This window comes from Enterobacter cloacae complex sp. P27C (assembly GCF_014895705.1).
Taxonomy (GTDB): domain Bacteria; phylum Pseudomonadota; class Gammaproteobacteria; order Enterobacterales; family Enterobacteriaceae; genus Enterobacter; species Enterobacter bugandensis.
Window position 1 is genome coordinate 57,672 of sequence record NZ_JADBQB010000008.1, and the last position, 56,105, is coordinate 113,776.

The 56,105-nt window shown below is 55.8% G+C and carries 58 protein-coding genes (2 of these 58 cut by a window edge); 37 read left to right on the forward strand and 21 right to left on the reverse strand.

All coding sequences use genetic code 11. The annotated features are described in order from the left end of the window. The 5 genes from selB to IM291_RS16990 all read right to left on the reverse strand — a co-directional run. Nucleotides 1-450, reverse strand: the 5' end (the start) of a protein-coding gene (selB, locus tag IM291_RS16970; protein ID WP_192987364.1) for a selenocysteine-specific translation elongation factor. 1,389 nt of this gene lie to the left of the window's left edge; 450 of the gene's 1,839 nt are visible here — the first part of the coding sequence; its start codon is at nt 448-450; the stop codon falls past the left edge of the window. Further along, nucleotides 447-1,832 (reverse strand): L-seryl-tRNA(Sec) selenium transferase, encoded by a 1,386-nt coding sequence (gene selA / locus IM291_RS16975; RefSeq protein ID WP_063943260.1) that lies wholly within the window; start codon nt 1,830-1,832, stop codon nt 447-449. Before selA ends, selB begins: the two co-directional genes overlap by 4 nt. 102 nt (nt 1,833-1,934) lie before the next feature. Continuing rightward, nucleotides 1,935-2,543 carry a glutathione S-transferase gene (locus IM291_RS16980; RefSeq protein WP_028015050.1) on the reverse strand — a complete coding sequence of 203 codons (609 nt, stop codon included), beginning with the start codon at nt 2,541-2,543 and terminating at the stop codon, nt 1,935-1,937. A 90-nt stretch (nt 2,544-2,633) separates the two neighbouring features. Beyond that, nucleotides 2,634-3,770, reverse strand: coding sequence for an HlyD family secretion protein (locus IM291_RS16985; protein ID WP_028015049.1), 1,137 nt, complete (start codon nt 3,768-3,770; stop codon nt 2,634-2,636). Between the two features lie 2 nt (nt 3,771-3,772). After that, nucleotides 3,773-4,129 carry a DUF3302 domain-containing protein gene (locus IM291_RS16990; protein ID WP_028015048.1) on the reverse strand — a complete coding sequence of 119 codons (357 nt, stop codon included), beginning with the start codon at nt 4,127-4,129 and terminating at the stop codon, nt 3,773-3,775. A gap of 634 nt (nt 4,130-4,763) precedes the next feature. Here IM291_RS16990 and IM291_RS16995 point away from each other — a divergent pair. The 4 genes from IM291_RS16995 (at nt 4,764) to IM291_RS17010 (ending at nt 8,929) form a co-directional block, all read left to right on the forward strand. Beyond that, nucleotides 4,764-6,671: a PTS mannitol transporter subunit IICBA gene (locus IM291_RS16995; RefSeq protein ID WP_028015047.1), complete on the forward strand. Its 1,908-nt coding sequence runs from the start codon at nt 4,764-4,766 to the stop codon at nt 6,669-6,671. 102 nt (nt 6,672-6,773) lie between these two features. Further along, entirely contained in the window at nt 6,774-7,922 is a 1,149-nt protein-coding gene (gene mtlD, locus IM291_RS17000; protein ID WP_192971811.1) for a mannitol-1-phosphate 5-dehydrogenase, read from the forward strand. Beyond that, complete coding sequence (mtlR, locus tag IM291_RS17005) at nt 7,919-8,509, forward strand: mannitol operon repressor MtlR (protein ID WP_045260046.1); 591 nt, start codon at nt 7,919-7,921, stop codon at nt 8,507-8,509. Before mtlD ends, mtlR begins: the two co-directional genes overlap by 4 nt. Before the next feature lie 57 nt (nt 8,510-8,566). Then, nucleotides 8,567-8,929, forward strand: coding sequence for a YibL family ribosome-associated protein (locus IM291_RS17010; RefSeq protein WP_008502724.1), 363 nt, complete (start codon nt 8,567-8,569; stop codon nt 8,927-8,929). Between the two features lie 74 nt (nt 8,930-9,003). Here the strand turns inward: IM291_RS17010 and IM291_RS17015 are convergent, their stop codons facing one another. Next, nucleotides 9,004-10,161 (reverse strand): integrase core domain-containing protein, encoded by a 1,158-nt coding sequence (locus IM291_RS17015; protein WP_063155063.1) that lies wholly within the window; start codon nt 10,159-10,161, stop codon nt 9,004-9,006. Between the two features lie 311 nt (nt 10,162-10,472). Here IM291_RS17015 and lldP point away from each other — a divergent pair, with 311 nt between their 5' ends. The 5 genes from lldP (at nt 10,473) to trmL (ending at nt 16,122) form a co-directional block, all read left to right on the forward strand. Beyond that, entirely contained in the window at nt 10,473-12,128 is a 1,656-nt protein-coding gene (lldP, locus tag IM291_RS17020) for an L-lactate permease (protein ID WP_192987366.1), read from the forward strand. Then, nucleotides 12,125-12,898, forward strand: coding sequence for a transcriptional regulator LldR (gene lldR / locus IM291_RS17025; RefSeq protein ID WP_192987368.1), 774 nt, complete (start codon nt 12,125-12,127; stop codon nt 12,896-12,898). Before lldP ends, lldR begins: the two co-directional genes overlap by 4 nt. After that, a complete protein-coding gene (gene lldD / locus IM291_RS17030; RefSeq protein WP_049001275.1) occupies nt 12,895-14,082 on the forward strand; it encodes an FMN-dependent L-lactate dehydrogenase LldD in 1,188 nt (395 codons plus the stop codon). Before lldR ends, lldD begins: the two co-directional genes overlap by 4 nt. Nucleotides 14,083-14,262: 180 nt before the next feature. Further along, nucleotides 14,263-15,603, forward strand: a complete 1,341-nt coding sequence (locus tag IM291_RS17035) for an aromatic acid/H+ symport family MFS transporter (RefSeq protein ID WP_192987370.1) — start codon at nt 14,263-14,265, stop codon at nt 15,601-15,603. 45 nt (nt 15,604-15,648) lie between these two features. After that, complete coding sequence (gene trmL, locus IM291_RS17040; protein WP_059357132.1) at nt 15,649-16,122, forward strand: tRNA (uridine(34)/cytosine(34)/5-carboxymethylaminomethyluridine(34)-2'-O)-methyltransferase TrmL; 474 nt, start codon at nt 15,649-15,651, stop codon at nt 16,120-16,122. Here the strand turns inward: trmL and cysE are convergent. From cysE to IM291_RS17065, 5 genes are all read right to left on the reverse strand, one after another. Beyond that, complete coding sequence (cysE, locus tag IM291_RS17045) at nt 16,119-16,940, reverse strand: serine O-acetyltransferase (RefSeq protein ID WP_008502718.1); 822 nt, start codon at nt 16,938-16,940, stop codon at nt 16,119-16,121. The genes trmL and cysE overlap by 4 nt on opposite strands. Before the next feature lie 74 nt (nt 16,941-17,014). Then, nucleotides 17,015-18,034 carry an NAD(P)H-dependent glycerol-3-phosphate dehydrogenase gene (gpsA, locus tag IM291_RS17050; RefSeq protein ID WP_045630251.1) on the reverse strand — a complete coding sequence of 340 codons (1,020 nt, stop codon included), beginning with the start codon at nt 18,032-18,034 and terminating at the stop codon, nt 17,015-17,017. After that, the gene (gene secB, locus IM291_RS17055; RefSeq protein WP_003860835.1) at nt 18,034-18,501 is read right to left on the reverse strand and encodes a protein-export chaperone SecB; all 468 of its coding nucleotides are present in this window, start codon (nt 18,499-18,501) and stop codon (nt 18,034-18,036) included. The genes gpsA and secB overlap by 1 nt, the downstream gene beginning before the upstream one ends. A 32-nt stretch (nt 18,502-18,533) precedes the next feature. Continuing rightward, on the reverse strand, nt 18,534-18,785 hold the full coding sequence (gene grxC / locus IM291_RS17060) for a glutaredoxin 3 (protein WP_028015037.1): 252 nt from the start codon (nt 18,783-18,785) through the stop codon (nt 18,534-18,536). Between the two features lie 11 nt (nt 18,786-18,796). Beyond that, complete coding sequence (locus IM291_RS17065; protein WP_014882007.1) at nt 18,797-19,228, reverse strand: rhodanese-like domain-containing protein; 432 nt, start codon at nt 19,226-19,228, stop codon at nt 18,797-18,799. 246 nt (nt 19,229-19,474) lie between these two features. Between IM291_RS17065 and gpmM the strand changes: the two genes are divergently transcribed. The 5 genes from gpmM to IM291_RS17090 are packed head-to-tail and all read left to right on the forward strand — an operon-like array spanning nt 19,475 to nt 25,422. Next, a complete protein-coding gene (gpmM, locus tag IM291_RS17070) occupies nt 19,475-21,019 on the forward strand; it encodes a 2,3-bisphosphoglycerate-independent phosphoglycerate mutase (RefSeq protein WP_192971817.1) in 1,545 nt (514 codons plus the stop codon). A 33-nt stretch (nt 21,020-21,052) separates the two neighbouring features. Continuing rightward, entirely contained in the window at nt 21,053-22,312 is a 1,260-nt protein-coding gene (gene envC / locus IM291_RS17075) for a murein hydrolase activator EnvC (protein ID WP_231940812.1), read from the forward strand. Nucleotides 22,313-22,315: 3 nt separating this feature from the next. Then, a complete protein-coding gene (locus IM291_RS17080; RefSeq protein WP_045630248.1) occupies nt 22,316-23,266 on the forward strand; it encodes a divergent polysaccharide deacetylase family protein in 951 nt (316 codons plus the stop codon). 20 nt (nt 23,267-23,286) lie between these two features. Beyond that, the gene (locus IM291_RS17085; RefSeq protein WP_192987372.1) at nt 23,287-24,492 is read left to right on the forward strand and encodes a glycosyltransferase; all 1,206 of its coding nucleotides are present in this window, start codon (nt 23,287-23,289) and stop codon (nt 24,490-24,492) included. 15 nt (nt 24,493-24,507) lie between these two features. Beyond that, nucleotides 24,508-25,422 carry a hypothetical protein gene (locus IM291_RS17090; protein WP_049001264.1) on the forward strand — a complete coding sequence of 305 codons (915 nt, stop codon included), beginning with the start codon at nt 24,508-24,510 and terminating at the stop codon, nt 25,420-25,422. 26 nt (nt 25,423-25,448) lie between these two features. On the opposite strand, the gene tdh is transcribed toward IM291_RS17090, so the two are convergent. After that, nucleotides 25,449-26,477 (reverse strand): L-threonine 3-dehydrogenase, encoded by a 1,029-nt coding sequence (gene tdh, locus IM291_RS17095; protein ID WP_006812404.1) that lies wholly within the window; start codon nt 26,475-26,477, stop codon nt 25,449-25,451. Between the two features lie 9 nt (nt 26,478-26,486). Beyond that, a complete protein-coding gene (gene kbl / locus IM291_RS17100) occupies nt 26,487-27,683 on the reverse strand; it encodes a glycine C-acetyltransferase (protein WP_045260056.1) in 1,197 nt (398 codons plus the stop codon). A gap of 215 nt (nt 27,684-27,898) precedes the next feature. Here kbl and rfaD point away from each other — a divergent pair, with 215 nt between their 5' ends. Genes rfaD through IM291_RS17130 form a run of 6 tightly spaced genes read left to right on the forward strand, consistent with a single transcriptional unit; the run spans nt 27,899 to nt 34,087 of the window. Then, nucleotides 27,899-28,831: an ADP-glyceromanno-heptose 6-epimerase gene (rfaD, locus tag IM291_RS17105; RefSeq protein ID WP_080329840.1), complete on the forward strand. Its 933-nt coding sequence runs from the start codon at nt 27,899-27,901 to the stop codon at nt 28,829-28,831. A gap of 2 nt (nt 28,832-28,833) precedes the next feature. After that, nucleotides 28,834-29,880: an ADP-heptose--LPS heptosyltransferase RfaF gene (gene rfaF, locus IM291_RS17110; protein ID WP_192987374.1), complete on the forward strand. Its 1,047-nt coding sequence runs from the start codon at nt 28,834-28,836 to the stop codon at nt 29,878-29,880. A 3-nt stretch (nt 29,881-29,883) separates the two neighbouring features. After that, the gene (rfaC, locus tag IM291_RS17115; protein WP_192987375.1) at nt 29,884-30,867 is read left to right on the forward strand and encodes a lipopolysaccharide heptosyltransferase RfaC; all 984 of its coding nucleotides are present in this window, start codon (nt 29,884-29,886) and stop codon (nt 30,865-30,867) included. A gap of 3 nt (nt 30,868-30,870) precedes the next feature. Further along, a complete protein-coding gene (locus IM291_RS17120; protein WP_192987377.1) occupies nt 30,871-31,971 on the forward strand; it encodes a glycosyltransferase family 9 protein in 1,101 nt (366 codons plus the stop codon). A 5-nt stretch (nt 31,972-31,976) separates the two neighbouring features. Then, on the forward strand, nt 31,977-32,885 hold the full coding sequence (locus IM291_RS17125) for a glycosyltransferase family 2 protein (protein ID WP_049001253.1): 909 nt from the start codon (nt 31,977-31,979) through the stop codon (nt 32,883-32,885). Further along, nucleotides 32,873-34,087, forward strand: a complete 1,215-nt coding sequence (locus tag IM291_RS17130) for an O-antigen ligase (protein WP_049001250.1) — start codon at nt 32,873-32,875, stop codon at nt 34,085-34,087. The genes IM291_RS17125 and IM291_RS17130 overlap by 13 nt, the downstream gene beginning before the upstream one ends. A 24-nt stretch (nt 34,088-34,111) precedes the next feature. On the opposite strand, the gene IM291_RS17135 is transcribed toward IM291_RS17130, so the two are convergent. After that, on the reverse strand, nt 34,112-35,068 hold the full coding sequence (locus IM291_RS17135) for a polysaccharide deacetylase family protein (RefSeq protein WP_049001249.1): 957 nt from the start codon (nt 35,066-35,068) through the stop codon (nt 34,112-34,114). A 150-nt stretch (nt 35,069-35,218) separates the two neighbouring features. On the opposite strand from IM291_RS17135, the gene rfaQ reads away from it, so the two are divergent. From rfaQ to coaD, 7 genes are all read left to right on the forward strand, one after another. Then, complete coding sequence (rfaQ, locus tag IM291_RS17140; protein ID WP_049001246.1) at nt 35,219-36,289, forward strand: putative lipopolysaccharide heptosyltransferase III; 1,071 nt, start codon at nt 35,219-35,221, stop codon at nt 36,287-36,289. Then, nucleotides 36,286-37,413 carry a glycosyltransferase family 4 protein gene (locus IM291_RS17145; RefSeq protein ID WP_049001245.1) on the forward strand — a complete coding sequence of 376 codons (1,128 nt, stop codon included), beginning with the start codon at nt 36,286-36,288 and terminating at the stop codon, nt 37,411-37,413. The genes rfaQ and IM291_RS17145 overlap by 4 nt, the downstream gene beginning before the upstream one ends. 2 nt (nt 37,414-37,415) lie before the next feature. Further along, complete coding sequence (locus IM291_RS17150) at nt 37,416-38,516, forward strand: glycosyltransferase (protein WP_041911667.1); 1,101 nt, start codon at nt 37,416-37,418, stop codon at nt 38,514-38,516. Nucleotides 38,517-38,527: 11 nt separating this feature from the next. After that, entirely contained in the window at nt 38,528-39,517 is a 990-nt protein-coding gene (locus IM291_RS17155) for a glycosyltransferase (RefSeq protein WP_049001243.1), read from the forward strand. 66 nt (nt 39,518-39,583) lie between these two features. Then, nucleotides 39,584-40,858 carry a lipid IV(A) 3-deoxy-D-manno-octulosonic acid transferase gene (waaA, locus tag IM291_RS17160; RefSeq protein ID WP_028015020.1) on the forward strand — a complete coding sequence of 425 codons (1,275 nt, stop codon included), beginning with the start codon at nt 39,584-39,586 and terminating at the stop codon, nt 40,856-40,858. Further along, nucleotides 40,858-41,628 carry a glycosyltransferase family 2 protein gene (locus IM291_RS17165; protein ID WP_041911668.1) on the forward strand — a complete coding sequence of 257 codons (771 nt, stop codon included), beginning with the start codon at nt 40,858-40,860 and terminating at the stop codon, nt 41,626-41,628. The genes waaA and IM291_RS17165 overlap by 1 nt, the downstream gene beginning before the upstream one ends. 3 nt (nt 41,629-41,631) lie before the next feature. Continuing rightward, the gene (gene coaD, locus IM291_RS17170) at nt 41,632-42,111 is read left to right on the forward strand and encodes a pantetheine-phosphate adenylyltransferase (protein ID WP_045260067.1); all 480 of its coding nucleotides are present in this window, start codon (nt 41,632-41,634) and stop codon (nt 42,109-42,111) included. A 2-nt stretch (nt 42,112-42,113) separates the two neighbouring features. Here the strand turns inward: coaD and mutM are convergent, their stop codons facing one another. The 4 genes from mutM to radC all read right to left on the reverse strand — a co-directional run bounded on the left by mutM (nt 42,114) and on the right by radC (nt 44,306). Further along, complete coding sequence (mutM, locus tag IM291_RS17175; protein WP_192987379.1) at nt 42,114-42,923, reverse strand: bifunctional DNA-formamidopyrimidine glycosylase/DNA-(apurinic or apyrimidinic site) lyase; 810 nt, start codon at nt 42,921-42,923, stop codon at nt 42,114-42,116. A 72-nt stretch (nt 42,924-42,995) separates the two neighbouring features. Next, nucleotides 42,996-43,163, reverse strand: a complete 168-nt coding sequence (gene rpmG, locus IM291_RS17180; RefSeq protein ID WP_003024094.1) for a 50S ribosomal protein L33 — start codon at nt 43,161-43,163, stop codon at nt 42,996-42,998. Nucleotides 43,164-43,185: 22 nt separating this feature from the next. After that, entirely contained in the window at nt 43,186-43,422 is a 237-nt protein-coding gene (gene rpmB, locus IM291_RS17185) for a 50S ribosomal protein L28 (protein ID WP_002436699.1), read from the reverse strand. 218 nt (nt 43,423-43,640) lie between these two features. Beyond that, complete coding sequence (gene radC / locus IM291_RS17190) at nt 43,641-44,306, reverse strand: DNA repair protein RadC (RefSeq protein WP_028015017.1); 666 nt, start codon at nt 44,304-44,306, stop codon at nt 43,641-43,643. A gap of 174 nt (nt 44,307-44,480) precedes the next feature. Here radC and coaBC point away from each other — a divergent pair, with 174 nt between their 5' ends. The 3 genes from coaBC to slmA all read left to right on the forward strand — a co-directional run bounded on the left by coaBC (nt 44,481) and on the right by slmA (nt 46,843). Next, nucleotides 44,481-45,692, forward strand: a complete 1,212-nt coding sequence (gene coaBC, locus IM291_RS17195; protein ID WP_028015016.1) for a bifunctional phosphopantothenoylcysteine decarboxylase/phosphopantothenate--cysteine ligase CoaBC — start codon at nt 44,481-44,483, stop codon at nt 45,690-45,692. After that, nucleotides 45,670-46,128, forward strand: a complete 459-nt coding sequence (gene dut / locus IM291_RS17200; RefSeq protein WP_015570042.1) for a dUTP diphosphatase — start codon at nt 45,670-45,672, stop codon at nt 46,126-46,128. The genes coaBC and dut overlap by 23 nt, the downstream gene beginning before the upstream one ends. 118 nt (nt 46,129-46,246) lie before the next feature. Beyond that, nucleotides 46,247-46,843, forward strand: a complete 597-nt coding sequence (gene slmA, locus IM291_RS17205) for a nucleoid occlusion factor SlmA (RefSeq protein WP_028015015.1) — start codon at nt 46,247-46,249, stop codon at nt 46,841-46,843. 41 nt (nt 46,844-46,884) lie between these two features. On the opposite strand, the gene pyrE is transcribed toward slmA, so the two are convergent. Both pyrE and rph read right to left on the reverse strand, forming a co-directional pair. Continuing rightward, nucleotides 46,885-47,526 carry an orotate phosphoribosyltransferase gene (gene pyrE / locus IM291_RS17210; protein WP_041911672.1) on the reverse strand — a complete coding sequence of 214 codons (642 nt, stop codon included), beginning with the start codon at nt 47,524-47,526 and terminating at the stop codon, nt 46,885-46,887. Between the two features lie 68 nt (nt 47,527-47,594). After that, a complete protein-coding gene (gene rph, locus IM291_RS17215) occupies nt 47,595-48,311 on the reverse strand; it encodes a ribonuclease PH (RefSeq protein WP_010426431.1) in 717 nt (238 codons plus the stop codon). A 125-nt stretch (nt 48,312-48,436) separates the two neighbouring features. Between rph and IM291_RS17220 the strand changes: the two genes are divergently transcribed. Together IM291_RS17220 and IM291_RS17225 are read left to right on the forward strand one after the other, a co-directional pair. After that, nucleotides 48,437-49,300 (forward strand): YicC/YloC family endoribonuclease, encoded by an 864-nt coding sequence (locus IM291_RS17220; RefSeq protein WP_028015013.1) that lies wholly within the window; start codon nt 48,437-48,439, stop codon nt 49,298-49,300. 206 nt (nt 49,301-49,506) lie between these two features. After that, the gene (locus tag IM291_RS17225) at nt 49,507-50,124 is read left to right on the forward strand and encodes a trimeric intracellular cation channel family protein (protein WP_023334014.1); all 618 of its coding nucleotides are present in this window, start codon (nt 49,507-49,509) and stop codon (nt 50,122-50,124) included. Between the two features lie 2 nt (nt 50,125-50,126). Here the strand turns inward: IM291_RS17225 and ligB are convergent, their stop codons facing one another. Next, nucleotides 50,127-51,797 carry an NAD-dependent DNA ligase LigB gene (ligB, locus tag IM291_RS17230; protein ID WP_192987381.1) on the reverse strand — a complete coding sequence of 557 codons (1,671 nt, stop codon included), beginning with the start codon at nt 51,795-51,797 and terminating at the stop codon, nt 50,127-50,129. Between the two features lie 251 nt (nt 51,798-52,048). On the opposite strand from ligB, the gene gmk reads away from it, so the two are divergent. The 5 genes in view from gmk to recG are tightly spaced (at most 54 nt apart) and all read left to right on the forward strand, a layout consistent with a single transcriptional unit that may run on beyond the window. Further along, a complete protein-coding gene (gene gmk, locus IM291_RS17235; RefSeq protein ID WP_010426438.1) occupies nt 52,049-52,672 on the forward strand; it encodes a guanylate kinase in 624 nt (207 codons plus the stop codon). Between the two features lie 54 nt (nt 52,673-52,726). Further along, nucleotides 52,727-53,002, forward strand: coding sequence for a DNA-directed RNA polymerase subunit omega (gene rpoZ, locus IM291_RS17240; protein ID WP_000135058.1), 276 nt, complete (start codon nt 52,727-52,729; stop codon nt 53,000-53,002). Between the two features lie 19 nt (nt 53,003-53,021). Beyond that, complete coding sequence (gene spoT / locus IM291_RS17245) at nt 53,022-55,136, forward strand: bifunctional GTP diphosphokinase/guanosine-3',5'-bis pyrophosphate 3'-pyrophosphohydrolase (protein ID WP_045630233.1); 2,115 nt, start codon at nt 53,022-53,024, stop codon at nt 55,134-55,136. Nucleotides 55,137-55,140: 4 nt separating this feature from the next. Beyond that, the gene (gene trmH, locus IM291_RS17250; RefSeq protein ID WP_028015010.1) at nt 55,141-55,830 is read left to right on the forward strand and encodes a tRNA (guanosine(18)-2'-O)-methyltransferase TrmH; all 690 of its coding nucleotides are present in this window, start codon (nt 55,141-55,143) and stop codon (nt 55,828-55,830) included. Between the two features lie 3 nt (nt 55,831-55,833). Then, nucleotides 55,834-56,105 carry the 5' portion of an ATP-dependent DNA helicase RecG gene (recG, locus tag IM291_RS17255; protein ID WP_192987383.1) on the forward strand. It continues 1,810 nt past the right edge of the window, so only the first 272 of its 2,082 coding nucleotides appear in the window; its start codon is at nt 55,834-55,836; its stop codon lies off the right edge, out of view.

Consider the following 56,105-nt stretch of genomic DNA (forward strand, 5'->3'; position numbering starts at 1 on the left):
TTCTGTCGCTACGGTGACAAAAAGCGGTGCATCGGCAAAACCATATTCCCGTAAGGTCGCCTGCACCGCTTCGCGCACCTCGCTGACGCGCGCGTCGTCAACGCGATCGGCTTTAGTCAGCGCCACGGTCAGCAGCGGGTTGCCTGTCAGCTGGAGGATCGCCAGATGCTCACGGGTTTGCGCCATCACGCCGTCATCGCAGGCCACTACAAGCAGGGCATGATCGATGCCCCCCACGCCCGCCAGCATGTTGGAAAGAAATTTTTCATGCCCCGGAACATCAATAAAGCCCAGCACGCGGCCATCGGGCTGGGGCCAGTAGGCATAGCCAAGATCGATGGTCATGCCGCGCTTTTTCTCTTCCGGCAGGCGATCGGCGTTTATGCCGGTAATTGCCTGCAGTAACGTGGTTTTTCCGTGGTCGACGTGACCGGCGGTGGCAATAATCATTTCAACAACATCTCCAGAAATCGCTCTTCATCTTCAAGGCAGCGCAGATCCAGCCACATGCGGCCGTCGTAAATCCGTCCGATAACCGGCGTCGGCAGGCTACGCCAGCGCAACGACAGGGCCTCAAGGCGGCTACCGCGCCCGTCACGCGGGGTGAAGGTGAGCGCTTGACTCGGCAGCCTGTCCACCGGCAGCGAACCGCTGCCAATTTGCGACTGACAGGGCTCAATGCGAACGTCAAAATCGGGGTAGTGCGGGGCAACGCGCGGCAGCAGCCGTTCGGCCTGGGCGCGAATCGAGGCGGCATCCCGGCTTAACAGGCGCAGCGTGGGCAGGCGGTCGGCCAGTTTCTCCGGGTGGAGATAGAGGCGCAGCGTCGCCTCCAGCGCGGCAAGGGTCATTTTATCGGCCCGCAGGGCGCGTTTGAGCGGGTGCTGCTGCAGCTGCGCAATCAGCTCGCGCTTGCCGACGATGATTCCGGCCTGCGGCCCGCCCAGCAGTTTGTCGCCGGAAAAGCTGACCAGGCTCACGCCCGCCGCAATCATCTCTTGCGGCATCGGCTCTTTAGGCAGCCCGTACTGGCTGAGATCCACCAGCGAACCGCTGCCGAGATCGGCAATCACCGGAATATTCAGCTCACGCCCAATCGCCGCCAGCTCGGCCTCTTCAACCGTTTTGGTGAAGCCTTCAATATGATAATTGCTGGTGTGGACCTTCATCAGCAGGGCGGTGTTTTCATTCACCGCCGCGCGATAATCTTTCGCATGGGTACGGTTAGTCGTACCCACTTCATGCAGCGTGCAGCCCGCCTGGCGCATCACGTCCGGGATGCGAAACGCCCCGCCAATCTCCACCAGCTCGCCGCGGGACACCACCACCTCTCTGCCGCTCGCGGTCGCCGCCAGCATCAGCAGCACCGCCGCCGCGTTGTTATTCACAATGCAGGCATCTTCCGCACCGGTTAGCTGGCAGAGCAGATCCGCCAGCGCGCGATCGCGATGCCCGCGCCCGGCGCCGTCCAGATCGTACTCCAGCGTCACCGGCGAGCGCATGGCCTGCACGACCGCAGCCACCGCCTCTTCCGCCTGCTGGGCGCGTCCCAGGTTGGTGTGCAGCACGGTCCCCGTCAGGTTGACCACCGGGCGTAACGCGCTTTGCGCCTTCTCACCCAGCCGATGCTCAACTTCCTGCTCCCACGCTGCGCACCAGTCGGGCAAGGCGTTTTCGGCCTGGATATGGCCTCGGGCTTCATCCTGAAGCAGACGTAACATCTCCACCGTCGCGGTATGGCCGAAGCGCTCAACGGCAGCGTGAATGCGGGGCTCGCGAAGAAGTCGGTCGGTCGCGGGGATCTGGCTGTACAGCGAATGATGAGTAGTCATGAAAGCGCCTGGCGAGTAAATATCTTCCCCCTCCCGACGGGAGAGGGAGTTAACATGTGGAGGGATTGTACCGCCTCCGACGCCGAAGTGTTATAACCCGCGTCAAGCCTTTGGCGGTTCGGTGCGGGCAAAGCTCTCGCGGCTAAAGAGCGTTTCTGCGAGTTTCACCAGCAGCGGACGGTCAACGCACCAGCCAGGAGACACCCGGCGGAAGTTGAGATAGCCGATGGCGCAGGCGATGGCGATGGTTGCCAGGTCCAGGCTGTCGGTGTGGATCTTGCCCTCCCGGATAAGCTTTTCACACATATCCAGACTGCGGCTGATTTTTTCCCGCTGGCGCAGCAGCTCGCTTTCTGACTGCTGGGCGGCGGGCCTTGCCTGCTCGCGAACGGAGGTGAGTGCTGCATCCATAATGCCGTCGGCCAGGGCTTCAATTTGCTTCACCGCCAGCGCCGCTTTAGGGTCAGACGGCAGCATTGCCGGGGCAATGCCCAGCTGTTCGATATACTCCGCAATAATGGGGGAATCGAACCAGTATTCGCCCTCGTCCGTCACCAGCGCCGGAACTTTCCCCAGCGGGTTATACTGCGCGACGCCGTTTTCGGCGTTGTAGGGCTGTTCATTAACGAATTCAAATTCAATCCCTTTCTCCAGCAGGAGAATCGAGATTTTTCGCACGAAGGGACTGGTGTAGCTACCGATGAGTTTCATTGCCTGATCCTTGATGCCGGGAAAAAGTCAGTATGGATCAAGCGATGAAAAAAGGGCAGATATGCGTGTCGCATTCCCGCCCCGGAAGGATTAGTGATCGAGATAGAGGTAGTGCATCCAGCTGGTCATACGCAGCAGCACTTTACGCATCACCGAGACGTGGGCGAAATGATCCGAATAGACCGCCACCTGGGCATAAATACCGTCCGGCAAAGCATCGACGTCGGCGTTAGGCTCCAGTTCAATCAGCGCCTGTACGCCATCCGTACCCGGCGCAACGGTCAGTGCCTGCAAGGCACCCTGCGCCTGATACGACCCGCCCGGCACTACCGGCAGAACGCTGGTGAGCTTACCGGTGAAAACCTGGCCCGGCAGCGCGTTAAATACCACTTCCGCTTCATCACCCGGCTTCAGACGCAGCAGCGAGTTCTGACGGAACTGGGCCACAATCTGGCGCTTCTGTTCAGGAATGAAGACCATCACCGGGCGCAGCGGCAGCGCGGCGGCATAGGTTCCCGGACGGATCAGCACCTGGGTGATATAGCCATTGCTCGGCGCGCGCACCACGGTCTGATCGAGGTTGTATTTTGCTTCAGCAAGCTGGGCGCGTAACGAGGCAATCTGCGACTGCTCGCCGTTCACCATGCTGTCCAGCTGGCTTTGAATCTGCGTCTGCTCAGCAACGGAGCCTTTCACCATGGCATCCTGCGCCAGATAGTTCTGCCGCGCGTTATCAATATCGCTTTCAGAGAACGGATTCACCTTCGCCTGGCTGCCTTTGAGGTAGCGCTGATAATCTTTATATAGTCGATCGCGCTCAGCGGAGACGCGTGTCGTATTGGCAACCGCCTCCGAAAGCTGCGCTTTCAGAGTGTCGATATTGTGTGTCGCGGTCACCAGGTCCGCCTTCAGTCTGTCGACGCGCGCCTGATAGCGGCCCGGATCCAGTTTAAATAACACTTCGCCTTTTTTAATGAGCTGGTTATTTTTATCGGTCACTTCAGTAACCACCCCTGTGACCTGCGGCGTAATCGGAATGGAAATTACCGCTTTTTGCGCCGTAAAGGTATACGGATGGTTATAGTTCATTAGCAGAATGAGTCCGGCAACAATAAACACCCCGCCTAACGTCGCGGTAGCAAGCGTCCACTGATTTACCGGAATACGAAATATTTTAAAGATTGCCCAGGCAAATGCCACATAGGTCAGAATAATCAACAGATCCATGATTAGCGCTCCAGCGTGTTTTTATCATCAGAGGGCTGAACCGCTGCCAGCTTGTGTTCTAACTCGGCCACGCGTTTGGCCAGCGCATCCATCCCCGGAACCTCATCAGGCTTAGTAATGTGGTTCTGCATGCCCCAGCCGCGATCTTCGCGGTACAGCGTGGCCCAAATCCACAGGAACGGCCAGATGGCATGGAGCGTAAACAGGCTGATCCAGCCAGCCGTATGAATAGCATCGGCATGGGGATGATTACGCTTTTTAGCCATATTATAGGGGATGTCATGGATGGCGATGATTCCGTAAAAAAGAACCAGAAATACAAAAATCAACACGCCCAGCGCGAAATAGTTGAGAAACATAGTCTCCTCACTTAAACAACGTCAACTCATTACATTAATAAAACAGCACGCAGCCTAATTAATTTATTTTTAAATTTAAAAGGCACGCTGATTATTTCAGAGCCGGGGAGTATCGGTTTTTATAATATCTCCACGCAAGTTTATAAGCGTGTCAAAATATATCCTGAATAATAATATACTCAACCTTACATTATGAGCGTAATTCAGGTTTCAACTTTCCGCCATACTACATATGTAAACTGTTTTATTAGCTTTCCGTGTTACTCAAGGCCGTCCTGACGCCGATCGCAGTCGGAGAAATCGGCATAAAAATATTTTGTGAAACCAGTCACAATCCAGAAACAAACCCGCAAAAGCAAAACGTGACATTAATCACATAAAGAGGTGGTTTTTGCTCTATTTTTCGCCATCGTATTTTTTTTACTCGCCTGTTTTGTGACTCAGGTCACTTCATTCAACACCACACCCCCTACATTTACGTGACATGCATCACACAAAATTCCGCTGTCTGGACAGTTGAACGATTCAGTGCCAGATTTCACAGCATCAGAACAGGGTCCGGCTACCTCTGCCGCCTCATTAACAATAAACCTCGGGCCGCAAGCCTAAGCGTAAACAGAAGAAGGGGTGTTTTATGTCATCCGATTTCAAGATCAAAGTTCAAAGCTTTGGTCGTTTCCTCAGCAACATGGTGATGCCAAATATCGGCGCGTTTATCGCGTGGGGTATTATCACCGCATTGTTCATTCCGACAGGGTGGTTGCCTAACGAAACGCTGGCGAAACTTGTTGGCCCAATGATTACCTATCTCCTGCCGCTGCTCATCGGTTATACCGGTGGTCGTCTGGTGGGCGGTGACCGTGGTGGCGTCGTGGGTGCCATCACAACCATGGGCGTGATCGTCGGTGCGGATATGCCGATGTTCCTCGGTGCGATGATTGCCGGTCCTCTGGGCGGCTGGGCGATTAAGAAATTCGACGTCTGGGTTGATGGCAAGATCAAGTCCGGCTTCGAAATGCTGGTGAACAACTTCTCTGCGGGCATCATCGGGATGATCCTCGCGATTTTGGCGTTCCTCGGCATTGGTCCGGCTGTTGAAGTGCTGTCCAAACTGCTGGCGGCGGGCGTTAACTTCATGGTGGCGCACGACATGCTGCCGCTGGCGTCTATCTTCGTTGAACCGGCGAAAATCCTGTTCCTGAACAACGCCATTAACCACGGTATCTTCTCGCCGCTGGGTATTCAGCAGTCTCACGATCTCGGTAAGTCCATCTTCTTCCTGATTGAAGCGAACCCGGGTCCGGGTATGGGCGTTCTGCTGGCGTACATGTTCTTTGGTCGCGGCAGCGCGAAGCAGTCTGCTGGCGGCGCGGCTATCATCCACTTCCTGGGCGGTATCCACGAAATTTACTTCCCGTACGTGCTGATGAACCCACGTCTGATCCTGGCCGTTATCCTCGGCGGTATGACTGGTGTGTTCACCCTGAGCGTGCTGGGCGGCGGTCTGGTCTCCCCTGCTTCTCCAGGCTCTATCCTGGCGGTGCTGGCGATGACGCCGAAAGGCGCATACTTCGCGAACATCGCGGCGATCTGTGCGGCGATGGCGGTCTCCTTCGTGGTCTCTTCTATCCTGCTGAAAACCAGCAAGGTGAAAGAAGACGACGATATCGAAGCGGCAACCCGTCGTATGCACGACATGAAAGCCGAATCCAAAGGTGCGACCCCGCTGGCGGCTGGCGATGTTTCTAACGACCTGAGCCACGTGCGTAAAATCATCGTTGCCTGCGACGCCGGTATGGGTTCCAGCGCAATGGGTGCCGGCGTGCTGCGTAAGAAAGTGCAGGATGCGGGCCTGACCAACATCTCCGTAACCAACAGCGCAATTAACAACCTGCCGCCGGACGTTGACCTGGTCATCACGCACCGCGATCTGACCGAGCGCGCTATGCGTCAGGTACCGCAGGCACAGCACATCTCGCTGACCAACTTCCTGGACAGCGGCCTGTACACCAGCCTGACCGAACGTCTGGTTGCCGCGCAGCGCCACGAAGACAACGAAGTGAAGGTGCGCACCAGCCTGCAGGACAGCTTTGACGAGAGCAACGCTCACCTGTTTAAGCTGGGCGCGGAGAACATCTTCCTCGGCCGTACCGCGAGCACCAAAGAAGAGGCGATTCGCTTTGCCGGTGAACAGCTGGTGAAGGGCGGCTACGTTCAGCCAGAATACGTTGACGCGATGCTGGAACGTGAAAAACTGACGCCAACCTACCTGGGTGAATCCATCGCGGTTCCGCACGGTACGGTTGAAGCGAAAGACCGCGTGCTGAAAACCGGCGTGGTGTTCTGTCAGTATCCTGACGGTGTGCGCTTCGGTGAAGAAGAGGACGACATCGCCCGTCTGGTGATTGGTATCGCCGCTCGCAACAACGAGCATATTCAGGTGATTACCAGCCTGACCAACGCGCTGGATGATGAGTCCGTCATCGAGCGCCTGGCACAAACTGAAAGCGTTGAAGAAGTTCTGGCCCTGCTCAACAAATAGCAGCGCCTCTTCCCTCTCCCCTTCGGGGAGAGGGCTAGGGTGAGGGGGAAACGTTCCTCACCCCAGCCCTCTCGGGTAAAAACATTGATGAAGGTTAACACTATGAAAGCATTACATTTTGGCGCAGGTAATATCGGTCGTGGCTTTATCGGTAAACTGCTGGCAGACGCGGGCATTACCCTGACATTCGCCGATGTGAATCAGGTGGTTCTGGATGCCCTGAATGCCCGTCATAGCTATCAGGTTCATGTGGTGGGTGAAAACGAACAGGTTGAAACCGTCTCTGGCGTCAACGCGGTCAGCAGCATCGGCGACGACGTGATTGACCTGATCGCCAGCGTTGATCTGGTGACCACCGCCGTGGGTCCGGTGGTGCTTGAACGTATTGCTCCTGCTGTCGCGAAAGGCCTGACGAAGCGTAAAGCACAGGGCATTGAAACACCGCTGAACATCATCGCCTGTGAAAACATGGTGCGCGGCACCACGCAGCTGAAAGGCCACGTTATGGCGGCCGTGGCTGAGGAAGATAAAGCCTGGGTTGAAGCGCACGTCGGGTTTGTGGATTCCGCTGTAGACCGTATCGTTCCGCCGTCCGAATCCGCCACCAACGATCCGCTGGAAGTCACGGTTGAAACCTTCAGCGAGTGGATCGTCGATAAAACTCAGTTCAAGGGCGCGCTGCCGACCATTCCGGGAATGGAACTCACTGATAACCTGATGGCATTTGTCGAACGCAAACTCTTCACGCTGAACACCGGGCATGCTATAACCGCGTACCTCGGAAAATTGGCCGGTCATCAGACCATTCGCGACGCGATCCTCGATGAGCAGATCCGCGCGGTGGTGAAAGGGGCAATGGAAGAGAGCGGCGCGGTGCTGATCAAACGCTACGGTTTTGATGCTGATAAACACGCAGCATACATCCAGAAAATCCTCGGTCGTTTTGAAAACCCGTATCTGAAAGATGACGTTGAGCGCGTGGGCCGTCAGCCGCTGCGTAAGCTGAGCGCGGGCGACCGCCTGATTAAGCCGCTGCTGGGCACGCTGGAATACGGTCTGCCGCACGCCAACCTGGTGAAAGGAATTGTTGCCGCGATGCACTACCGCAGCGAGCAGGATCCGCAGGCGATTGAGCTGGCTCAGCTGATTGATGACAAAGGCGCGCAGGCTGCGCTGGCGCAGATTTCCGGTCTGGACGCCAGCAGCGACGTGGTTGCGGAGGCGGTTAACGCATACAACGCAACCAAATGATGCAGAATCCGGCGCAGGTAAGCCTGCGCCCGAATAACAGATTGTCAGATATGCAGGCAATAATGGAACAAACCCAGGCCTTTGAAAATCGTGTGCTTGAGCGTCTGAATGCTGGCAAAACCGTACGAAGTTTCCTGATTGCCGCCGTCGAGCTGTTAACCGAGGCGGTGAATATCCTGGTGCTTCAGGTGTTTCGCAAAGACGACTACGCGGTAAAGTACGCTGTAGAACCGTTACTGGACGGAGACGGACCGCTGGGCGATCTGTCGGTGCGTCTGAAGCTGATTTATGGTCTTGGCGTGCTCAACCGCCAGGAGTATGAAGACGCTGAACTGTTAATGGCGCTGCGCGAAGAGCTCAATCATGACGGTAGTGAGTACACTTTTACCGATGATGAGATCCTGGGGCCGTTCGGCGAGCTGCACTGCGTCACCGCCCTGCCTCCTGCTCCCCATTTTGATAACAGCGACCCTGAACTGTACGCGATGCAAAAGCTGCGCTATCAACAGGTTGTCCGTTCCACGATGGTCCTCTCCCTGACTGAGCTGATTTCTAAAATCAGCTTAAAAAAAGCGTTTCAGAAGTAAGCCCGTTCACATTGGTGTATCCTTCCCTGTAATTCCCCCGATTTAGAGTCAATTGTCATGAAAGAAGTCGAAAAGAACGAAATTAAACGCCTGAGCGACCGTCTGGATCTGATCCGTCACCAGATGGCTGGCCTGTCTCTGGTTGATTCCGCCGAGAAATATGCCGAGCTGGAAAAAGAGACCGCGAAGCTGGAAGCGGAAATCGAGCGCCTGCGCGAAGTCAAAGGCCAGAAGCTGAGCAAAGAAGCGCAGAAGCTGATGAACATGCCGCACCGCCGCGCGATCACCAAAAAAGAGCAGGCCGACATGGGCAAGCTGAAGAAAAGCGTCCGTGGTCTGGTGGTGGTACACCCGATGACCGAGCTTGGCCGCGAAATGGGCCTGAAAGAGATGACGGGTTTTTGTAAGACCGCATTCTGATTTCATGCCGGGTGGCGCTGCTGTATGACCGGATACATAGGTGACAGATCAGACCGGGAACATAGGTAACACTTTTAGTCTATCCGGAGCACACTCTGGGTTTTTCGGTCGTAGTACGCAAGCGTTATTCCGTTAAAGATGATGGCCTCAAGGCCATCATCTTGTTCTTCCAGCATGATGTACTCATCAGTCAGCGCTTCACTCAGGAACACCGTCCCCTTTTTCCCCATATAGAGTGTCCCCCTCGATTTCACCCTGTAGACCGTTCCTCCTGACGGATAGGCATAGTCAGGAACACGGCCATCCCACTGTCGCTTCGAGGGTTGCCACACCGTTCCGGGCGTTGCACCCGCCAGGGCTTCATGCGGTCTTTCATAGTTAAATTCTTTCCGGTAGTCACTGAACCACCGCTGTTGTTCTTCCATCGTCATGAAGGTGTTCCCCTGCGCCAGCGCACTTTTCAGGGAACGGTGCATGCGTTCGTGCCGCCCGTTCTCTTCGGGATGGCCCCGGCGGATTCGTTCCGGTCTGACGCCCAGCTTTATCAGCCAGACTGCAAGACGACTTAACCCGGCGATACCCGTCCCTGCGAAGGGCTGACCATTATCGGTTCTCAGAACGTCCGGCAGACCGTACTCCAGGAACGCCTCCGTCAGACAGTGCCTGACGAAGGGCTCGCTCTCACGGTCCGTTCCACGGCAGCTCAGCAGATACCGGCTGTGGTTGTCGGTCAGGGTGAAGGGATGACAGTACTCTCTGCTCAGTAGCCTGAACTTGCCTTTAAAATCAGCGCTCCAGACCTGATTGTTCTCACTGATGCTGGTCAGGGGCCGGCGATTCCCCGGCGTTCTGCGCTTTCTCTTTCTGTCAGGTACCAGGCCTTCACGTTTGAGGATATCGCCGACAGTGCTGGCAGCAGGAACGGTAAAATCGACGTGATGATTGAGGAGCCACATCCGCAGTTTTTTCGGGCCCCAGTCAGGGTGTTTCTGACGCAGGGCAGTCAGGTGTCCGACGACCTCATCAGGAACCGTCCGGGAGTGGGAGCGTGGTGCGCGCGATCGGTCAGAGAGAGAGGACAGGTCAGAAGGGTCAAAACGCTGAAGCCATTTGTAGCCGGTTTTGCGGCTAATGCCAAAAAGACGGCAAAGAGCAGAGAAGGAGTCCGTACCTGCATGGCAGGCACGGATAAAATCAAGGCGTTGCATAGGTCGGGTCTCAGTCCAGGGCATAGCGAGTCTCCTCTTCTATGCCAGTTATAACTGTTACCCATGTTTCCGGTTCATACCCTGCGCTTACCCGGCCTACTCTTTTCCGCTTCGCGTGAATTGGTCCAACCAATAGCGCATTTAATCCTCCCCCGGTTCACAATTCCATCATTTCCGCTCACAAAACCATTGCCACTCCATAACATCTGGTTAACCATTCATTGTCATTAACCCTACAACACAATATTGGCAGGACCACTTTTACACAGCTTGTGACGCAGAGTTGAGCGGAGACTCACCCGCAGCACAGGCTGTCTGGTCCCCAGGAGACCTGCATGAGCCTCTGGCAACAAAACTACGACCCGGCCGGCAATATCTGGCTGTCGAGCCTGATCGCATCGCTACCGATCCTGTTCTTCTTCTTTGCGCTGATTAAGCTCAAGCTGAAGGGCTACCTTGCCGCGACGTATACCGTTGCCATCGCCCTGCTGGTGGCGCTGTTCTTCTACAAGATGCCGGTCGACCGCGCGCTGGCCTCCGTCGTCTACGGTTTCTTCTACGGCCTGTGGCCGATTGCGTGGATCATCATCGCCGCGGTCTTTGTCTATAAAATCTCGGTAAAGACCGGGCAGTTCGACATCATTCGTTCGTCGATTCTCTCCATCACGCCTGACCAGCGCCTGCAGATGCTGATTGTCGGCTTCTCCTTCGGGGCGTTTCTGGAAGGCGCGGCAGGTTTTGGCGCACCGGTGGCGATCACCGCCGCGCTGCTGGTCGGGTTGGGCTTTAACCCGCTGTACGCCGCTGGCCTGTGCCTGATTGTGAACACCGCACCGGTGGCGTTTGGCGCGATGGGGATTCCTATTCTGGTGGCCGGACAGGTGACTGGGCTGGACAGCTTTGAGATCGGCCAGATGGTTGGCCGCCAGCTGCCGTTCCTGACCATTATTGTCCTCTTCTGGATCATGGCGATTATGGACGGCTGGCGCGGCGTGAAGGAGACCTGGCCTGCGGTGATGGTGGCAGGCGGTTCGTTCGCGATTGCCCAGTATCTCAGCTCAAACTTCCTCGGCCCGGAACTGCCGGACATTATCTCTTCCCTGGTGTCGCTGGTCTGCCTGACGCTGTTCCTGAAACGCTGGCAGCCGGTGCGCATCTTCCGCTTTGCCGACATGGGCGCGTCGCATGTGGATCAGACCCTCGCCCGCACGGGCTATACCGCAGGACAGATCGTCCGCGCGTGGTCGCCGTTCCTGTTCCTGACCGCTACCGTGACGCTGTGGAGCATACCGCCGTTTAAAGCGCTGTTCGCTCCCGGCGGCGCGCTGTACGACATGGTGATTAACGTCTCCGTGCCGTTCCTCGACAAGATGGTTGCCCGTATGCCGCCGGTCGTGCACGACGCCACCCCGTATGCGGCAGTGTTTAAGTTTGACTGGTTCTCCGCCACCGGTACGGCCATCCTGTTTGCGGCACTCCTTTCTGTGGTGTGGCTGCGCATGAAGCCTGCCGCCGCGGTACAGACTTTTGCGGCAACGATTAAAGAGCTGATGCTGCCGATCTACTCCATCGGCATGGTGCTGGCGTTCGCGTTTATCTCGAACTACTCCGGCCTGTCGTCGACGCTGGCGTTAGCGCTGGCGCACACCGGACACGCGTTCACCTTCTTCTCGCCGTTCCTCGGCTGGCTGGGGGTGTTCCTGACGGGTTCAGATACCTCGTCTAACGCTCTGTTTGCCGCCCTGCAGGCGACGGCTGCGCAGCAGATTGGCGTGTCGGACGTGCTGCTGGTCGCCGCGAACACCACCGGCGGCGTGACCGGCAAAATGATCTCCCCGCAGTCCATCGCCATTGCCTGTGCGGCGGTGGGACTGGTGGGCAAAGAGTCGGACCTGTTCCGCTTTACCGTGAAGCACAGCCTGATATTCACCTGCATGGTCGGGGTGATCACCACCCTGCAGGCCTATGTCTTAACCTGGATGATCCCATGATAGTGATGCCCAGACGCCTGTCCGACGAGATTGCCTCTCGCGTGCGGGCGCTGATTGAAGAACAACAGCTGGAAGCGGGCATGAAATTGCCCGCCGAGCGCCAGCTTGCCGCCCGGCTTGGCGTATCGCGTAACTCATTGCGCGAGGCGCTGGCGACGCTGGTCAGCGAAGGCGTACTGGTGAGCCGTCGCGGCGGCGGCACTTTTGTGCGCTGGCAGCATGATAACTGGTCCGAGCAAAACATCGTTCAGCCGCTGAAGACGCTGCTGGAAAACGACCCGGACTACAGCTTCGACATTCTAGAAGCGCGTCACGCCATCGAAACCAGTACCGCATGGCACGCAGCGATGCGGGCAACCGAAGCCGACAAAGAGAAGCTCAAAGCCTGCTTCGAAGCCACGCTAAGCAGCGACCCGGACATCGCCTCCCAGGCGGACGTGCGTTTTCATCTGGCAATCGCCGAGGCGTCGCACAACGTGGTGCTGCTCCAGACCATGCGCGGGTTCTTCGACCTGCTGCAATCCTCCGTGAAGCAGAGCCGCCAGCGCATGTATCTGGTCCCGCCGGTCTTTGCCCAGCTGACCGAACAGCACGAGGCGGTGCTCAACGCCATTCTGGCCGGCGATGCCGAAGCCGCGCGCAAAGCGATGATGGCGCATCTCGGCTTCGTGCACACCACCATTAAACGATTTGATGAAGACCAGGCCCGACAGGCGCGTATTACCCGTCTGCCTGGCGACAGTGATATTTCCAGGGAGAACAAAGCATGATTATTTCAGCAGCCAGTGACTACCGCGCCGCGGCGCAGCGCATTTTGCCGCCGTTCCTGTTCCACTACATCGACGGTGGGGCGTATGCCGAATACACCCTGCGCCGCAACGTGGAGGATCTGTCAGAAGTGGCCCTGCGCCAGCGCGTGCTGAAGAATATGTCTGACCTGAGCCTTGAGACGAAGCTGTTTAACGAAACACTTTCCATGCCGGTAGCGCTCGCACCTGTCGGCTTATGCGGCATGTACGCCCGCCGGGGCGAAGTGCAGGCCGCCGCCGCAGCGGATGCCAAAGGCATTCCGTTTACCCTCTCTACCGTCTCGGTCTGTCCGATTGAAGAGGTCGCGCCGACCCTCAAGCGCCCGATGTGGTTCCAGCTGTACGTCCTGCGCGATCGCGGCTTTATGCGTAACGCCCTGGAGCGCGCCAAAGCGGCGGGCTGCTCCACGCTGGTCTTTACCGTTGATATGCCGACCCCGGGCGCGCGCTACCGTGATGCCCACTCCGGCATGAGCGGCCCGAACGCTGCCCTGCGCCGCTACTGGCAGGCGGTAACGCATCCACAGTGGGCGTGGGACGTCGGCCTGAACGGTCGTCCACACGATCTGGGGAACATCTCGGCCTACCTTGGCAAACCGACCGGGCTGGAGGATTACATCGGCTGGCTGGCGAACAACTTCGATCCGTCGATCTCGTGGAAAGACCTGGAGTGGATCCGCGAATTCTGGGACGGCCCGATGGTGATCAAGGGGATCCTCGATCCGGAAGATGCCCGCGACGCGGTACGCTTTGGTGCAGACGGGATTGTGGTCTCTAACCACGGCGGACGCCAGCTCGACGGCGTGCTCTCTTCCGCCCGCGCCCTGCCGGCCATTGCCGATGCGGTGAAAGGCGATATTGCCATTCTGGCCGACAGCGGCATCCGCAACGGGCTGGACGTGGTGCGCATGATTGCGCTGGGTGCCGACAGCGTGCTGCTGGGCCGCGCGTACCTGTACGCGCTGGCCACCAGCGGCCAGGCGGGCGTGGCAAATCTGCTGAACCTGATCGAGAAAGAGATGAAGGTGGCGATGACCCTGACCGGCGCGAAGTCGATCAGTGAAATCAGCAAGGATTCACTGGTGCAGGAGTTGAGCAAACTACCGGCGGCGCTGGCTCCGCTGTCACATGGCGACGCGGCCTGATCCTCTCCCGTTACCCCACCTTTCCCATGCGTCCGATTTCCCCCTCGGGCGCTTTTTTTGTCGAAAATAACACCTGCGTAACATTCTGGATAAGAAAATTTGACACACCCCTCCCGTTCGCAATTGTATAGACAAGCAAATACAAGAACACAATAACAACATCACATCGGAGGGGAGCGTATGACCTATTCAGGTAAGGTGGATATTCAGCAGGTGATCGACGAGAGTCCTTTTTCAGGGTTTCACTGGCTTCTTATCGTGCTGGGCTTTCTGGTTCTGGCGATCGATGGTTTTGATACGGCAGCGATGGGCTACATCGCGCCTACGCTGTCGGCGGAGTGGGGAATACATAAGCAGGATTTGGGGCCGGTGCTGAGTGCGGCGCTGCTGGGGCTGTCGCTGGGAGCCCTTATTGCAGGTCCGGTATCGGACCGGATGGGACGCAAGCGCGTGCTGGTCTTCTCGTGCCTGTTCTTCGGCCTGGCGAGCCTGGGGACGGCCTGGGCGCAAAGCCTCAACACCCTGACGCTATGGCGCTTTCTGACGGGTCTCGGGCTCGGCGCCGCCATGCCTAACGCCATCACGCTGATCTCAGAGTTCGCCCCCCAGCGCTGCCGCGCCATGGCGATTAATACCATGTACTGCGGCTTCCCTCTGGGCGCAGCGGGCGGCGGGGCGATCTCTTCCTGGCTAATTCCTCACCACGGCTGGCGAAGCGTGCTGCTGACCGGCGCGATTGCACCGCTGATTTTAACCGTGCTGCTGGCGCTGCTGCTGCCGGAATCGGTGAAGTTTCTGGTGCAGTGCGGGAAAGACGTCGCGCAGGTTCGCCGCATTGCCAGCCGGTTCAGCCGCAGCACGCTGGAGAGCGTTACAGGCTTTTTCCTGGCGGAAGAGAAAGCCGCGTCTAAAAAAGGAAGCGTGGGGCAGCTGTTTTCCATGCCCTGGCTACCCGGCACCCTGATGCTGTGGGTGACTTATTTTATGGGGCTGGTGATTTACTACGTCCTGCTTAGCTGGATGCCGACGCTGATGCAGGGGATGGGTTATGCCCTGGCGGAATCCGCCTGGCTCACCTCGCTGTTTACCTTCGGCGGCACCGCAGGCATTCTGCTCGCGGGCTGGATGATGGACCGCTGGGAAGCGCACAAGGTGGTCGCAGGTGGTTTTGTGCTGACGATGGGCCTGATTCTTTTGCTTGGCCTTGAGCATAACCATATCGCCCTGTTTGGCGGGCTGATTTTCCTGATGGGGATCGCGATGAACGGCGCGCAGTCGGGCATGCAAACCCTGGCCGCCACCTTTTACCCTACCGAGTGCCGCGCGACGGGTATCGCCTGGATGCAGGGCATCGGCCGCTTTGGCGGCGTGGCGGGCACCATGACCAGCGCCCAGCTTCTTTCCCTGCAGTGGCAGGCAGACAGTATTTTAATGATCCTCAGCGTGCCCGCTCTGGTGGCCGCTGCGGCAACCGTCTACAAAATGCTTTACAGCCGCTCGCAGGAACCCGGCGTCGCGTAGTTCCTCTCTTTTCTGCTATTCTGCCCCCGCAATTAAGGGGGCAGCATGCTTAACATCGTTTTATTCGAACCAGAAATTCCGCCGAACACCGGCAATATCATCCGCCTGTGCGCCAACACCGGTTTTCGTCTGCACATCATCGAGCCGATGGGCTTTACGTGGGACGACAAACGCCTGCGCCGCGCGGGGCTGGATTACCATGAATTTACCGCCGTGGTTCGCCATCACGATTACGCCGCGTTTCTGGAAGCAGAGAGGCCGCAGCGCATGTTCGCCCTGACCACCAAAGGCACGCCAGCGCACAGCGCCGTGAGCTATCAGGAGGGTGACTATCTGATGTTTGGCCCGGAAACCCGCGGCCTGCCGGCCACGATCCTCGATGCCCTGCCCGCTGAGCAGAAAATCCGTATTCCGATGATGCCGGACAGTCGCAGCATGAACCTGTCGAACGCGGTGTCGGTGGTGGTGTATGAAGCCTGGCGCCAGCTGGGTTACCCGGGCGCCATTCTCAGAAGTTAAATGCCGTCACCATACTCGAAGGTATGGTGAATGCCGTTGAAGTGCTGATCCATATCCATCGACGGCTTATCGCTGTCTGGCTTACCAACGATGCGCGCCGGTACGCCAGCGGCGGTGGTGTGCGGCGGCACGGGCTGGAGCACAACCGACCCCGCGCCAATCTTCGCGCCGCGCCCGACTTCGATATTGCCGAGGATTTTAGCCCCCGCGCCAATCATCACCCCTTCACGAATTTTCGGATGGCGATCGCCGCTGGTTTTTCCGGTACCGCCCAGGGTAACCGACTGCAGGATCGAGACGTCGTCTTCAATCACCGCCGTTTCCCCGACAACGATACCGGTGGCGTGGTCGAGCATGATCCCGCGGCCAATCTTCGCCGCCGGGTGAATATCAACCTGAAACGTCACGGAAACCTGGTTTTGCAGGAAGATCGCCAGCGCGCGGCGGCCTTCATTCCATAGCCAGTGGCCAATGCGGTACGCCTGCAGGGCGTGGAAGCCTTTCAGGTACAGCAGCGGCGTAGAATATTTATCGACCGCCGGGTCACGGGTGCGCACGGCCTGGATATCACAGGCGGCAGACGCAATCATTTCCGGGTCAGCGGCGTAAGCCTCTTCCACCACCTCACGAATGGCGATAGCAGGCATAATGGAGGAAGCCAGCTTATTGGCGAGCATATAGCTCAGGGCGCTGCCGAGGTTTTCGTGCTTGAGTAGCGTCGCGTGATAGAAACTGGCCAGCATAGGCTCACAGTCGGCCAAAGCGCGGGCTTCGGCTTTAATATTATTCCAGACGATATCCAGTTCTTCACACGGCATTGCTAACTCCAGACGATAGTTAATGACCAGCCAGTTCTGCGCTGGCTGGGTCATTCAGGTGACAACGGTTCCGACTAGTTACTGCTGCGCTCGTCCTTGCGCGCACGACCTAATAGGGTCAATGCTGCCTCGCGCGCATTTTTTCCGCAATACAATACCTGATAAATTTCCTCGGTTATTGGCATTTCGACACCGAAACGGTGCGCCAACTCGCGGACTTCTTTGGTATTGCGGTAGCCTTCCACCACCTGTCCAATCTTCTCTTGCGCGCTTTTTACATCGCTGCCCTGTCCGAGCATCATGCCAAAGCGGCGGTTACGCGACTGGTTATCGGTACAGGTCAGCACCAGATCCCCCAGCCCAGCCATACCCATAAAGGTGGCCGGATCGGCACCCAGCGCTTCGCCCAGACGGGACATCTCGGTTAAGCCGCGGGTAATCAACGCCGTACGCGCGTTGGCGCCAAAGCCAATACCGTCAGACATCCCGGCCCCGATGGCAATCACGTTCTTCACCGCGCCACCCAGCTGCACGCCGATAAAATCGGGGTTGCTGTAGACGCGGAAGCTCTTGCCGCAGTGCAGCAGTTGCTGGAGATCGTCGGAGAAGGCCTGATCGGTGGATGCCAGCGAGATCGCCGTCGGCAGGCCCGCAGCCAGCTCTTTGGCAAAGGTCGGCCCGGAGATGACCGCCAGCGGGATCTCATCCCCCAGCGCTTCGCGGGCAACGTCCTGCAGCAGACGTCCGGTTTCCGCTTCCAGCCCTTTGGTCGCCCAGACGATACGCGCATCCGGGCGCATCAGCGGCTTGATCTGATTCAGCACGTCGCCAAAGACATGGCTTGGCACCACAATCAAAATGTTGCGGCTGGCCGCCAGCGCGGTTGCAAGATCGCTTTCCAGGTGCAGGGTGTCAGGGAACGGAACGTCCGGGAGAAACGCCACATTGCAACGGTCGCGCTGCAGCGTGGCGATATGTTTTGGATCGTGGCCCCACAGGACCACGTCGTGACCATTTCTTGCCAGCGTGATGGCAAGAGCGGTGCCGTATGAGCCGGCACCGATCACAGTCATTGACGCATTAACAGTGCTCATCAGGCATCCTGATGTTGTTCGGCACCTTCGCCAGCCTGCTGCTGCAGATAGTTCATGAACAGCGCATCAAAGTTCACTGGCGCAAGGTTCAGTTGCGGGAATGTACCGCGAGAAACCAGGCTGGTGATGCATTCACGGGCATACGGGAACAGGATGTTCGGGCAGTATGCACCCAGGCAATGCGCCATCTGGTTGCCTTCGATGCCGCCGATGGAGAAGATACCGCCCTGCTGTACTTCGCACAGGAATGCAGTTTCTTCGCCCAGAGAGGCGGTCACGGTCACACGCAGTACGACTTCATACACGTCATCCGCCAGCTGGGTGGATGCGGTATCCAGATCAAGTTTAACCTCTGGCTGCCAGTCTTTCTGGAAAACGTGCGGCGCATTTGGCGCTTCGAAAGAGACATCCTTGGTGTAGATACGCTGGATCTGGAAAGTCATTTCGGTGTTGTTTTGTTCTGACATGGAAATACCCTTTTTAATTGTCCTAAAGTCTCTTAGCTCAGCAGCGGATCGAGTCCACCACGGGCGTCGAGCGCATACAAGTCATCACAGCCGCCAATGTGCTGCGCATCAATAAAAATCTGCGGAACCGTCGTACGACCACTACGTTGGATCATCTCTTCGCGTTTGATCGCGTCACCGTCAATCGGCAGTTCCTGGAACGTGACGCCTTTGCTGCTCAGCAGCGCTTTCGCACGGTGGCAGAACGGGCACGTCGCTTTGGTGTAGATCTCAATATTGGCCATGACTGAACTCCTTATTTACCGCGAACCAAAGGAAGATTTTCCCCGCTCCAGCCGGAAATACCTTCTTTCAGTACCGTTACGTTTTCGAAGCCCGCTTTGTAAAGCGCGCTGGCAGATTCCTGCGCCTGCATACCGGTCGCATCCACAACGATAATGGGCTGGGCTTTGTGTTTCTCAAGCTCACCAACGTTGTTGGCTTTGATTTCAGCTGGCAACAGGTTGATTGCGCCGGCAATGTGACCTTTACGGAAATCGTCACGCTGACGCAGATCGACAACGACGGCATCTTCTTTGTTAATCAGACGCGTCGCTTCACCACGGGTGATAACCTTAATCTTAGACGTCAGGCTCTTAAATGTGGTGAACAGCACAGCAGCCAGCAGGCCAATCCACGCGATGCTCAGTACCGGATGGCGGCTAACGAATTGCATAATTTCTTGCATGGAGGGTAACTACTCCCGACTAAGTGATAAAAAAACCAGGACAGGAGTATACCTGTGCGTTCTGGCAAATACAGCCAGCGACCATAACCTAATCCATTTTCTGCGGCATGCCACCTAAAAAAATGCCTCAAAATGGTCCGGTCAGCATCTTGCCCCCGCGTTTTCTTTGATCTTCTGCGGCTATTTGATCGATTCAGCTGTAGTAAAATTACGCAAATTTTGACTCTTGAGCATGAGGTTATTGCAATGTCGGTTTCTAAAAAACCTATGGTACTGGTGATTCTGGATGGCTATGGCTACCGTGAAGATAGCCAGGATAACGCTATTTTCAACGCAAAAACCCCGGTCATGGATGCACTGTGGGCAAAACGTCCGCATACCCTGATTGACGCATCCGGTCTGGAAGTGGGCCTGCCGGATCGCCAGATGGGCAACTCCGAAGTTGGCCACGTTAACCTCGGCGCGGGTCGTATCGTGTATCAGGATCTGACCCGTCTGGACGTCGAAATCAAAGAACGCACCTTCTTCGCTAACCCGGTTCTCTGCGGTGCGGTAGATAAAGCCGTTGCGGCAGGTAAAGCGGTGCACATCATGGGTCTGCTCTCCGCAGGCGGCGTGCACAGCCACGAAGATCACATCATGGCGATGGTTGAACTGGCCGCTGAACGCGGTGCGGAAAAAATCTACCTGCACGCCTTCCTGGACGGTCGCGACACGCCACCGCGCAGCGCAGAAGGGTCCCTGAAAGCTTTCGAAGACAAATTCACTGCGCTGGGCAAAGGCCGCGTGGCCTCCATCATTGGCCGTTACTACGCTATGGACCGCGACAACCGCTGGGATCGCGTTGAACAGGCCTATGACCTGATGACCCTGGCAAAAGGGGAATTCCAGTTCCCGACTGCGGTTGAAGCACTTGAAGCCGCTTACGCGCGTGATGAAAACGATGAATTCGTAAAAGCGTCCGTGATTCGCGCGGAAGGCCAGGCCGATGCCGCAATGGAAGATGGCGACGCGCTGATCTTCATGAACTTCCGCGCTGACCGCGCGCGCGAAATCACCCGTGCGTTCGTCAACAGCGACTTCGACGGTTTCGCCCGTAAAAAAGTGGTGAACATCGACTTCATCCAGCTGACCGAATACGCGGCAGATATCAAAGCGCCGTGCGCTTACCCACCAGCCTCGCTGGCTAACACCTTCGGCGAGTGGATGGCGAAGAACGACAAAACCCAGCTGCGTATCTCCGAAACTGAGAAGTATGCGCACGTGACCTTCTTCTTTAACGGCGGCGTTGAAGAGCCGTTCAAAGGCGAAGAGCGCATTCTGATCAACTCGCCGAAAGTTGCGACTTACGATCTGCAGCCAGAGATGAGCTCTGCGGAATTGACTGAAAAACTGGTCGCGGCCATCGAAAGCGGCAAGTACGACACCATCATTTGTAACTACCCGAACGGCGACATGGTCGGCCATACCGGCGTAATGGAAGCGGCAGTGAAGGCGGTTGAAGCGCTGGACCACTGCGTTGAGCAGGTTGCGAAAGCGGTTGAGTCCGTTGGCGGCCAGCTGCTGATCACCGCTGACCACGGTAACGCCGAGCAGATGCGCGACCCGGCAACCGGTCAGGCGCACACCGCCCATACCAACCTGCCTGTTCCACTGATTTATGTGGGTGATAAATCACTGAAAGCAGTAGAAGGCGGCAAGCTTTCCGACATCGCGCCAACCATGTTGTCGCTGATGGGTATGCCGATCCCTGAAGAGATGACTGGTAAGCCGCTGTTCATCGTGGAATAATCGCTCCCCATGAGGGGAAAGGCGATTTTTTCAATCACATGGGTCGTGAAGCCGCTTAGGCTATCAGTCAGACCTCTGCTTTGCGCCAGCGCACTCAGCGCTGGCGTATTGCTGTGCGCCGCATCCGCCCACGCGGATGACCGCGACCAGCTGAAATCCATTCAGGCCGATATCGCCGCCAAAGAGCGTGCGGTACGCCAGCAGCAACAGCAGCGCGCCACCCTGCTCGCCCAGCTTAAGCAGCAGGAAGAGGCCATCTCCGCTGCCGCACGTAAACTCCGTGAAACGCAAAACACCCTCACCCAGTTGAACAAACAGATCGACGAGATGAATGCGTCGATTGCCAAACTGGAGCGCCAGCGTGACGCGCAGGAGCGCAACCTCGCAGCACAGCTGGATGCCGCATTCCGCCAGGGTGAGCATACCGGACTCCAGCTGATCCTCAGCGGTGAAGAGAGCCAGCGCGGCCAGCGTCTGCAGGCCTATTTCGGCTATCTGAACCAGGCGCGTCAGGAGACCATTGCACAGCTGAAGCAGACGCGTGAAGAGGTTTCCACCCAAAAAGCGGAGCTGGAAGAGAAGCAGAGCCAGCAGCAGACGTTGCTCTACGAACAAAAAGCGCAGCAGGCGAAACTTGAGCAGGCCCGTAACGAACGCAAGAAAACGCTGTCGGGTCTTGAGTCCTCCATTCAGGCAGGACAGAGCCAGCTGAGCGAAATGCGCGCCAACGAATCAAAACTGCGTAACAGCATTGCCCGTGCGGAAGCCGCAGCGAAGGCGCGCGCCGAAAAAGAGGCCCGCGAGGCGCAGGCGGTTCGCGACAAGCAGCAGGAAGCCTCCCGGAAAGGGACCACCTACAAGCCAAGCGAAAGCGAACGCTCCCTGATGTCGCGTACCGGCGGTCTGGGTTCCCCGCGCGGTCAGGCCTACTGGCCCGTTCGCGGCACTATTCTGCATCGCTATGGCGAACAGCTGCAGGGTGAGCTACGTTGGAAAGGGATCGTTATCGGTGCGTCTGAAGGTAGCGAAGTGAAAGCCATCGCCGATGGCCGCGTGATTCTGGCCGACTGGCTGCAGGGTTACGGGCTGGTGGTGGTGGTCGAGCATGGTAAAGGCGACATGAGTCTTTACGGCTACAACCAGAGCGCGCTGGTCAGCGTCGGCACCCAGGTGCGCGCCGGCCAACCCATCGCCCTTGTGGGCAGCAGTGGCGGTCAGGGCCGCCCGTCACTCTATTTCGAAATTCGTCGTCAGGGTCAGGCGGTCAATCCACAGCCGTGGTTGGGAAGATAAGTTTTGCTTCAATTTCGTCGAATGGTTCTCTCCGTCGTCAGCGCACTGGCGCTGGCTGCACCGGTATATGCAGGTAAACTCGCCATCGTGATTGATGACTTCGGTTATCGACCACACTATGAAAATCAGGTGCTGGCGATGCCGTCAGCCATCTCCGTCGCCGTCCTGCCGAATGCGCCTCACGCGCATGAAATGGCGACCAAAGCGCACAATAGCGGCCACCAGGTCCTCATCCATCTTCCGATGGCACCGCTCAGCAAGCAGCCGCTGGAAAAAGACACCCTGCGCCCGGATATGAGCAGCGATGAGATCGAGCGCATCATCCGCGACGCCTATAACAAGGTGCCGTATGCCGTGGGTCTGAACAACCATATGGGTAGCGCGATGACCTCCAGCCTGTACGGTATGCTGAAGGTGATGCAGGCGCTGGAGCGTTACAATCTCTATTTCCTCGACAGCATGACCATTGGCAACAGCCAGGCGATGCGTGCCGCTCAGGGTACGGGGGTGAAGGTCATCAAGCGCAAAGTCTTCCTGGACGACTCCCAGAACGAAGCGGATATCCGCGTGCAGTTCAACCGCGCGGTACAGCTGGCGCGCCGTAACGGTTCGGCGATTGCCATCGGGCACCCGCATCCGTCTACCGTTCGCGTTTTGCAGCAAATGCTGCCGACCTTACCCGCCGATATCACGCTGGTACGCCCGAGCGATCTGCTCAATGAACCGCAGGTAGACACGTCTCGTCCGGAGAGCGCTCAACCTCCGGCAACGCAGCCGCGTAATCCGTTCCGCGGCGTGAAGAACTGCGCGCTGAAAAAGCCGCTCGAGCCGGTGCATGCAACCCGCTTCTTTGCGGTCATCAGCGAAAGCGTGGGCCAAAGTACGCTGGTGCAGTACTTCCAGCACCAGTGGCAGGGATGGGGTAAAAAAGTCTCAGCGAACCAATCCCAGTGACAGGCGATTAAGGTAGAAAGATGCCACAGCGACACAAAATTCTGCTCCTCGATACCGGTAAAGAGTGGGGAGGAGGCACCAACAGCATGCTCGAGCTTCTGAAGCGGATTAACCGCGAGAAGTTCGATATTACCTGTTGTTTTTACAGTGATTACAGCCGGGCCGAAGGACAAACCATCGGCCAGGTGTTGAACGGCATTGGCATCCCGTTAATTGTCATTCCGCAGCAAAAGCAGCCCGGATGGGCGAAGGTTGCGAAAGAGCTGGGCCGCAGCCTGCTATTTTTCTCGCGCAGCGCCCGCAAGGTATTTACCCGACATATTGATACGCTCTGGCGCATCCGGCCCAACGTCAGCAAGATCGAGACGATTTTCAGGGAAGGCGGTTTCGATACGCTGTACATGAACAATCAGCCGGGCTCTAACGAAGAGGGTTATCTGGCGGGCGCGAACCTGCATGCGCGGATAATTCAGCATTGCCGGATTGAACCGGTGCTGACCCCGCCGCTGGTGAAGCTGGTGAATGCCCACGCCACAAAAATCATCGCGGTTTCGCACGGCGTTGAACGCGTGTTGCTTCAGCATGGCGTCCGGCCCGAACTGTGTACGACGGTCAATAATGCCATCGACATCCACCAGCCTTTACCTGACCGACGCGCCATGCGCCAGCGTCTGAACATCGATGACGACACCTTTGTGTTCGGCAGCATTGGGTCGCTTATCCCTCGCAAGTCCAACCACCATACTCTGGAGGCGCTTGCAAAGTTCAGCCAGAAGCACCCGCAGGCGAAATGGAAAATGGTGCTGGTCGGCGAAGGTGCTGAACGCGGCGCGCTGACGGCGCAGGCTGACGCGCTGGGGATTGCTGAGCACATCATTTTTACCGGTTTCCAGAACACGCCTTTTGACTATCTCGCCACCTTTGATGCGTTTATTCTGGCTTCGAAGAGCGAAGGTTTGCCCCGCGTCGTGCTGGAGGCAATGTTGCTGAATATTCCGGTGATTGGCTCAAAGGTAACCGGCACGGCAGAATTGATCGACCATGAGTCGACCGGGCTGCTGTTCCCGTGGAGCGATGTGTCGCAACTTGCTCAACATCTGGATAATATCTGGCAGGATCCTGCTCTGCGCGCCCGGCTCGCCGCAGCCGCGCACCAGAATGTCTGCAACGTGTATGCCATTGAAAGCTATGTTAACGGTGTCGAGGCCGTTCTTGGCGCGCAATAACCAAACGAGAAGAACATGTTTAAATTCCTGAATGCTCGCTACCGCCACATTACCGGGCGTCATAACATTCCGTACGCTTCCCTTCCGGTCACGCGCGATCTCGTTGCGGTTGATTCCATCGTGATCCCTTGTACGGGCGCGGATTTTATCGAAGAGGCGTTATTATCAGCGACCTTTGCAGAGCGTTACGCCACCGACGTCAGCGAGATTGTTATCGTCAGCGATCAGCCTGAATCCGCTTTCGGCGAACTGCCGCCAAAAACCCGCGTTGTGACCCTCACGCTGCCAAAACGTGAAGAGGGGTACCGCTATAAGCAAATCTACCTCAGCCGTCTGGTGAAGCTTAACGCTCCGCTTCAGGCGCGCGGAGAAGGCGTATTGATGATCGACTCCGATCTCAACCTGCTGAAGATGCCCCAGATCAACATGGCCGATATGCACATCTACTCCAGCTTCCGTCAGGGCAAAATGATCGCCAAGCTGGACGGCGCCCCCGCAGAAAAAGTGCCGGCATATTACAAAGAAACGGTGCGCCCGTATCTGGTCGATCACGTTAACGGCGCGTTTCTTGCCGCAACCAAAAAGACCTGGCGTCGCATCTGCCCGCTGTGGCTGACGCTGTTCCAGGATACCTGGGAGCTGATGGACGACACGCAGCCGCCGACCGATCAGCTGCCGCTCGCCGCGCTGCTGGACATGCTGGATGTAAAAACAGTTAATCTGGGCGACTGGATGAACTGGCCGGTCTCCAAGAAGATCGGCGGTCAGGAAGCCGTTGTGCCGAAAGAGGTGATTGGCGCGCACGGGGGTTTCCCGCTTTCCGAATGGCAGAAGTATCTGGAATCGCCGGATAACAAATTGCTGTTCAAAGGGCAGGACTATACCCGCAAGGTGCGCTACCTGACGGACGAAGAGAAAAAGAATCAGTAAAAAAGGGGCCTGAGGCCCCTTTTTGTTTACTTATCCCAGCTCAGGATCACTTTCCCTGACTGGCCGGAACGCATCGCGTCGAAGCCCTGCTGGAACTCATCGATGGAGAAACGGTGAGTGATAATCGGGGACAGATCCAGGCCGGACTGGATCAGCGCTGCCATCTTGTACCAGGTTTCGAACATCTCGCGGCCATAGATGCCTTTGATGAACAGCCCTTTGAAGATGACTTTGTTCCAGTCGATGGACATATCTGACGGCGGAATGCCCAGCATCGCAATACGGCCACCGTGGTTCATGGTGTCCAGCATGGTGCGGAACGCTGGCGGCGCGCCGGACATCTCCAGACCCACGTCAAAGCCTTCGGTCATACCCAACTCTTCCATCACGTCGGTCAGGCTCTCTTTCGAGACATCCACCGCGCGGGTGACGCCCATTTTGCGCGCCAGCGACAGGCGGTATTCGTTCACGTCGGTGATCACCACGTTGCGTGCGCCCACGTGCTTCGCCACGGCTGCCGCCATAATGCCGATTGGGCCGGCGCCGGAGACCAGCACGTCTTCACCTACCAGGTCGAAGGAGAGCGCGGTGTGTACCGCGTTGCCGAACGGGTCGAAGATAGAGGCCAAATCGTCAGAGATATTATCCGGGATTTTGAAGGCGTTAAACGCCGGGATCACCAGGTATTCCGCGAAGCAGCCCGGACGGTTTACGCCCACGCCGACGGTGTTGCGGCACAGGTGCGTACGGCCACCGCGACAGTTACGGCAGTGACCGCAGGTAATATGGCCTTCACCAGAGACGCGATCGCCAATGCTAAAGCCTTTGACTTCCTGGCCGATGCCGACCACTTCACCAACATATTCGTGACCGACAACCATTGGGACAGGAATGGTTTTTTGCGACCACTGATCCCAGTTGTAGATGTGAACGTCAGTACCGCAGATGGCGGTTTTACGAATTTTGATCAGCAGATCGTTATGACCGACTTCCGGCTCCGGCACGTCGGTCATCCAAATCCCTTCTTCCGCTTTCAGTTTGGATAACGCTTTCATCACACGTCCTCAGGCAATTACGCCCAGCTGTTTGCCGATGCGGGTAAAGGCTTCCACCGCACGCTCAATTTGTTCAGGCGAATGCGCCGCAGACATCTGGGTGCGGATACGCGCCTGACCTTTTGGTACCACCGGGAAGAAGAACCCGGTGACGTAAATCCCTTCTTTCTGCAACTCACGGGCAAACTGCTGCGCCACAACTGCGTCGCCCAGCATCACCGGAATGATCGCGTGATCAGCGCCGGCCAGGGTGAACCCTGCGGCGCTCATTTTTTCGCGGAATAGACGGGCGTTTGCCCACAGTCGGTCGCGCAGCTCGGCGCCAGACTCCACCATCTCCAGCACTTTGATGGAGGCGGCCACAATGGCTGGCGCCAGGGAGTTGGAGAACAGGTACGGGCGGGAGCGCTGGCGCAGCCACTCAACCACCTCTTTGCGCGCAGCGGTATAGCCGCCGGACGCGCCGCCGAGCGCCTTGCCCAGCGTACCGGTGATGATGTCCACGCGGCCCATCACGTCACAGTATTCATGGGAGCCGCGGCCGTTTTCACCGACAAAACCGACCGCGTGGGAGTCATCGACCATCACCAGCGCGTCGTATTTATCCGCCAGGTCGCACACGCCCTTCAGGTTGGCGATCACGCCGTCCATGGAGAACACGCCGTCGGTCGCGATCAGTACGTGGCGGGCACCCGCTTCGCGTGCCTCTTTGAGCCGCGCTTCCAGCTCAACCATGTCATTGTTGGCGTAGCGGAAACGCTTCGCTTTACACAGGCGAACACCGTCGATGATGGAGGCGTGGTTCAGGGCGTCGGAGATAATCGCATCTTCTGCGCCGAGCAGGGTTTCAAACAGACCGCCGTTGGCGTCGAAGCAGGAGGAGTACAGAATCGCGTCTTCCATTCCGAGGAAGTTTGCCAGCTTTTGCTCAAGCTGCTTGTGGCTATCCTGGGTACCGCAGATGAAGCGCACGGAGGCCATGCCGAAGCCGTGGGTGTCCATGCCGTTTTTCGCGGCGGCAATCAGCTCAGGGTGATTCGCAAGACCTAAGTAGTTGTTCGCGCAAAAGTTGATCACATGGCTGCCGTCGGCAACGGTGATATCCGCCTGCTGGGCAGACGTGATAATACGCTCTTCTTTGAACAACCCTTCCGCACGTGCGGTGTCGAGGTCGCTGTTTAACTGTTTGTAAAAATCACCACGCATTGCAATTCTCCAGACTCGGCAAATTTTGGCACATATTACCCAAACCTATAGTTCATGACGAGATGACGCCGTATCTCTTCTCGTTTTTGCAGCATAAATCACGTGTACCCCTGCTGCATATCGGTGAATGGCTGAAGACCGGGCATTGTGATGATATGATATGAATATTAGCGTCCGGGATTGTCCCCGGGCTCAACACTTCAAAGGTTACAGTTATGATCATCGTTACCGGCGGCGCGGGCTTTATCGGCAGCAACATTATCAAGGCTCTCAATGATAAGGGCATCACCGACATTCTGGTGGTGGACAACCTGAAAGACGGCACCAAGTTCGTTAACCTGGTGGATCTGAACATCGCTGACTACATGGATAAAGAAGACTTCCTTATCCAGATTATGGCGGGTGAAGAGTTCGGCGAGATCGAAGCCATCTTCCACGAAGGTGCGTGCTCTTCCACCACCGAGTGGGACGGCAAGTACATGATGGATAACAACTATCAGTACTCTAAAGAGCTCCTGCACTACTGCCTGGAGCGTGAAATTCCATTCCTGTATGCCTCGTCTGCGGCAACCTATGGCGGCCGCACTTCTGATTTCATCGAGTCCCGCGAATATGAGCAGCCGCTGAACGTCTACGGCTACTCCAAGTTCCTGTTTGACGAGTACGTGCGTCAGATCCTGCCGGAAGCGAACTCGCAGATTGTCGGCTTCCGCTACTTCAACGTTTACGGGCCGCGCGAAGGGCACAAGGGCAGCATGGCGAGCGTGGCGTTCCACCTGAACACCCAGCTGAATAACGGTGAAAGCCCGAAACTGTTCGAAGGCAGCGACGGCTTCAAGCGCGACTTCGTCTACGTAGGCGACGTTGCAGCCGTAAACCTGTGGTTCTGGGAGAACGGCGTGTCCGGCATCTTCAACCTGGGCACGGGCCGCGCGGAATCCTTCCAGGCGGTGGCTGACGCAACGCTGGCATACCATAAGAAAGGCAGCATCGAGTACATTCCGTTCCCGGATAAGCTGAAAGGCCGCTACCAGGCGTTCACGCAGGCCGACCTGACCAACCTGCGCGCCGCGGGCTACGACAAGCCGTTCAAGACCGTTGCCGAAGGCGTAACGGAATATATGGCCTGGCTGAACCGCGACGCGTAAGTATGAAGATTCTGGTGATCGGCCCGTCATGGGTGGGCGACATGATGATGTCGCAAAGTCTCTATCGCACGCTCAAGGCGCGTTATCCCCAGGCGATAATCGACGTGATGGCACCCGCCTGGTGCCGTCCGCTGTTATCGCGTATGCCGGAAGTAAACGAGGCGATCCCGATGCCGCTCGGCCACGGGGCGCTGGAAATCGGCGAACGCCGCAAGCTCGGTCATAGCCTGCGCGAGAAGCGCTATGACCGTGCGTACGTGCTGCCAAACTCCTTTAAATCCGCCCTTGTGCCCTTCTTTGCGGGCATTCCACACCGTACCGGCTGGCGCGGCGAAATGCGCTACGGTCTGCTGAACGACGCGCGGGTGCTGGATAAAGCGGCCTGGCCGCTGATGGTGGAGCGCTACGTGGCGCTGGCCTACGACAAAGGGGTGATGCGCAGCGCGAAAGATCTGCCGCAGCCGCTACTGTGGCCGCAGCTTCAGGTTAACGACGGGGAAAAATCCCACATCTGCAACGCGTTTGGCCTTTCGTCCGAACGCCCGATGATTGGCTTCTGCCCCGGCGCAGAATTTGGCCCGGCAAAACGCTGGCCGCACTACCACTACGCCGAACTGGCGAAACAGCTGATCGACGAGGGCTACCAGATTGTGCTGTTTGGCTCCGCGAAAGATCACGAGGCGGGCAACGAAATTCTCGCCACGCTGAGCACCGAGCAACAGGCCTGGTGCCGCAACCTGGCTGGAGAAACGCAGCTTGAACAGGCGGTTATCCTGATTGCCGCCTGTAAAGCCGTAGTTAGCAATGACTCTGGCCTGATGCACGTCGCCGCCGCGCTGGATCGTCCGCTGGTTGCGCTGTATGGCCCAAGCAGCCCGGACTTCACGCCGCCGCTGTCGCACAAAGCGCGCGTAATCCGTTTGATCACCGGCTACCACAAGGTACGCAAAGGCGATGCCGCTGAAGGTTACCATCAGAGCCTGATCGACATAACGCCGCAGCGCGTTCTCGAAGAGCTCAACGAACTGCTGTTGAGCGAAGAAGGATAACGGATGCGGGTATTGATCGTTAAAACCTCCTCAATGGGTGATGTGCTGCATACGCTACCGTCGCTGACGGACGCCATGCGGGCCATTCCCGGCATCCGTTTTGACTGGGTGGTAGAAGAAGGCTTCGCGCAGATCCCCACCTGGCATGAAGCGGTTGACCGCGTGATCCCGGTCGCGATTCGCCGCTGGCGCAAAGCGTGGTTCTCCGCGCCGATTAAAGCCGAGCGTAAAGCCTTCCGTGAAACGGTGCAGGCGCAGCGTTACGACGCGATTATCGACGCGCAGGGGCTGGTGAAAAGCGCGGCGCTGGTCACGCGTCTGGCGCACGGCGTAAAGCACGGCATGGACTGGCACACCGCCCGCGAACCGCTGGCGAGTCTGTTCTATAACCGCCGCCACCACATCGCAAAGCAGCAACACGCCGTAGAACGCACCCGCGAGCTGTTTGCGAAAAGCCTCGGCTATGCGAAACCGGAAGCGCAGGGCGACTACGCCATTGCGCAGCACTTTTTGCGCAATACAGATCCCTGTGCTCAGCCTTATCTTGTCTTTCTGCATGCCACAACGCGCGACGATAAGCACTGGCCGGAAACGCACTGGCGAAGGCTGATTGAACTAATGCAACCCTCCGGTATCCATATTAAACTCCCGTGGGGCGCTGAGCATGAGCGGCAGCGTGCGGCGCGTCTGGCAGCAGGCTTTTCCTACGTCGAGGTGTTACCCAAACTCACGCTGGCGCAGGTTGCCGCAGAGCTGGCAGGCGCTAACGCCGTTGTTTCCGTGGATACGGGTTTAAGCCATTTAACCGCGGCGCTGGATCGCCCAAATATCACCCTTTTTGGCCCGACCGATCCCGGCCTGATCGGGGGCTATGGCAAAAACCAGCATCAGATGGTCAGCCCGACTCAGCAAACGAAGGATATCAGCGCAGATGCGATTTTTTCATTTTTACAGGGTAGCCGTTGGCTTTCCAACAGGGATATTTAACCCATGAGTTACGTATTTCTGCTGATTTTACTCTTTCCGGTGAAGCTTATCCGGAAGCTGTTTCGCAAAGAGACAGGGAAAAACCTGGTCATTCAGACAGCCAAAATCGGTGATTTTGTTAATGCAACGCCTCTTCTGGCCTGGCTGCAAAAAAGCGACGTGCTCATCAGCCGCAGCGTGGGTGCGCTGGCGAAGCACGACGAGACGGTCGAAGAGATTTATTTTATCGAGCAGCATAAGCGTAACCTGTGGCGTAAGCTCTGTTTCGCCTGCAGGATCATGAACCGCTATGACAACGTCTACCTTCTGCAGCCTAACAGCGTGAATCTTTTTTTCGCCTCCGTTTGTAACGCCAAAAACAAGCAATTCTTAAGCACTTACACGCGCAGGTGGTATCACGGGATTTTCTATTCAACGGCCAATGGTACGGTTAACCACGGTAGAAAAACGTTAACAGTCACTGACTATCTTAAGCTGGCCGACCGCGCTCTGACCTGGCAAGACTCTCCAAAGCACGCCACAAAGCCACTATTTAAACCCGCGACTTATCCGGCGATCCTTGATAAACCCGGCGCGGTCCGCATTGGCATCAGTATCGCCGCCGGGAATAAAGCCAAAACCGTTCCGCCTGTCATCTGGAAGCAAATTGCCGATCGTCTCGCCGACCTGCCCTGCGAGTTTTATGTCTTTGGCGCCCCAAATGAACAGTCCTGGATGGATGACATCACCCGCGCTTACGGTGAACTACCCAACTTTATTAATCTGATTGGCAAGATCTCGCTTGAAGAGCTTCCGTGGTCAATTTCTAAAATGGATTGTTATATCGCCTCCGACTCGGGGAATGTCTACATCGCCGATGCGGTTGGCGTGCCGGTCGTCTTACTGTTCGGTCCGTGCTGTCACTACGAGCAGCGCCCGCTTGGCAACGTGTTGCTGATTGGCAACGATGATAATATTTGCTCGTATGTTTTTGAAACTCGTTATTATTTCCCGCAAGGCCGGGAAGAACTCTTCGCGGTAACAGATGAATCGCTGGACGAACTCAAACATTTCATTTGCGGGCTACCAACAGCAAAATCTGCCTTTGATGCTCAGGGGAACTAATTACTATGGCTTTTCTCAGCATCATTATTGCCGCACATAATGCCGAAAACACGCTTCACGCCACGCTGGAAAGTCTGCAAAACGCGATTGAGAATGCAGGCGATGATGTAGAAGTTATTATCATTAATGACAGTTCCAACGATTCCACACAGGATATTATTGAGGCGTGGTTGCCAAAGCTTCCGCATGCGCAATGCCAATACGTTGAGTACCGTAACGTAGGGCATGTTCGAAACAGCGCAGTCTCGCTGGCGTCAGGCGATTACATCACGATGCTTGATAGCGACGATCTGTTAAAGCCGGGTAGCATCCGGGATGCCGTCGCCTTCCTGAAAGCAGAGCGTCCTGATATGTTGCTGACGCGCCTGCTGGAAATACGCGATATGCGGAAAATCACCTCCGCCTGGCAGGGATTCACGCCCGTCTCATTATCGCAAAATGATGCAATAAAGCGTTTCCTGCAGCACAAAGATTTTCAGGCGCATCTGATCGGGCAATTCATCCACCGCAAGCTGTATGCAAGCAACCCGATCCCGTCTATGGTCTGCTATGAAGATTTCGCGGTATTTCCCGGTATGCTGATGCAATCGCGTAAAATCTTCTTTCAGCGTCAGGGACACTATTTTTACATCAAACGCAGCGACAGTTTGTCGAGCCGTCTTGACGCCAGCAAAATCGCTACGCTGGTTGAATGCACCTTACAGATGGAAAACACCTTCCCGCAATCATTCAGGCATCTGGTTAATTGCCACTGGTTTGATATTTACAGTAACCATCGAAAACATTTGACCGACCAGCAACTCAAACAGGTTAAGGCGCGGGTAAACGCACTTTATTCTTTCTCTTTTTTCTTCTCCAGAGATGTACGTTTCAGCTACAAAAAAAGGGTCATTGAGGCATTATGGAAAAAGTAAAACTGCGGCTCTATCAGCTGACGCTGATTTTGAGCCTCATTTCGTTTGCACTGGTGCTGCTGAGCTCAGGTAAACAACGCGAATTTTTCTATATTGCGGTTTATGCCAGCATTATCGGCTTAGCTTGCGAATATAAAAAAATCACCCTGCGCCCCTTTTCAATCGCGCTCCCCATATTGCTGATTGGGCTACTCAATCTTGTCTGGTATATGGTGTACGAATACCATAGCGAAGGTTTAAACACTTACAGCGATTATCTGGGTGCCAGTAAGAAACTGATATTAGCGAGCATTCTCGTTTTTTATCTTGATCTGTTCAAATCGTATATTGATAAAGAATCATTTCAGAAATACTTCTTATACGCCTCTGGCGCGGGACTCATCCTTGCCACGGTCTATGGCTTATGGCAGGCCTGCCAGGGAATGGGGCGTATCGAGATGGCCATAAATCGTGCGACCGTGTCAGCCTATGTATACTCTGTACTGTCGCTGGCGCTCATATACAGTCTTTATCTTCAGAAAAACAGAAAATTGTATGTTGTAGCGGGTCTCACCGTATTAATTTCCTGGTTCGTTATTCTTTTGACAGGGACGCGTGCTGCCATGGGGCTGTATTTGCTTATGGCGATTGTGCTGACCCTTTACCATTTCAGAAGAATTCACCTTAAATCAATGCTGATTTTCTTATGTGTTGTGGCGGGCATTATTATCGTTAGCTACAAACCGTTGATCTCGCCTAAGATAGATCAAACGCAAAGGGAATTTGCAATCTACCAACAAGGCATCGACGCCACGTCACTCGGGGCGCGTTTTTCCATGTGGACAGTGGGTCTTCAGAACGGTCTGGCCCACCCACTGGGACAGTCAATCGAAGATCGCGCGGTATGGTCACAGCATTATGTTCAAGAGGGGCACCCGCACCTCGTATCCGCACTCGAGTATATCAGGATACATCTGCACAATGAATTTATCGAAAAATACTCTCTGCAGGGGCTTCCGGGTCTGGCGATATTACTCTTTTTCTTCGTTTCGATGATCGCTTACGCGCTTAAAAACCGAAATGGCCTGCTGCTGACAACGATGCTTCTTTTATTACTCTATGGCCTGACGGACGTCATTTTATTGAGCTCAGAAGCCCTAATATTCTTTGTTACTCTGTTTGCATTGAGTACTCCCTTCTCGCAAACCAGACAACATCAATAAGAGATAATGCCCGCCAGCCGGGCATTATTTTTTCTTGTATTGATAAAACTCCGCCAGCGTCATCCCCACCGTCTTATCGGATAGCCAGCTAAAAAGCGCTTCTAAATCCTGATATAAACCTTCAATCGCCGCCTCATCTTTAAAGGTCGGACTTCCGCCTGGCATAAATTCAGACGAGTGAAGCATAAACTCCACATAGTCATTTCCCCGCGACAGGCACTGCTGCGCGACCTGAATCATCTGCGCCGCATTGCCGCCGGACGGTCGCAACCAGTTTACGGACGGAGAGCGGTATTTCCCGCGCAGACGATCATAGCCTTGCTTGATCGTGTTCAACCAGGCCGGATGTTTATACTGAATGCTCATCGGCACTTCGAGTAAGGGACTATTTCCCGCCCGGGAAATAGTATCTAAATCCATAAAATAGGCGTGGTCGGGGAAATGCTGATAATCCGTTCCGCCATTGCCCTGCGGAGCACCTTTCGCATTGCGCCAGTTCACGCGTGGCGTCACGGAGCAATCAACCTGGTAGCCCAGTTCAACGAGCAATTTTGCATAGCGGCTATCAAATGCCCAACGCCCGGCGCGGTGGCTCAGCATTTTGGTCTGGAATGTCTCTTCCAGCAGACGGGTCATGAACAGCACTTTCTCACGCATCACCTCGTCTGAAAATTCAATCAGATACGGTTGCCAGCGCCAGTCATCTCCCGTGAGATCGTGCTCAGGTGGGCTATTCCATGCGTGAAGGTGCATACCCACCTCCCCCTGACCGCGAGCGATCGCGTCCCTGGCGAATTCAATGAAAACGGGCTCGATTGCCATCTCATAGTTTGTCAGCCATACGGGCTTAAAACCAAAACGCTCACAGAGGGCCTGGAACCGGGCCAGATAGCGCGCATTTTCCGTTTTAATGACGCGGTGATTCTGCCAGAGATTATCGCCCTCAGTATCAATCGTGATGATAAACGCTGGTTTTTTCATAATGAGTCCGCATGACAGGGAAGTTAGCGCTATGTTACGCACTCTCCAAAGCCTGAGTAAACCCTTCCTGGGAAATTCCTGAGATTATGGAGAAAGAGTGCAAGTCGCTACCAGGTCTATTAGAATTGCCAACAGTACAACGCCGATAAGATGATGATGAATAACTTACCTGACACGCCTGATTTGCGCATTCTACTGATCAAACTCCGCCATCATGGCGATATGTTATTGACCACCCCCGTCATTGATTCATTACGTCAAAAATGGCCACAAGCGCAAATTGACGTGCTGTTGTATGAAGAAACGCGCGATATGCTCGCCGCTCACCCGACGATTGGCACTATTTATGGAATCGATCGTAAATGGAAGCAGCTGGGCACGCTAAAGCACCTTCAAAAGGAGTGGCAGCTGCTCTGCGCGTTACGAAAGCAACATTATCATCTGGTGATAAATCTTGCCGATCAGTGGCGTAGCGCTATCGTCACCCGTTTCACCGGTGCGCCGGTTCGCCTCGGATTCGCCTTTAACAAACGCAACAATCCATTCTGGCGTTTCTGTCATAGCGATTTAGTCTCTGTTGCAAACCACAAATCCCTGCACACCGTCGAACAAAATCTCTCCATTCTGTCACCATTACAGGTCGCGCCTGAGCCAGCTGTTACCATGGCCTACAGCGCAGAAGACTGGCACCACGCCCGCCAGCAGCTGGTGCAAAAAGGAGTGGGCGATAACTACATCGTCATTCAGCCGACATCACGCTGGTTCTTCAAATGCTGGGATGAAAGCAAAATGGCGCAAACCATCACCGCGCTGCAGCAGGATGGGCATACCGTTGTACTCACGGCCGGGCCGGATAAAAAAGAGCTGGCGATGATAGATCGCATACTCGCCGCCTCACCGAAAACGGGGGTCGTCTCGCTGGCGGGACAGCTAACGTTGCGCCAGCTGGCCTCACTCATCGACCACGCGTGTCTTTTTATTGGCGTTGACTCCGTTCCGATGCACATGGCCGCCGCGCTGCAGACGCCCTGCGTGGCGCTGTTTGGCCCTTCCAAACTGACGTTTTGGTCTCCATGGCAAGTCAACGGTGAAGTCATCTGGGCTGGCGACTACGGTCCCCTTCCCGATCCCGACGCTATTGATACCAAAACGAAAGAACGCTATCTCGACGCCATTCCTGTTGATGCTGTCGTCTCCGCTGCAAGGAGATATTTGTCATGAAACACCATCGTCTGGCGATTGTTCGCCAAAAGTATCGCCCTGATGGCGGAGCGGAGCGCTTCGTTTCACGTGCGCTCACCGCGCTGAGCAATCAGAATCTTGAACTCAACGTCATTACGCGTGAATGGCAGGGCGAGAGACAGGACGACTGGCATATCCATATTTGCGACCCGCGCAAATGGGGCCGAATTAGCCGCGAACGCGGGTTTGCCCATGCTGCCCGCGCGCTGTGGCAGCAACAGCAGTTTGATATTGTGCAAAGCCACGAGCGGATTCCGGGCTGTGATATCTACCGCGCTGGCGATGGCGTTCATCGCCGTTGGCTGCTACAGCGTGCGCGCATCCTGCCCGCCTGGCGCGCGAAAATGCTGATGGTCGACCGCTATCACCGCTACGTGATGCACGCCGAGCGTGAAATGTACCAGGCGCCAGAGCTGAAAGCGGTTATCTGTAATGCGGAGATGATCAAACGCGAAATCGTCGAAGACTTTGATCTTGACGCAAAAAAGATACATGTGATTTATAATTCAATTGATTCCAGCCGCTTCGTTCCGGCCCAGGAAGCACAGCGTGCCGCGCTGCGTCAGCAATTTGGTTTGCCAGCCGATGCCGTGGTGTTCTGTTTTGTAGGATCGGGATTTGAACGAAAAGGATTGGCCAGCGCCATACGCGCTATCGCAGGAACTTCAGCCTGGCTGATTGTGGTTGGACAGGATAAAGCAGAACATCGTTATCGTGACCTCGCCCGTTCATTGGGCTGCGAAGGGCAAATCCGTTTCCTGGGGATGCAAAAAGAAACGCTGCCTTTTTATCAGCTATCCGATGGTTTACTGTTGCCAACGCTGTATGATCCCTTTCCAAACGTCATTCTTGAAGCGATGGCCTGCGGCTTGCCCGTCATTACTTCAGAGAGTTGCGGAGGCGCTGAATTTATTCAGCAAGGCCAGAACGGATTTTATTGTGACGCCCTGGATATCAACACATTGAAGGAGGCAATTGCAGCCACTCCTTCTCTGGGAAAAAATAACACGCTGGGGCAAGCGGCACGTGAACGGGTAAAAGACGCCACCCCCGAAAAACTGTCAAGTCAGCTTATTTCGCTTTATCAAAAATTACTGGATTAAAAATGCGCATCCTAATGATTATTGATGGTTTACCCGGTGGGGGAGCTGAAAAAACAGTTCTTACACTTTCCAGCGGATTAACGGAAATGGGGCATCAGGTCTCCCTTTTCTCCCTGCGGAAAGTGTGTGATTACGCCATCCCGGAAGGCATTGATTATCAGGTGGTTCAGGATACCTGCAAAAAACCGTGGCGCAAGCTGACGGAGATCCCACGCCGAGCCCGCCTGCTGGATCAGGCAATTGAGCGGGCTGAGCGCAGCGGAAAATTTGACGTTGTGTTCTCTCATCTGCACAAAACTGACCGCATTGTGGCGCACTGCCGCGCGCTGGAGCGTGAAAAAGTCTGGTTCTGCGTGCATGGCATGTTCTCTTTCTCCTATCTTCGCCATCGCAGCGGGCTTTCGCGCTGGTTTAAGCATCTTAAAATTCGTCATACCTACGAAAACCGAAACGTTGTCGCCGTCTCAGGCGCCGTGCTGAAAGACCTTTCCGAGACCCTGGCTCTGAAACTCCGGCGTAAAGCGGTTATCCACAATCCTTTTGATATCCCTGAAATTCAGCGTCTGGCGGATGCCCCCTTCGAGATGCAAGGGAAGGATTACATCATCCATGTCGGCCGCTTCCATGAACACAAACGCCACGACCGTCTTTTACGCGCGTTCGCACAGAGCCAGCTCGACACTACGCTTGTCATGATGGGCAATGGCTCCGAAGCCAAAATTCAAAAGCTCAAACAGCTTGCCCGCGACCTGGGTATTGAAGACAAGACGGTTTTCCGTCCCTTCGACTCCAATCCCTACCCCTGGATTAAAGGGGCACGCCTCTTAGTGTTAAGTTCTGACTGCGAAGGTTTTGGTAATGTGCTGGTGGAATCCATTATCTGCCAGACGCCACCGGTCAGTACCAATTGTCCGGGTGGCCCCGCAGAAATCCTCACCGGCGCCTTAGCGCGCGGGCTGGCAGAGCTAAATGACGCGTCACTGGCAAAAACCCTGGTAGATATTTATACCGCCCCGCCGGTTGTTGGCGATGCAACGATTGCGTCGTTCGGTATCAATGCCATTTGCCAGCAGTACATTGCTTTGGTCGACAATCAAAAATAATCAGGTTTCTTATGCAAAATTCAGCGCCATTGTTAAGCGTGGTGGTTGCCGTTTATAACGGCGAAGCTTTTCTGGATCAGTTCTTTACCTGCCTTGTGAATCAACGCATCGACAGCATGGAAGTCATTATTGTCAATGATGGCTCAACTGACCGCTCGATGCAGATCGTCGAAAGCTGGCGTGAAAAACTGCCGCAGATGCAGGTGATTGAACAGCAAAACCAGGGCGTTTCCATTGCGCGAAATACCGGCCTGGCCGTTGCAACCGGTCAGTATCTCTCTTTCCCGGATATTGATGACGTCTTCAAACCTGGCATGTACCAGCGTCTGCTGGATATGGCCGTCACGCAGGATTTGGATGTCGCCACCTGCAACGGCAACTACGTCTGGGAAAATGATAAGAAACCGTCTCGACCTATCTTCCCCGAGGATAAACTCGCCTCAACGGGCGTTATGACGGGCCCGGCATGGTTAAAGATGGCGCTGGATTCACGTAAGTTCCTGCACGTGACCTGGCTTAATATCTATCGCCACGATTTTATTCGTAAACACAGTTTCCATTTCGAACCCGGCCTGCGCCATCAGGATATCCCATGGACTACCGAGGTGCTGCTTGCCGCAGAGCGCGTTCAGTACACCAATGAACGCTTTTATGACTACTACATTCACTCTGCCTCGGTATCGCATACGCCGGATAATGACGACACGCTGATTCGCTCCGCGCGCCACTACATGAAAATCCTGCAGATGCTTGATGCCATTAACCAGCGTTACCCGGATAAAGTGAAAAATATCCCCGCCTGCCACTGGCAAATCGCCAAAGAGGGGCTGGGGATCATTCATACCTTCGACAACATGAAGGATGAGACAAAGAAAACAATGATTATCAAAGAGTTCTTCGACACCGGGATCTGGAAGCTTATCTGGAAAAGTGCCAAAAGCCCGCGTTTGCGCTGGCGCCTGGGCCGACGCTACTTCCGTTTAAAACGGTATCTGGCATAAGAGATAGCTTTACCTGGCTTAAATGCTTAGAATTTGCCCGCCGAAACTAAAAAGACGGATAATCGCTTGGAATTGTTGTATACCGCCCTGCTCTATATCATTCAGCCACTGGTGTGGCTGAGACTGTTGCTTCGTAGCCGTAAAGCGCCTGCGTATCGTAAACGCTGGGCTGAACGCTATGGCTTTTGCCGCAATAAAGTCGCCCCGGACGGTATTTTGCTGCATTCCGTTTCTGTCGGTGAAACGCTGGCGGCGATCCCGCTGGTTCGCGCTCTGCGCCACCGCTACCCGTCTCTGCCGATTACCGTCACCACCATGACGCCAACCGGCTCAGAGCGCGCGTTATCCGCGTTTGGCAAAGACGTTCATCACGTCTACCTCCCTTACGATCTGCCCTGCGCTATGAATCGTTTCCTGAATACCGTTCGCCCGAAGCTGGTGATCGTGATGGAAACCGAGCTGTGGCCGAACATGATTTCCGCTCTGCATGCCCGTAAAATTCCGCTGGTGATTGCCAACGCGCGCCTTTCAGAGCGCTCGGCGAAAGGCTACGGCAAGCTGGGCAAATTTATGCGCCGCCTGCTAAGCAAAATCACGCTGATTGCCGCGCAGAACGAAGAAGACGCGGCGCGCTTTATCTCCCTGGGCCTGAAGCGCAACCAGCTTGCCGTGACCGGCAGCCTGAAATTCGATATTTCCGTTACCCCTGAACTGGCCGCCCGCGCCATCACGCTGCGCCGCCAGTGGGCTCCGCGTCGCCAGGTCTGGATAGCGACCAGTACTCATGAGGGCGAAGAGGCGATCATCCTGCAGGCGCACCGTAAGCTGCTGGAAACCTTCCCGGACCTACTGCTGATTCTGGTGCCTCGTCACCCCGAACGTTTTAAAGATGCCCGCGAAATGGTGCAGAAAGGCGGCTTCAGCTTCACCCTGCGCAGCAGCGGAGAGATCCCTTCCGGCAGTACCCAGGTGGTGATTGGCGATACGATGGGCGAACTGATGCTGCTCTACGGCATTGCTGACCTCGCTTTTGTTGGCGGCAGCCTGGTGGAGCGCGGAGGCCATAACCCGCTGGAGCCAGCAGCCCACGCCATTCCTGTGCTGATGGGTCCACACACGTTTAACTTCAAAGATATCTGCGCTAAATTGCAGCAAGCCGATGGTTTAATTACCGTGACCGATGCGGACTCGGTCGTCAAAGAAGTATCGACCCTTCTGACGGATGAAGATTACCGCCTGTGGTACGGTCGCCACGCCGTCGAAGTGCTGCACCAGAACCAGGGCGCACTCACCCGTCTGCTGCAGCTTCTGCAACCTTATCTGCCTCAGCGGAGCCACTAATGTCTACGCGTCTGTCGGTCGTCATGATCGCCAAAAACGCCGCCGACCTGCTTCCGGACTGCCTGGCCTCCGTCGCCTGGGCTGACGAAATTGTTATCCTCGACTCCGGAAGCACGGACAACACGGTGGACATCGCCCGGGCTGCGGGCGCAAAAGTCTTTACCGATACCGACTGGCAGGGCTACGGCATTCAGCGCCAGCGCGCGCAGGGTCACGCCACGGGCGATTATGTGCTGATGATCGACACCGACGAGCGCGTCACCCCGGAACTCCAGCAGGCCATTCAGGCGGTGCTTTCCTCACCCCAGCCTGGCGCCGTATACAGTATCGCGCGTCGTAACTACTTCCTTGGCCGCTTCATGCGCCACAGCGGCTGGTATCCGGATCGCGTAATGCGCCTCTACGAGCGCGGGCGCTTTCAGTACAACGACAATCTTGTCCATGAGTCACTGGCCTGCGACGGCGCCCAGGTCATCCCCCTGACGGGTGATTTGCTGCATCTGACCTGCCGTGATTTCGCCAGCTTCCAGCAAAAGCAGCTCAACTATGCCACCGCATGGGCGCAGGAACGCCACCAGCGCGGCAAGAAGGCCTCGCTGACAGGAATCTTCACCCACACGCTGGGCGCGTTTCTGAAAACGCTGCTGCTGCGCGGCGGCGTGCTGGATGGTAAGCAGGGCTGGTTACTGGCGGTAGTGAATGCCCAGTATACTTTCAACAAATACACCGAGCTGTGGGCGCTCTGCCGCGGCTACTCAGAGAAAACGTGAGCCATGAGCACAAAAGCGATTTATCCGGGTACCTTCGATCCGATCACTAACGGTCATCTTGACATCATTACCCGTGCAGCGTGCATGTTCGACAAGGTGATCCTGGCGATTGCCGCCAGCCCCAGCAAAAAGCCGATGTTTGATCTCAACGAGCGCGTGCAACTTGCCACCGACGCCATTTCGCACCTGCCGAATGTTGAAGTTGTCGGGTTCAGCGATCTGATGGCGAACTTCGCCCGCGCCCAGCAGGCCAATATTCTGATTCGTGGCCTGCGCGCGGTGGCAGACTTCGAGTATGAGATGCAGCTGGCGCACATGAACCGCCACCTGATGCCGGAGCTGGAAAGCGTATTCCTGATGCCGTCAAAAGAGTGGTCGTTTATCTCGTCCACGCTGGTAAAAGAGGTGGCGCGCCATCACGGGGACGTTACCCATTTCCTGCCGGATAACGTCCACCTGGCGCTGATGGAAAAGCTAAAGTAGTTCTATTTCTGACACTGGCGGCAGTAGAACGTGGCGCGCTGGGCGTGCTTCGTGGCAATAATCGGCGTCCCGCATGCCCTGCATGGCTCGCCCTTACGGCCATACACCTGCAGCTCCTGGGCAAAATAGCCTGGTTTACCATCGCTCTGCAGAAAATCCTTCAGGGTGGTCCCGCCTTGCTCAATCGAGCGCAGCAGCACTGCTTTAATGACCCGAACCAGCAGCTCACACTCCTGCGCGGACAGCGACGAGGCCAGCCGATCGGGATGGATCCCGGCCGCGAACAGCGATTCATTGGCGTAAATATTCCCCACGCCGACCACCAGCTTGTTATCCATCAGCCAGGGCTTGATCGGGGTCTTTTTCTTCGCGCACTTCTCTTTCAGGTAGTCCGCATTAAACGCGTCTGAAAGCGGCTCAGGGCCCAGATGCGCCAGCACGTTGTGTCCTTCCAGCTCCTTCGTCCACAGCCACGCGCCAAAGCGCCGCGGATCGGTGTAGCGGAGCACTTTGCCGTTGCTCATTACCAGGTCAACGTGATCGTGTTTTTCCGCAGGCAGTTCTTCGGTCAGGATGCGCAGGCTCCCGGACATCCCAAGATGGATAATGATCCAGCCGTCAGGCAGCTCCAGCAGCAGGTATTTCGCGCGGCGCTGCACGCTAAGGACGGGTTTGTCGCTTAACGCGTGGATCTCATCGGACACCGGCCAGCGCAGTCGTCCATTGCGAACGACGGCATGAAGAATAGTCGCGCCGACCAGATGGGGCTCAATGCCGCGACGGCTGGTCTCTACCTCAGGTAATTCAGGCATGGTTCCTCCGTTGAGATGCAGAATGCAAAAAACCCCGCAGTTGCGGGGTTTTTCAATACAAGGAGGCTAAAATTATTTGATTTTAGCTTCTTTGTACAGTACGTGCTGGCGTACAACTGGATCGAATTTTTTCAGTTCCAGTTTTTCCGGCTTAGTACGTTTGTTCTTCGTGGTGGTGTAGAAGTGACCTGTACCAGCAGAAGAAACCAGCTTGATTTTCTCGCGAATACCTTTAGCCATGATTTATTTCCTCTTTAAGTACTTAGTACTTTTCGCCACGGGCACGCAGTTCAGACAGAACTGTATCGATGCCTTTCTTATCGATTACACGCATACCTTTAGCAGATACACGCAGGGTGACAAAACGCTTCTCGCTCTCAACCCAGAAACGGTGAGAGTGCAGGTTCGGCAGGAAACGGCGTTTAGTCGCGTTCAGTGCGTGGGAACGGTTGTTACCGGTCACCGGACGCTTGCCAGTAACTTGGCAGACTCGGGACATGTCTATTCTCCAAAAATCAAATTAGCTCGAGCTTCGTATGGGGTATCGGCGCCTCGTCAGGCTTTACAGCCCGGTCATCGCGTAGTTCTAAGTGAACTCTCGATTGCCAGGCCCAAATGCCAAACCCGAGATTCTCAAAGGTGGCGTAGTATACGCTGACTCGGCGGTGTGCTCAAGTCCCGAACAGACAAAGATCCCGATGGATCGCGAGAAATAGCCTAAATCCAGCCATGTTCTGCAAAAGAAATATACTCTCCGCGGCCAATTATCAGATGGTCCAGAACACGAATGTCCATGAATTGACAGCATTTGATAATGCGTTCGGTGATTTCTTTGTCAGCTCTGCTCGGTTCTGCACAGCCAGAGGGGTGATTATGCGCGAGGATCACCCCCGCTGCATTCACTTTTATCGCTTCACGCACAATTTCACGCGGATGTACCTCAACGTGGCTCAGTGTACCCGAAAACAGGCGGCTGTGCTTCAGTACCCGGTTCCTGTTGTCGAGAAAGATCACCATAAAGATCTCCCGCTCCAGACCAGATAGCTGGCTTTGCAAAAATTCGCGGGTCATGTCAGGGGTAAGGATCGGATCTTGCTCCTCCATCTGTACGTTATAAAATCGCCGGGCAAGTTCAGCAATACCCCGTAACTGGGCATACTTCGCGACGCCAATGCCTTCTACGTGCGTAAACGCCTCCAGTTCGGCTGTCAGCAAACCATGTAGTGAACCAAAATGGTCTATCAGATTTTTCGCCAGCGTAAATACCGTTTTTCCCTTCGTACCTGTACGTAAAAAGAGCGCCAGCAGCTCCTCGTCTTTTAATAACGCGACGCCATGACGCAGCATTTTTTCGCGCGGTAGCAGCAGTTCAGTCTCTTCCATGCCCGGCCTCCTTCTGTTTGCCATTATGCTGCCACAGGCAAATCCGGGGCTCGACGCTGAGGTTTCGTTCTTGCGTAGCGCCTCGCAAAGTGCATAAAGGACTTCATCACCCCCCTATTTGGGATTGTGGTAAAATGCCCGCTCTCTGGTGAAACCCAACAGGAAAGAATCATGATGAGCCTGGCCGGTAAAAAAATCGTTCTTGGCGTGAGCGGCGGCATTGCTGCTTATAAAGCGCCGGAGCTGGTGCGTCGTCTGCGCGAGCGCGGGGCGGACGTGCGGGTCGCGATAACCGAAGGCGGTAAAGCCTTTATCACCCCTCTGAGCCTGCAGGCGGTTTCAGGATACCCGGTATCTGACAGCCTGCTCGATCCGGCCGCCGAAGCCGCGATGGGGCATATTGAGCTTGGGAAATGGGCCGATCTGGTGATTCTTGCCCCTGCCACGGCAGATTTAATTGCCCGCGTGGCGGCCGGTATGGCGAACGATCTGGTTTCGACCATTTGCCTCGCGACGCCTGCGCCCGTCGCCGTTGTGCCCGCCATGAACCAGCAGATGTACCGCAATGCCGCCACCCAGCATAATCTGGAGACGCTGGCTTCGCGCGGCCTGCTTGTCTGGGGCCCGGACAGCGGCAGCCAGGCCTGCGGCGACGTTGGCCCGGGGCGTATGCTCGACCCGTTGACGATTGTGGATATGGCCGCCGCCCATTTTTCACCTGTCAACGACCTGCAACATCTCAACATCATGATTACCGCGGGCCCGACGCGCGAGCCGCTGGACCCGGTGCGTTACATCACCAACCACAGCTCCGGTAAAATGGGCTTTGCAATTGCTGCCGCAGCGGCAAAACGCGGTGCTAACGTCACGCTGGTCAGCGGCCCGGTCTCGTTACCTACGCCACCTTTTGTACAGCGTATTAATGTTACCACCGCGCTGGAGATGGAAGCCGCCGTGCAGGCTCATGCGCAACGCCAGCAGATTTTTATCGGCTGTGCGGCCGTGGCAGACTATCGCGCCGAGACCATCGCCGAGTCTAAAATCAAAAAGCAAGGCGATGAATTAACACTGAAAATGGTGAAAAACCCGGACATTGTTGCCGGTGTCGCCGCATTAAAAAGCCATCGTCCTTACGTTGTTGGATTTGCCGCAGAAACGAATAATGTGGAAGAATATGCCCGGCAAAAACGTACCCGCAAAAACCTCGATTTAATTTGCGCGAACGACGTATCGCTGGCCACGCAAGGATTTAATAGCGACAGCAACGCACTGCACCTTTTCTGGCAGGATGGAGATAAAATCTTACCGCTTGAGCGCAAGGAACTCCTGGGCCAACAATTACTGGACGAGATCGTTACCCGTTATGATGAAAAAAATCGACGTTAAGATTCTGGACCCGCGTGTTGGCGAGCAATTCCCGCTGCCAACCTATGCCACCTCCGGCTCTGCCGGACTTGACCTGCGCGCCTGTCTCGATGACGCCGTAGAACTGGCTCCCGGTGCCACTACCCTGATCCCGACTGGCCTGGCGATCCACATTGCAGACCCGTCTCTGGCGGCAGTGATCCTGCCGCGCTCGGGTCTGGGCCATAAGCACGGCGTAGTGCTGGGTAACCTGGTCGGCCTGATCGACTCCGACTACCAGGGTCAGCTGATGGTGTCCGTCTGGAATCGTGGTCAGGACAGCTTCACCATTGAACCGGGCGAGCGTATCGCGCAGATGGTTTTTGTACCGGTGGTACAGGCAGAATTTAACCTGGTGGCAGATTTTGATGCCACCGACCGTGGCGAAGGCGGCTTCGGCCATTCCGGGCGCAAATAACCGCCCGACACACGTATCTCGCAGCGCCATAACGCAATAACAAACCGCAAACGTCAGTTTGCGGTCGCTGTGTGGATGCCAGCCTGGCAAGTGCTTATTTTCAGGGGTATTTTGTAACATGGCAGAAAAACAAACCGCGAAAAGGAATCGTCGCGAAGAAATACTTCAATCTCTGGCTCTGATGCTTGAATCCAGCGATGGCAGTCAACGCATCACCACCGCCAAACTGGCCGCCTCTGTGGGCGTGTCTGAGGCGGCGCTGTATCGTCATTTCCCCAGCAAAACAAAAATGTTCGACAGCCTGATCGAGTTTATTGAAGACAGTCTGATCACGCGCATTAACCTGATTCTGAAAGATGAGAAAGATACCACCGCGCGTCTTCGTCTGATTGTGCTGTTAATTCTGGGCTTTGGGGAGCGCAATCCGGGTTTAACCCGTATCCTGACCGGCCACGCGCTGATGTTTGAGCAGGACAGGCTGCAGGGCCGCATCAATCAGCTTTTTGAGCGTATTGAAGCACAGCTGCGCCAGGTGCTGCGCGAGAAGAAAATGCGTGAAGGCGAAGGATACAATACGGATGAGACATTGCTGGCAAGCCAGATTCTGGCGTTTTGTGAAGGCATGCTCTCACGCTTTGTGCGCAGCGAATTCAAATACCGACCAACGGACGATTTTGACGCCCGCTGGCCGTTAGTGGCAGCGCAGCTGCAGTAGCACCGCAGGCCCGGTAAGCGTAGCGCCGCCGGGCAATTCGTTTACACACCAAACTCTTCGCGATACGCCCGCACCGCCGCCAGGTGATCCGCCATCTCTGGCTTCTCTTCCAGATACGCAATCAAGTCTTTCAGGGTGATGATAGAGGTCACTTTGCAGCTGTAATCACGCTCTACTTCCTGGATAGCAGAGATATCGCCGCGACCACGCTCCTGACGATCAAGAGAAATCAGCACGCCAGCCAGCGTCGCACCGTTGGCCTGGATAATCTCCATAGATTCACGGATCGCGGTGCCTGCGGTAATCACGTCGTCGACCAGCATCACGCGGCCCTGCAGCGCGCTGCCCACAAGATTACCGCCTTCACCGTGGGTTTTGGCCTCTTTGCGGTTAAAGCAGTACGGCACATCACGGTCATGGTGCTCCGCCAGCGCCACCGCCGTGGTAGTTGCAATCGGAATGCCCTTGTACGCAGGGCCAAACAGCAGGTCGAAATCAATCCCGGAATCCACCAGCGCTTCGGCATAGAAGCGGCCTAACAGTGCCAGATCGCGCCCGGTATTAAACAGCCCGGCGTTGAAGAAATACGGGCTCTTACGCCCGGATTTCAGCGTAAATTCGCCAAACTTAAGTACCTGTTTATTAATTGCAAACTCAATAAACTGGCGCTGATACGATTTCATGGATTCGCTCCTTTGGTTTTTTCTGTCTTACAGGCAAAAAAAAGGCGACTCATTGGTCGCCTTTAAAATCAATTTTCTAACGCCGCTTTTTGCGTCGTTACAATGGATTCGATTCCCCCTCGGGCCAACGCCAGCAGGGAGAGAAGTTCTTCATGGGTGAACGGCTCACCTTCCGCCGTCCCCTGCACCTCAATGATGCGACCATCTTCGGTCATCACCACGTTCATGTCGGTCTCGGCGGCAGAATCTTCAACATATTCCAGATCGCAAAGCGCTTCACCATTAACGATCCCCACGGAAACCGCCGCGACCATCCCTTTCATAGGGTTGGTTTTCAGCTTACCGGCTGCAACCAGCTTGTTCAGGGCATCGGCCAGCGCCACACAGGCACCGGTAATGGACGCGGTACGCGTGCCGCCATCTGCCTGAATCACGTCGCAGTCCAGGGTAATAGTGAATTCACCGAGGATTTTCAGATCAACGGCGGCGCGCAGCGCACGTGCGATCAGGCGCTGGATTTCCATGGTACGTCCACCCTGCTTACCCTTTGCCGCTTCACGGGCGTTACGGGTATGGGTCGCGCGTGGCAGCATGCCGTACTCGGCGGTGATCCAGCCCTGGCCCTGACCTTTCAGAAAGCGCGGAACACCTTCTTCGATGGACGCGGTGCAAAGCACTTTGGTGTCACCAAACTCAACCAGCACGGAGCCTTCAGCGTGTTTTGTATAGTTACGGGTCAGGGTGACGGGACGCACCTGATTGGCGCTACGACCTGATGGACGCATGATGGATTCTCCGGCTTGAAACGAATGTGGCTGCGCATTATACGGATAAAGGACGCTTATTCCTATCCTGAGAAGCCCCCGAAAGCTATAATCCCCCCATCTCTCCTTTAAAAACGGGAATGTCTATGATCCGCAGTATGACCGCCTACGCCCGGCGTGAAATCAAGGGTAGCTGGGGTAGCGCTACCTGGGAAATGCGTTCGGTAAACCAGCGCTATCTGGAAACATATTTCCGTATGCCGGAACAGTTCCGCAGCCTTGAACCTGTGGTGCGCGAGCGTATCCGTACGCGTCTGACCCGCGGGAAAGTGGAATGCAACCTGCGCTTTGAGCCCGATGCCAGCGCACAGGGCGAGCTGATCCTCAACGAAAAACTGGCGAAACAGCTCGTTAATGCGGCGAACTGGGTCAAAATGCAGAGCGATGAAGGCGAAATCAACCCCGTTGATATTCTGCGCTGGCCTGGCGTCATGGCCGCCGGCGAGCAGGATCTGGACGCGATTGCCGCAGAAATTCTGGCAGCCCTCGACGGCACGCTGGATGACTTTATCGTTGCCCGCGAAACCGAAGGTCAGGCGCTGAAAGCGATGATTGAGCAGCGCCTTGAAGGCGTCAGCGCTGAAGTGGCGAAGGTTCGCGCCCATATGCCGGAAGTGCTGCAGTGGCAGCGCGAGCGTCTGGTCGCCAAGCTGGAAGAAGCGGAAGTTCAGCTGGAAAACACCCGTCTGGAACAAGAGCTGGTGCTGATGGCGCAGCGTATCGATGTTGCTGAAGAGCTGGACCGTCTGGAAGCGCACGTTAAAGAGACCTATAACATCCTGAAGAAGAAGGAAGCGGTGGGCCGCCGTCTGGACTTTATGATGCAGGAGTTCAACCGCGAGTCGAACACTTTGGCGTCTAAGTCTATCAACGCTGAAGTGACCAACTCAGCGATTGAACTCAAGGTTCTGATTGAGCAGATGCGCGAGCAGATCCAGAATATTGAGTAATCGCTTTTTGGGTGGCGTCGGCTGACGCCATCCATTATTATTTCTAATCTGAATTCCCGCCTCTTTTCAAATTCAGCAGCCAAGAATCAAAGATATTCAACATGTATTGATTAAATTTTATAGGTGAAACCCAATCGCCTTAGAAAATCTCAATCGTGATCTTGCGCACAAATCGCTAACCTTTCCGCGTTCACACCGGAGGGTATATGCTGCTTCACATTCTTTATCTTATTGGTATCACCGCTGAAGCCATGACTGGCGCTCTCGCCGCCGGGCGTCGCCGGATGGACACCTTCGGCGTGATCATTATTGCCACTGCAACCGCCCTGGGCGGCGGTTCCGTGCGCGATATCCTGCTTGGCCATTACCCGCTCGGCTGGGTGAAACATCCTGAGTATGTGATTATCGTCGCAACGGCTGCCGTATTAACCACCATCGTGGCACCCGTTATGCCCCATCTGCGCCGCCTGTTCCTGGTGCTTGATGCACTGGGGCTGATCGTCTTTTCTATCATCGGCGCGCAAATCGCGCTCGATATGGGGGAAGGCCCGGTTATCGCCACCATTGCTGCCGTGGTGACGGGCGTTTTCGGCGGCGTGCTGCGCGATATGTTCTGCAAACGCATTCCTCTGGTCTTTCAAAAAGAGCTGTATGCCGGCATCTCCTTCGCCGCAGCGGTGCTCTACATTGCCCTGCAGCATTACGTTTCAAACCACGACGTGGTGGTCATCTCCACGCTGCTGTTTGGCTTCACGGCCCGCATGCTGGCGCTGCGTCTGAAGCTCGGATTGCCCGTGTTTCACTATAAGCACAGCGCCCACTGATCTCAGAACCCATTGATGTGCTGCTGAGCAAGCCATCTGATCAACACAACGATCTCTGGCGCGTGCAGCCAGGCAACGATTTGCCGCGCCTTCTCCGCTCCCGTACCCGGCAAGGCCTGCCAGGCCTTTTCACTGCGTTCGCTCATCTTCTGCCACGACACATCTTCCAACGCCTTCAGCGAGGCCTGTGGCAGCGGAACACCCAGCGCCATAATCCAGCGGATAAAAGGCTGCTCATGCACCTGATTAAAGCGATGCCAGAGCGCCAGCCCGCGTGCGGCAGAGAATCCCGGCGTCGACTGCAGCTGCTCCTGCGTTAATAGCAGCCACGAAAAGAGATGTTCAAAATGATGCGCCTGCCAGAGTGTGCGCCAGCCTGACTCACCTAATCCTTCAATGTTGAATACCTGCTTTGAACTGAGCCACGTCAGTCGGGCAAAGAACTGTTCCATACACTCCGGCGAGGCATAAAAGCAACTCAGGGAGTGATAACGCGAGGCCGGAGGCTCTGGTTTTTGTCTGTCCGCCCCTCGCCAGACCACCTTATCAAACCGAGGGATACCCTGCCCTGCCAGGCTGACCTGGATCTGATCGCCCGGGGCAATATCCAGCCTCTGCCAGCGACCAACCGAACCGAGACTCACTCGCTGCACCCGTTTATCGTCCAACTGCGCAGGCTCAAGTGCCGCCACGACAGAAATTTTGCCCGTGCGCCCCACGGAAAAAAGAATATTCCTGACCTCTGCGACCTGTGCCGCAGGCGAATATTTCCACGCGATAATCCAGTTGCCTTCGCCGGGCAGCCAACTCTCCCCTGAAGGTGGCTCCGCAGACCGAACCACTATGCCATCCGTGGCAAAGGGCAATGCCGTGTTTTGCCAGGCCAAACGCTGTTTTTCAACAGCATCAACCGCTTGTACGGGCAACGTATAGCGCGCCGTCAGGGAAAAGCCTGCGCTGGACAGCTCAGAAAGCCTGTTTTCCATTCCCTTCGGTCCATCCGGCCAGGCCCAGATAAATATTCCTGTCTGGCTCAGAAGCGCGTTGTCCTTTTGTCGCATCATCGCACCCGCCACTTTTGCGCGAGCATTCATTCCGCCCATCTGCTGCTGGACGTGGTTTTCGCGTAGCCAGAAAAGCTCCCCCTGTAAGACGCTGTTTGCAAGCGCGCCGGATACCTCCTTGGGTACGGACGGGATCAAACGCACGCGGGCGGTCCAGTCCTCGCCTTTTAACCCATTACCACGGCTGATGGCCCGCGCTAGCTTTCCGTTGCGATACACCAGCGTCACCGCCACGCCATCGACTTTTGGCTGCATCCAGAGATTTTTCCGGCCGTGCATCCAGTGACCCAGCGCTTCTTTGCTGGCTGCTTTACGTACCCCCGTATGGGCAACAGGATGTTTTACGTTTCCCTCCAGCGCAGGAAGGGCGCTCTCAGCAAAATCGTTGCCGAAACAGCGCTGCCACTGGGTTAAACGGCCGTTGAGCTGGTCATACACTTCGTCACTGACCTCGCTCACCCCCAGCTTCCAGTAAGCCTCATCCCAGCGTTTGATTTGTGCACTTAATGACGCAATCTCTTTTTCGGCTTTTGCCTGTGACCACACCGGGCATACCGCCGCCCCGTAACCACACCACAACAGCATTAACCCGCTTATCCACCGCCACATCGCTATCCCTCCTTTGCAATGCAGGAGGTATAACCTGACGTGAGAAACGACGCTAATAGCAACCTTTCACGTTGCGAGGCGCTATCCAGCATTAATTTTTATTGCGGCAAACCGCAGGTAAAACCTGAAAACGGTACGCAAAATTCAATAATCCAGGGGAAAAAGTGTGACAAAGGCTACGTCACACAGCGGCGACGTGTATAATAAGCCCGTATGTAGGACTTCTTCGTTAACACATACAAAAGACTCTCATGGCTCAAGGCACGCTTTATATTGTTTCTGCCCCTAGCGGCGCGGGTAAATCCAGCCTTATTCAGGCACTGTTAAAAACCCAACCGTTGTACGACACACAGGTTTCTGTTTCTCACACCACGCGAGCGCCGCGTCCGGGTGAAGTGCACGGTGAACACTATTTCTTTGTGGATCACGACGAGTTCAGAGCGATGATCGGCAGAGATGCGTTTCTTGAACACGCAGAAGTGTTTGGTAACTACTACGGCACCTCGCGTGAAACCATTGAGCAGGTTCTGGCGACGGGTGTAAATGTGTTCCTCGACATCGACTGGCAGGGCGCACAGCAAATTCGCAAAAAAATGCCTGATTCGCGCAGTATCTTTATTTTACCGCCGTCGAAGGATGAGCTGGATCGCCGCCTGCGTGGCCGCGGTCAGGACAGTGAAGAAGTCATCGCAAAGCGTATGGAACAGGCAGTTGCAGAAATGAGCCATTACGCGGAATATGATTACCTTATTGTGAATGATGATTTTGATGCCGCGCTGAGCGATCTCAAAACCATTCTTCGCGCAGAACGACTGCGTATGAGCCGCCAGAAGCAGCGACATGACGCATTAATCACCAAACTGTTGGCAGACTGAACCCACTTTCAGTATCATGCCCAGTCATTTCTTCACCTGTGGAGCATTTTAAGTATGGCACGCGTAACTGTTCAGGACGCTGTAGAGAAAATTGGTAACCGTTTTGACCTGGTGCTGGTCGCCGCGCGTCGCGCTCGTCAGATGCAGGTAGGCGGTAAAGATCCGCTGGTACCGGAAGAAAACGATAAAACCACCGTTATTGCACTTCGCGAAATCGAAGAAGGTCTGATCAACAACCAGATCCTCGACGTGCGTGAGCGCCAGGAGCAGCAAGAGCAGGAAGCCGCAGAACTGCAGGCCGTAACCGCCATTGCTGAAGGTCGTCGTTAATTAAACCTGCGGGTCGCCCTTGTATCTGTTTGAAAGCCTGAATCAACTGATTCAAATCTACCTGCCTGAAGACCAGATTAAGCGTCTTCAGCAGGCGTATCTCGTTGCACGTGACGCTCACGAGGGCCAGACACGTTCAAGCGGTGAACCCTACATCACGCACCCGGTTGCGGTAGCCTGTATTCTGGCCGAGATGAAACTCGACTACGAAACGCTGATGGCCGCCCTGCTGCACGACGTGATCGAAGATACCCCTGCCACCTACCAGGATATGGAACAGCTGTTTGGCAAAAGCGTTGCCGAGCTGGTGGAAGGGGTCTCTAAGCTTGATAAGCTGAAATTCCGCGACAAGAAAGAGGCGCAAGCCGAAAACTTCCGCAAGATGATTATGGCGATGGTGCAGGATATCCGCGTCATTCTCATCAAACTCGCTGACCGTACCCACAACATGCGCACGCTGGGCTCACTTCGCCCGGATAAACGTCGCCGCATTGCCCGTGAAACCCTCGAAATTTACAGTCCGCTGGCGCACCGTTTAGGTATCCACCACATCAAAACCGAGCTGGAAGAGCTGGGCTTTGAAGCGTTGTACCCGAACCGCTATCGCGTGATTAAAGAGGTGGTGAAAGCCGCACGCGGTAACCGTAAAGAGATGATTCAAAAGATCCTCTCTGAAATCGAAGGGCGTTTGCAGGAAGCGGGAATCCCGTGCCGCGTCAGCGGTCGCGAAAAACATCTTTACTCCATCTACTGCAAAATGGTGCTCAAAGAGCAGCGTTTTCACTCGATCATGGATATCTACGCGTTCCGCGTAATCGTCCACGACTCTGACACCTGCTACCGCGTGCTGGGGCAGATGCACAGCCTCTATAAACCGCGCCCGGGGCGCATGAAAGATTACATCGCTATTCCGAAAGCGAACGGCTATCAATCTTTGCATACCTCGATGATCGGTCCGCACGGCGTGCCTGTTGAAGTGCAGATCCGCACCGAAGACATGGACCAGATGGCAGAGATGGGTGTAGCCGCGCACTGGGCTTACAAAGAGCACGGTGGCGAAAGCAGCACCACCGCGCAAATCCGCGCCCAGCGCTGGATGCAGAGCCTGCTGGAGCTTCAGCAGAGTGCGGGTAGCTCGTTCGAATTTATCGAGAGCGTTAAATCCGATCTCTTCCCGGATGAGATTTACGTTTTCACCCCAGAAGGCCGCATTGTCGAACTGCCTGCGGGCGCAACGCCGGTCGACTTCGCCTACGCCGTGCATACCGATATCGGGCACGCCTGCGTGGGCGCGCGCGTCGACAGACAGCCTTACCCGCTGTCTCAGCCGCTCTCCAGCGGACAGACGGTAGAAATTATTACCGCGCCGGGTGCACGTCCGAACGCGGCCTGGCTGAACTTTGTCGTGAGTTCCAAAGCGCGCGCCAAAATTCGTCAGCTGTTGAAAAACCTCAAGCGCGATGACTCCGTCAGCCTGGGGCGTCGCCTGCTCAACCACGCGTTGGGCGGCAGCCGCAAGCTGGCTGAGATCCCACCGGAGCATATTCAGCGTGAACTCGACCGTATGAAGCTCACGTCTCTGGACGATCTGCTGGCGGAAATTGGTCTGGGTAACGCGATGAGCGTCGTGGTAGCGAAAAACCTGCAGCAGGGCGAAGCGACGCCATCTGCTCCAGGCGCATCCGGCCATGCTCATCTGCCGATCAAAGGCGCGGACGGGGTGCTGATCACCTTCGCAAAATGTTGCCGTCCAATCCCTGGCGACCCGATTATTGCGCACGTCAGTCCGGGCAAAGGGCTGGTTATCCACCATGAATCCTGTCGTAACATTCGCGGCTACCAGAAAGAAGCCGAGAAGTTTATGGCGGTCGAGTGGGATAAAGAGACGGCGCAGGAATTTATCACCGAAATTAAGGTGGATATGTTCAACCACCAGGGTGCCCTGGCGAACCTGACGGCAGCCATCAACACGGCCTCGTCCAACATTCAGAGCCTGAATACGGAAGAAAAAGACGGCCGCGTCTATAGCGCCTTTATTCGTCTGACCGCTCGCGACCGCGTGCATCTGGCGAACATTATGCGCAAGATCCGCGTCATGCCGGACGTGATTAAAGTCACCCGAAACCGAAACTAGGTTTATGAATTCACAACGTTATGCCCGTATCTGCGAAATGCTTGCCAGACGCCAGCCTGACCTGACGGTCTGCATGGAGCAGGTGCATAAACCTCATAACGTCTCTGCCATCGTCCGTACCGCAGATGCCGTCGGCGTGCATGAAGTGCACGCCGTCTGGCCGGGTCACCGGATGCGAACCATGGTCTCTGCTGCGGCAGGCAGTAACAGCTGGGTATCCGTCAAATCTCACCAGACAATTGGCGATGCCGTATCGCATCTGAAAGGACGCGGGATGCAGATCCTGGCGACAAACCTGTCCGATAAGGCCGTGGATTTCCGCGAGATCGACTATACCCGCCCGACCTGCATTTTGATGGGTCAGGAGAAAACCGGGATCTCCCAGGAAGCGCTGGATCTGGCGGATCGGGACATCATCATTCCGATGATCGGCATGGTCCAGTCCCTTAACGTCTCCGTGGCGTCCGCGCTCATTCTGTATGAAGCGCAGCGCCAGCGTCAGAACGCCGGGATGTACGAGCGCAGCAACAGCATGCTGCCGGAAGAAGAACAGCAGCGCCTGCTGTTTGAAGGTGGCTATCCGGTGCTGGCACGCGTTGCGAAGCAGAAAAAATTGCCTTACCCCCACGTCAACGCGCAGGGCGAAATTGAAGCCGATGCCGAGTGGTGGGCCACTATGCAGTACGCCGGGTAACCGATGAAAGGCCGCCTGCTGGATGCTATCCCGCTCAACAGCCTGACGGGCGTGGGCGCGGCGCAAAGCAATAAGCTGGCAAAAATTGGCCTGCACACCGTGCAGGATCTCCTGCTTCACCTCCCCCTGCGTTACGAAGACCGCACTCAGCTCTACAAGATTGGCGATCTGCTTCCCGCCATTTACGCCACCGTTGAAGGCGAAGTCCTGAACTGCAATATCACTTTCGGCGGACGCCGGATGATGACCTGTCAGATCAGCGACGGCACCGGCAT

What these genes read in the sequence shown, in the direction of transcription:
- selA (WP_063943260.1), bottom strand. Translation starts at nt 1,832, where the DNA reads ATGACTACTCATCATTCGCTGTACAGCCAGATCCCCGCGACCGACCGA.
- IM291_RS16980 (WP_028015050.1), bottom strand. Translation starts at nt 2,543, where the DNA reads ATGAAACTCATCGGTAGCTACACCAGTCCCTTCGTGCGAAAAATCTCG.
- IM291_RS16985 (WP_028015049.1), bottom strand. Translation starts at nt 3,770, where the DNA reads ATGGATCTGTTGATTATTCTGACCTATGTGGCATTTGCCTGGGCAATC.
- IM291_RS16990 (WP_028015048.1), bottom strand. Translation starts at nt 4,129, where the DNA reads ATGTTTCTCAACTATTTCGCGCTGGGCGTGTTGATTTTTGTATTTCTG.
- IM291_RS16995 (WP_028015047.1), top strand. Translation starts at nt 4,764, where the DNA reads ATGTCATCCGATTTCAAGATCAAAGTTCAAAGCTTTGGTCGTTTCCTC.
- mtlD (WP_192971811.1), top strand. Translation starts at nt 6,774, where the DNA reads ATGAAAGCATTACATTTTGGCGCAGGTAATATCGGTCGTGGCTTTATC.
- mtlR (WP_045260046.1), top strand. Translation starts at nt 7,919, where the DNA reads ATGATGCAGAATCCGGCGCAGGTAAGCCTGCGCCCGAATAACAGATTG.
- IM291_RS17010 (WP_008502724.1), top strand. Translation starts at nt 8,567, where the DNA reads ATGAAAGAAGTCGAAAAGAACGAAATTAAACGCCTGAGCGACCGTCTG.
- IM291_RS17015 (WP_063155063.1), bottom strand. Translation starts at nt 10,161, where the DNA reads ATGCCCTGGACTGAGACCCGACCTATGCAACGCCTTGATTTTATCCGT.
- lldP (WP_192987366.1), top strand. Translation starts at nt 10,473, where the DNA reads ATGAGCCTCTGGCAACAAAACTACGACCCGGCCGGCAATATCTGGCTG.
- lldR (WP_192987368.1), top strand. Translation starts at nt 12,125, where the DNA reads ATGATAGTGATGCCCAGACGCCTGTCCGACGAGATTGCCTCTCGCGTG.
- lldD (WP_049001275.1), top strand. Translation starts at nt 12,895, where the DNA reads ATGATTATTTCAGCAGCCAGTGACTACCGCGCCGCGGCGCAGCGCATT.
- IM291_RS17035 (WP_192987370.1), top strand. Translation starts at nt 14,263, where the DNA reads ATGACCTATTCAGGTAAGGTGGATATTCAGCAGGTGATCGACGAGAGT.
- trmL (WP_059357132.1), top strand. Translation starts at nt 15,649, where the DNA reads ATGCTTAACATCGTTTTATTCGAACCAGAAATTCCGCCGAACACCGGC.
- cysE (WP_008502718.1), bottom strand. Translation starts at nt 16,940, where the DNA reads ATGCCGTGTGAAGAACTGGATATCGTCTGGAATAATATTAAAGCCGAA.
- gpsA (WP_045630251.1), bottom strand. Translation starts at nt 18,034, where the DNA reads ATGAGCACTGTTAATGCGTCAATGACTGTGATCGGTGCCGGCTCATAC.
- secB (WP_003860835.1), bottom strand. Translation starts at nt 18,501, where the DNA reads ATGTCAGAACAAAACAACACCGAAATGACTTTCCAGATCCAGCGTATC.
- grxC (WP_028015037.1), bottom strand. Translation starts at nt 18,785, where the DNA reads ATGGCCAATATTGAGATCTACACCAAAGCGACGTGCCCGTTCTGCCAC.
- IM291_RS17065 (WP_014882007.1), bottom strand. Translation starts at nt 19,228, where the DNA reads ATGCAAGAAATTATGCAATTCGTTAGCCGCCATCCGGTACTGAGCATC.
- gpmM (WP_192971817.1), top strand. Translation starts at nt 19,475, where the DNA reads ATGTCGGTTTCTAAAAAACCTATGGTACTGGTGATTCTGGATGGCTAT.
- IM291_RS17085 (WP_192987372.1), top strand. Translation starts at nt 23,287, where the DNA reads ATGCCACAGCGACACAAAATTCTGCTCCTCGATACCGGTAAAGAGTGG.
- IM291_RS17090 (WP_049001264.1), top strand. Translation starts at nt 24,508, where the DNA reads ATGTTTAAATTCCTGAATGCTCGCTACCGCCACATTACCGGGCGTCAT.
- tdh (WP_006812404.1), bottom strand. Translation starts at nt 26,477, where the DNA reads ATGAAAGCGTTATCCAAACTGAAAGCGGAAGAAGGGATTTGGATGACC.
- kbl (WP_045260056.1), bottom strand. Translation starts at nt 27,683, where the DNA reads ATGCGTGGTGATTTTTACAAACAGTTAAACAGCGACCTCGACACCGCA.
- rfaD (WP_080329840.1), top strand. Translation starts at nt 27,899, where the DNA reads ATGATCATCGTTACCGGCGGCGCGGGCTTTATCGGCAGCAACATTATC.
- rfaF (WP_192987374.1), top strand. Translation starts at nt 28,834, where the DNA reads ATGAAGATTCTGGTGATCGGCCCGTCATGGGTGGGCGACATGATGATG.
- rfaC (WP_192987375.1), top strand. Translation starts at nt 29,884, where the DNA reads ATGCGGGTATTGATCGTTAAAACCTCCTCAATGGGTGATGTGCTGCAT.
- IM291_RS17120 (WP_192987377.1), top strand. Translation starts at nt 30,871, where the DNA reads ATGAGTTACGTATTTCTGCTGATTTTACTCTTTCCGGTGAAGCTTATC.
- IM291_RS17125 (WP_049001253.1), top strand. Translation starts at nt 31,977, where the DNA reads ATGGCTTTTCTCAGCATCATTATTGCCGCACATAATGCCGAAAACACG.
- IM291_RS17130 (WP_049001250.1), top strand. Translation starts at nt 32,873, where the DNA reads ATGGAAAAAGTAAAACTGCGGCTCTATCAGCTGACGCTGATTTTGAGC.
- IM291_RS17135 (WP_049001249.1), bottom strand. Translation starts at nt 35,068, where the DNA reads ATGAAAAAACCAGCGTTTATCATCACGATTGATACTGAGGGCGATAAT.
- rfaQ (WP_049001246.1), top strand. Translation starts at nt 35,219, where the DNA reads ATGATGATGAATAACTTACCTGACACGCCTGATTTGCGCATTCTACTG.
- IM291_RS17145 (WP_049001245.1), top strand. Translation starts at nt 36,286, where the DNA reads ATGAAACACCATCGTCTGGCGATTGTTCGCCAAAAGTATCGCCCTGAT.
- IM291_RS17150 (WP_041911667.1), top strand. Translation starts at nt 37,416, where the DNA reads ATGCGCATCCTAATGATTATTGATGGTTTACCCGGTGGGGGAGCTGAA.
- IM291_RS17155 (WP_049001243.1), top strand. Translation starts at nt 38,528, where the DNA reads ATGCAAAATTCAGCGCCATTGTTAAGCGTGGTGGTTGCCGTTTATAAC.
- IM291_RS17165 (WP_041911668.1), top strand. Translation starts at nt 40,858, where the DNA reads ATGTCTACGCGTCTGTCGGTCGTCATGATCGCCAAAAACGCCGCCGAC.
- coaD (WP_045260067.1), top strand. Translation starts at nt 41,632, where the DNA reads ATGAGCACAAAAGCGATTTATCCGGGTACCTTCGATCCGATCACTAAC.
- mutM (WP_192987379.1), bottom strand. Translation starts at nt 42,923, where the DNA reads ATGCCTGAATTACCTGAGGTAGAGACCAGCCGTCGCGGCATTGAGCCC.
- rpmG (WP_003024094.1), bottom strand. Translation starts at nt 43,163, where the DNA reads ATGGCTAAAGGTATTCGCGAGAAAATCAAGCTGGTTTCTTCTGCTGGT.
- rpmB (WP_002436699.1), bottom strand. Translation starts at nt 43,422, where the DNA reads ATGTCCCGAGTCTGCCAAGTTACTGGCAAGCGTCCGGTGACCGGTAAC.
- radC (WP_028015017.1), bottom strand. Translation starts at nt 44,306, where the DNA reads ATGGAAGAGACTGAACTGCTGCTACCGCGCGAAAAAATGCTGCGTCAT.
- coaBC (WP_028015016.1), top strand. Translation starts at nt 44,481, where the DNA reads ATGAGCCTGGCCGGTAAAAAAATCGTTCTTGGCGTGAGCGGCGGCATT.
- dut (WP_015570042.1), top strand. Translation starts at nt 45,670, where the DNA reads ATGATGAAAAAAATCGACGTTAAGATTCTGGACCCGCGTGTTGGCGAG.
- slmA (WP_028015015.1), top strand. Translation starts at nt 46,247, where the DNA reads ATGGCAGAAAAACAAACCGCGAAAAGGAATCGTCGCGAAGAAATACTT.
- pyrE (WP_041911672.1), bottom strand. Translation starts at nt 47,526, where the DNA reads ATGAAATCGTATCAGCGCCAGTTTATTGAGTTTGCAATTAATAAACAG.
- rph (WP_010426431.1), bottom strand. Translation starts at nt 48,311, where the DNA reads ATGCGTCCATCAGGTCGTAGCGCCAATCAGGTGCGTCCCGTCACCCTG.
- IM291_RS17220 (WP_028015013.1), top strand. Translation starts at nt 48,437, where the DNA reads ATGATCCGCAGTATGACCGCCTACGCCCGGCGTGAAATCAAGGGTAGC.
- IM291_RS17225 (WP_023334014.1), top strand. Translation starts at nt 49,507, where the DNA reads ATGCTGCTTCACATTCTTTATCTTATTGGTATCACCGCTGAAGCCATG.
- ligB (WP_192987381.1), bottom strand. Translation starts at nt 51,797, where the DNA reads ATGTGGCGGTGGATAAGCGGGTTAATGCTGTTGTGGTGTGGTTACGGG.
- gmk (WP_010426438.1), top strand. Translation starts at nt 52,049, where the DNA reads ATGGCTCAAGGCACGCTTTATATTGTTTCTGCCCCTAGCGGCGCGGGT.
- rpoZ (WP_000135058.1), top strand. Translation starts at nt 52,727, where the DNA reads ATGGCACGCGTAACTGTTCAGGACGCTGTAGAGAAAATTGGTAACCGT.
- trmH (WP_028015010.1), top strand. Translation starts at nt 55,141, where the DNA reads ATGAATTCACAACGTTATGCCCGTATCTGCGAAATGCTTGCCAGACGC.